This is a genomic window from Streptomyces sp. NPDC104371, from assembly GCF_055583785.1.
The window spans coordinates 1-56,209 of the sequence record NZ_JBVJNF010000009.1; the positions used below are offsets into that span (position 1 = coordinate 1).

Annotated in this window: 52 protein-coding genes and 1 tRNA gene (1 of these 53 cut by a window edge); 29 read left to right on the forward strand and 24 right to left on the reverse strand. The window is 72.0% G+C overall.

Features of this window, described 5'->3' with window-relative positions; genetic code table 11:
- From ACZ60T_RS25150 to ACZ60T_RS25160, 3 genes are all read left to right on the forward strand, one after another.
- Positions 1-169, forward strand: a 169-nt coding sequence (locus tag ACZ60T_RS25150) for an IS200/IS605 family transposase (protein ID WP_469668130.1), incomplete at its 5' end; no start/stop codon positions are given.
- A 228-nt stretch (positions 170-397) separates the two neighbouring features.
- Entirely contained in the window at positions 398-3,049 is a 2,652-nt protein-coding gene (locus ACZ60T_RS25155; RefSeq protein ID WP_469667963.1) for an AfsR/SARP family transcriptional regulator, read from the forward strand.
- A 103-nt stretch (positions 3,050-3,152) separates the two neighbouring features.
- Positions 3,153-3,917: a DUF4232 domain-containing protein gene (locus ACZ60T_RS25160; RefSeq protein WP_469667965.1), complete on the forward strand. Its 765-nt coding sequence runs from the start codon at positions 3,153-3,155 to the stop codon at positions 3,915-3,917.
- Positions 3,918-4,035: 118 nt separating this feature from the next.
- Here the strand turns inward: ACZ60T_RS25160 and ACZ60T_RS25165 are convergent, their stop codons facing one another.
- Positions 4,036-4,800 (reverse strand): ArsR/SmtB family transcription factor, encoded by a 765-nt coding sequence (locus tag ACZ60T_RS25165; protein WP_469667966.1) that lies wholly within the window; start codon positions 4,798-4,800, stop codon positions 4,036-4,038.
- A 69-nt stretch (positions 4,801-4,869) separates the two neighbouring features.
- Positions 4,870-5,511 (reverse strand): TetR/AcrR family transcriptional regulator, encoded by a 642-nt coding sequence (locus tag ACZ60T_RS25170; RefSeq protein ID WP_469667967.1) that lies wholly within the window; start codon positions 5,509-5,511, stop codon positions 4,870-4,872.
- A gap of 112 nt (positions 5,512-5,623) precedes the next feature.
- On the opposite strand from ACZ60T_RS25170, the gene ACZ60T_RS25175 reads away from it, so the two are divergent.
- Together ACZ60T_RS25175 and ACZ60T_RS25180 are read left to right on the forward strand one after the other, a co-directional pair.
- Positions 5,624-5,911 carry a YiaA/YiaB family inner membrane protein gene (locus tag ACZ60T_RS25175; RefSeq protein ID WP_365633109.1) on the forward strand — a complete coding sequence of 96 codons (288 nt, stop codon included), beginning with the start codon at positions 5,624-5,626 and terminating at the stop codon, positions 5,909-5,911.
- A 73-nt stretch (positions 5,912-5,984) separates the two neighbouring features.
- Positions 5,985-6,605, forward strand: coding sequence for a TetR/AcrR family transcriptional regulator (locus ACZ60T_RS25180; protein WP_469667969.1), 621 nt, complete (start codon positions 5,985-5,987; stop codon positions 6,603-6,605).
- Positions 6,606-6,642: 37 nt separating this feature from the next.
- On the opposite strand, the gene ACZ60T_RS25185 is transcribed toward ACZ60T_RS25180, so the two are convergent.
- Positions 6,643-7,104, reverse strand: a complete 462-nt coding sequence (locus ACZ60T_RS25185; RefSeq protein WP_252428658.1) for a MaoC family dehydratase — start codon at positions 7,102-7,104, stop codon at positions 6,643-6,645.
- A gap of 125 nt (positions 7,105-7,229) precedes the next feature.
- Between ACZ60T_RS25185 and soxR the strand changes: the two genes are divergently transcribed.
- Positions 7,230-7,751 (forward strand): redox-sensitive transcriptional activator SoxR, encoded by a 522-nt coding sequence (gene soxR, locus ACZ60T_RS25190; RefSeq protein ID WP_469667970.1) that lies wholly within the window; start codon positions 7,230-7,232, stop codon positions 7,749-7,751.
- A 46-nt stretch (positions 7,752-7,797) separates the two neighbouring features.
- Here the strand turns inward: soxR and ACZ60T_RS25195 are convergent, their stop codons facing one another.
- Complete coding sequence (locus ACZ60T_RS25195) at positions 7,798-8,400, reverse strand: hypothetical protein (RefSeq protein WP_365633097.1); 603 nt, start codon at positions 8,398-8,400, stop codon at positions 7,798-7,800.
- Between the two features lie 311 nt (positions 8,401-8,711).
- On the opposite strand from ACZ60T_RS25195, the gene ACZ60T_RS25200 reads away from it, so the two are divergent.
- The gene (locus tag ACZ60T_RS25200; RefSeq protein WP_469667971.1) at positions 8,712-11,492 is read left to right on the forward strand and encodes a penicillin acylase family protein; all 2,781 of its coding nucleotides are present in this window, start codon (positions 8,712-8,714) and stop codon (positions 11,490-11,492) included.
- A 63-nt stretch (positions 11,493-11,555) separates the two neighbouring features.
- Here ACZ60T_RS25200 and ACZ60T_RS25205 read toward each other — a convergent pair whose 3' ends face one another.
- Positions 11,556-12,806, reverse strand: coding sequence for an exo-beta-N-acetylmuramidase NamZ family protein (locus ACZ60T_RS25205; RefSeq protein ID WP_469667972.1), 1,251 nt, complete (start codon positions 12,804-12,806; stop codon positions 11,556-11,558).
- 257 nt (positions 12,807-13,063) lie between these two features.
- On the opposite strand from ACZ60T_RS25205, the gene ACZ60T_RS25210 reads away from it, so the two are divergent.
- Together ACZ60T_RS25210 and ACZ60T_RS25215 are read left to right on the forward strand one after the other, a co-directional pair.
- A complete protein-coding gene (locus tag ACZ60T_RS25210) occupies positions 13,064-13,801 on the forward strand; it encodes an SDR family oxidoreductase (RefSeq protein WP_469668131.1) in 738 nt (245 codons plus the stop codon).
- A 122-nt stretch (positions 13,802-13,923) separates the two neighbouring features.
- Positions 13,924-14,517 carry a TetR/AcrR family transcriptional regulator gene (locus tag ACZ60T_RS25215; protein ID WP_469667973.1) on the forward strand — a complete coding sequence of 198 codons (594 nt, stop codon included), beginning with the start codon at positions 13,924-13,926 and terminating at the stop codon, positions 14,515-14,517.
- Positions 14,518-14,570: 53 nt separating this feature from the next.
- On the opposite strand, the gene ACZ60T_RS25220 is transcribed toward ACZ60T_RS25215, so the two are convergent.
- From ACZ60T_RS25220 to ACZ60T_RS25245, 6 genes are all read right to left on the reverse strand, one after another.
- On the reverse strand, positions 14,571-15,785 hold the full coding sequence (locus tag ACZ60T_RS25220) for an acyl-CoA dehydrogenase family protein (protein ID WP_469667974.1): 1,215 nt from the start codon (positions 15,783-15,785) through the stop codon (positions 14,571-14,573).
- A gap of 6 nt (positions 15,786-15,791) precedes the next feature.
- Complete coding sequence (locus ACZ60T_RS25225; RefSeq protein WP_469667975.1) at positions 15,792-16,826, reverse strand: phosphotransferase family protein; 1,035 nt, start codon at positions 16,824-16,826, stop codon at positions 15,792-15,794.
- A gap of 135 nt (positions 16,827-16,961) precedes the next feature.
- The gene (locus tag ACZ60T_RS25230) at positions 16,962-17,873 is read right to left on the reverse strand and encodes an MBL fold metallo-hydrolase (protein ID WP_469667976.1); all 912 of its coding nucleotides are present in this window, start codon (positions 17,871-17,873) and stop codon (positions 16,962-16,964) included.
- Positions 17,874-17,936: 63 nt separating this feature from the next.
- A complete protein-coding gene (locus tag ACZ60T_RS25235; RefSeq protein ID WP_365633073.1) occupies positions 17,937-18,233 on the reverse strand; it encodes a hypothetical protein in 297 nt (98 codons plus the stop codon).
- 46 nt (positions 18,234-18,279) lie between these two features.
- The gene (locus tag ACZ60T_RS25240; protein ID WP_469667977.1) at positions 18,280-18,813 is read right to left on the reverse strand and encodes an NUDIX hydrolase; all 534 of its coding nucleotides are present in this window, start codon (positions 18,811-18,813) and stop codon (positions 18,280-18,282) included.
- Positions 18,814-18,866: 53 nt separating this feature from the next.
- Positions 18,867-19,760: a DMT family transporter gene (locus tag ACZ60T_RS25245; protein ID WP_365633067.1), complete on the reverse strand. Its 894-nt coding sequence runs from the start codon at positions 19,758-19,760 to the stop codon at positions 18,867-18,869.
- Between the two features lie 224 nt (positions 19,761-19,984).
- Between ACZ60T_RS25245 and ACZ60T_RS25250 the strand changes: the two genes are divergently transcribed.
- The gene (locus tag ACZ60T_RS25250; protein ID WP_469667978.1) at positions 19,985-21,640 is read left to right on the forward strand and encodes an FAD-binding dehydrogenase; all 1,656 of its coding nucleotides are present in this window, start codon (positions 19,985-19,987) and stop codon (positions 21,638-21,640) included.
- A complete protein-coding gene (locus ACZ60T_RS25255; protein ID WP_469667979.1) occupies positions 21,615-21,779 on the forward strand; it encodes a hypothetical protein in 165 nt (54 codons plus the stop codon). The genes ACZ60T_RS25250 and ACZ60T_RS25255 overlap by 26 nt, the downstream gene beginning before the upstream one ends.
- Positions 21,780-21,784: 5 nt before the next feature.
- On the opposite strand, the gene ACZ60T_RS25260 is transcribed toward ACZ60T_RS25255, so the two are convergent.
- Complete coding sequence (locus ACZ60T_RS25260; RefSeq protein WP_469667980.1) at positions 21,785-23,182, reverse strand: GntT/GntP/DsdX family permease; 1,398 nt, start codon at positions 23,180-23,182, stop codon at positions 21,785-21,787.
- Between the two features lie 72 nt (positions 23,183-23,254).
- Positions 23,255-23,800, reverse strand: a complete 546-nt coding sequence (locus tag ACZ60T_RS25265; RefSeq protein ID WP_469667981.1) for a gluconokinase — start codon at positions 23,798-23,800, stop codon at positions 23,255-23,257.
- A 131-nt stretch (positions 23,801-23,931) separates the two neighbouring features.
- Here ACZ60T_RS25265 and ACZ60T_RS25270 point away from each other — a divergent pair, with 131 nt between their 5' ends.
- Positions 23,932-24,633, forward strand: a complete 702-nt coding sequence (locus ACZ60T_RS25270) for a FadR/GntR family transcriptional regulator (protein WP_469667982.1) — start codon at positions 23,932-23,934, stop codon at positions 24,631-24,633.
- A 42-nt stretch (positions 24,634-24,675) separates the two neighbouring features.
- On the opposite strand, the gene ACZ60T_RS25275 is transcribed toward ACZ60T_RS25270, so the two are convergent.
- Entirely contained in the window at positions 24,676-25,050 is a 375-nt protein-coding gene (locus ACZ60T_RS25275) for a YchJ family protein (RefSeq protein ID WP_469667983.1), read from the reverse strand.
- A 151-nt stretch (positions 25,051-25,201) separates the two neighbouring features.
- Here ACZ60T_RS25275 and ACZ60T_RS25280 point away from each other — a divergent pair, with 151 nt between their 5' ends.
- The 3 genes from ACZ60T_RS25280 to ACZ60T_RS25290 all read left to right on the forward strand — a co-directional run bounded on the left by ACZ60T_RS25280 (position 25,202) and on the right by ACZ60T_RS25290 (position 28,049).
- Complete coding sequence (locus ACZ60T_RS25280) at positions 25,202-25,513, forward strand: dsRBD fold-containing protein (protein WP_469667984.1); 312 nt, start codon at positions 25,202-25,204, stop codon at positions 25,511-25,513.
- A gap of 13 nt (positions 25,514-25,526) precedes the next feature.
- Positions 25,527-26,828: a phosphoribosyltransferase family protein gene (locus ACZ60T_RS25285; RefSeq protein ID WP_469667985.1), complete on the forward strand. Its 1,302-nt coding sequence runs from the start codon at positions 25,527-25,529 to the stop codon at positions 26,826-26,828.
- Between the two features lie 72 nt (positions 26,829-26,900).
- Positions 26,901-28,049 carry a CapA family protein gene (locus ACZ60T_RS25290; protein WP_469667987.1) on the forward strand — a complete coding sequence of 383 codons (1,149 nt, stop codon included), beginning with the start codon at positions 26,901-26,903 and terminating at the stop codon, positions 28,047-28,049.
- On the opposite strand, the gene polX is transcribed toward ACZ60T_RS25290, so the two are convergent.
- Positions 27,994-29,718, reverse strand: a complete 1,725-nt coding sequence (gene polX, locus ACZ60T_RS25295) for a DNA polymerase/3'-5' exonuclease PolX (protein WP_469667989.1) — start codon at positions 29,716-29,718, stop codon at positions 27,994-27,996. The two genes, ACZ60T_RS25290 and polX, sit on opposite strands and share 56 nt — an antisense overlap.
- Positions 29,719-29,844: 126 nt before the next feature.
- Here polX and ACZ60T_RS25300 point away from each other — a divergent pair, with 126 nt between their 5' ends.
- From ACZ60T_RS25300 to ACZ60T_RS25310, 3 genes are read left to right on the forward strand one after another with little or no spacing between them, the layout of a single operon-like run.
- Entirely contained in the window at positions 29,845-32,040 is a 2,196-nt protein-coding gene (locus ACZ60T_RS25300; RefSeq protein ID WP_469667990.1) for an MMPL family transporter, read from the forward strand.
- 59 nt (positions 32,041-32,099) lie between these two features.
- Positions 32,100-33,287, forward strand: a complete 1,188-nt coding sequence (locus tag ACZ60T_RS25305) for a sensor histidine kinase (RefSeq protein ID WP_469667991.1) — start codon at positions 32,100-32,102, stop codon at positions 33,285-33,287.
- A gap of 1 nt (position 33,288) precedes the next feature.
- Positions 33,289-33,933, forward strand: a complete 645-nt coding sequence (locus tag ACZ60T_RS25310) for a response regulator (RefSeq protein ID WP_469667993.1) — start codon at positions 33,289-33,291, stop codon at positions 33,931-33,933.
- Between the two features lie 86 nt (positions 33,934-34,019).
- On the opposite strand, the gene ACZ60T_RS25315 is transcribed toward ACZ60T_RS25310, so the two are convergent.
- Positions 34,020-34,107 (reverse strand) — tRNA-Leu (locus ACZ60T_RS25315).
- A gap of 146 nt (positions 34,108-34,253) precedes the next feature.
- Between ACZ60T_RS25315 and ACZ60T_RS25320 the strand changes: the two genes are divergently transcribed.
- From ACZ60T_RS25320 to ACZ60T_RS25330, 3 genes are all read left to right on the forward strand, one after another.
- The gene (locus ACZ60T_RS25320; protein ID WP_469667995.1) at positions 34,254-35,618 is read left to right on the forward strand and encodes a M20/M25/M40 family metallo-hydrolase; all 1,365 of its coding nucleotides are present in this window, start codon (positions 34,254-34,256) and stop codon (positions 35,616-35,618) included.
- A gap of 189 nt (positions 35,619-35,807) precedes the next feature.
- On the forward strand, positions 35,808-36,041 hold the full coding sequence (gene chpH, locus ACZ60T_RS25325) for a chaplin ChpH (RefSeq protein WP_365633302.1): 234 nt from the start codon (positions 35,808-35,810) through the stop codon (positions 36,039-36,041).
- 171 nt (positions 36,042-36,212) lie between these two features.
- Complete coding sequence (locus ACZ60T_RS25330; protein ID WP_469667997.1) at positions 36,213-36,956, forward strand: chaplin; 744 nt, start codon at positions 36,213-36,215, stop codon at positions 36,954-36,956.
- Between the two features lie 58 nt (positions 36,957-37,014).
- Here the strand turns inward: ACZ60T_RS25330 and ACZ60T_RS25335 are convergent, their stop codons facing one another.
- Positions 37,015-37,203 (reverse strand): DUF5703 family protein, encoded by a 189-nt coding sequence (locus ACZ60T_RS25335; protein WP_189217267.1) that lies wholly within the window; start codon positions 37,201-37,203, stop codon positions 37,015-37,017.
- A gap of 47 nt (positions 37,204-37,250) precedes the next feature.
- On the opposite strand from ACZ60T_RS25335, the gene ACZ60T_RS25340 reads away from it, so the two are divergent.
- Positions 37,251-37,934, forward strand: a complete 684-nt coding sequence (locus tag ACZ60T_RS25340; protein WP_469667998.1) for a hypothetical protein — start codon at positions 37,251-37,253, stop codon at positions 37,932-37,934.
- Positions 37,935-37,994: 60 nt separating this feature from the next.
- Here ACZ60T_RS25340 and ACZ60T_RS25345 read toward each other — a convergent pair whose 3' ends face one another.
- Positions 37,995-40,172 carry an ATP-dependent DNA helicase gene (locus ACZ60T_RS25345; protein ID WP_469668133.1) on the reverse strand — a complete coding sequence of 726 codons (2,178 nt, stop codon included), beginning with the start codon at positions 40,170-40,172 and terminating at the stop codon, positions 37,995-37,997.
- The gene (locus tag ACZ60T_RS25350) at positions 40,157-41,140 is read right to left on the reverse strand and encodes an aldo/keto reductase (RefSeq protein ID WP_469667999.1); all 984 of its coding nucleotides are present in this window, start codon (positions 41,138-41,140) and stop codon (positions 40,157-40,159) included. Before ACZ60T_RS25350 ends, ACZ60T_RS25345 begins: the two co-directional genes overlap by 16 nt.
- A gap of 135 nt (positions 41,141-41,275) precedes the next feature.
- Here ACZ60T_RS25350 and ACZ60T_RS25355 point away from each other — a divergent pair, with 135 nt between their 5' ends.
- The 6 genes from ACZ60T_RS25355 to mshC all read left to right on the forward strand — a co-directional run bounded on the left by ACZ60T_RS25355 (position 41,276) and on the right by mshC (position 46,992).
- Complete coding sequence (locus tag ACZ60T_RS25355; RefSeq protein WP_469668000.1) at positions 41,276-42,331, forward strand: LLM class F420-dependent oxidoreductase; 1,056 nt, start codon at positions 41,276-41,278, stop codon at positions 42,329-42,331.
- A gap of 244 nt (positions 42,332-42,575) precedes the next feature.
- Positions 42,576-43,364 carry a ferritin-like domain-containing protein gene (locus tag ACZ60T_RS25360; protein WP_469668001.1) on the forward strand — a complete coding sequence of 263 codons (789 nt, stop codon included), beginning with the start codon at positions 42,576-42,578 and terminating at the stop codon, positions 43,362-43,364.
- An 80-nt stretch (positions 43,365-43,444) separates the two neighbouring features.
- Positions 43,445-44,131 carry a histidine phosphatase family protein gene (locus ACZ60T_RS25365; RefSeq protein WP_469668003.1) on the forward strand — a complete coding sequence of 229 codons (687 nt, stop codon included), beginning with the start codon at positions 43,445-43,447 and terminating at the stop codon, positions 44,129-44,131.
- 133 nt (positions 44,132-44,264) lie between these two features.
- Entirely contained in the window at positions 44,265-44,855 is a 591-nt protein-coding gene (locus ACZ60T_RS25370; RefSeq protein WP_365633004.1) for a DUF3090 domain-containing protein, read from the forward strand.
- Positions 44,819-45,637, forward strand: coding sequence for an SCO1664 family protein (locus ACZ60T_RS25375; protein ID WP_469668004.1), 819 nt, complete (start codon positions 44,819-44,821; stop codon positions 45,635-45,637). Before ACZ60T_RS25370 ends, ACZ60T_RS25375 begins: the two co-directional genes overlap by 37 nt.
- Positions 45,638-45,762: 125 nt before the next feature.
- Positions 45,763-46,992: a cysteine--1-D-myo-inosityl 2-amino-2-deoxy-alpha-D-glucopyranoside ligase gene (gene mshC, locus ACZ60T_RS25380; protein WP_365632998.1), complete on the forward strand. Its 1,230-nt coding sequence runs from the start codon at positions 45,763-45,765 to the stop codon at positions 46,990-46,992.
- A 90-nt stretch (positions 46,993-47,082) separates the two neighbouring features.
- Here the strand turns inward: mshC and ACZ60T_RS25385 are convergent, their stop codons facing one another.
- From ACZ60T_RS25385 to ACZ60T_RS25405, 5 genes are all read right to left on the reverse strand, one after another.
- Positions 47,083-48,063 carry a PAC2 family protein gene (locus ACZ60T_RS25385; RefSeq protein ID WP_469668005.1) on the reverse strand — a complete coding sequence of 327 codons (981 nt, stop codon included), beginning with the start codon at positions 48,061-48,063 and terminating at the stop codon, positions 47,083-47,085.
- A gap of 190 nt (positions 48,064-48,253) precedes the next feature.
- Positions 48,254-49,861, reverse strand: coding sequence for a glycerol-3-phosphate dehydrogenase/oxidase (locus ACZ60T_RS25390; RefSeq protein ID WP_365632992.1), 1,608 nt, complete (start codon positions 49,859-49,861; stop codon positions 48,254-48,256).
- 6 nt (positions 49,862-49,867) lie between these two features.
- Positions 49,868-51,427: a glycerol kinase GlpK gene (glpK, locus tag ACZ60T_RS25395; RefSeq protein WP_365632989.1), complete on the reverse strand. Its 1,560-nt coding sequence runs from the start codon at positions 51,425-51,427 to the stop codon at positions 49,868-49,870.
- Between the two features lie 84 nt (positions 51,428-51,511).
- Positions 51,512-52,303, reverse strand: coding sequence for an MIP/aquaporin family protein (locus tag ACZ60T_RS25400; RefSeq protein WP_365632986.1), 792 nt, complete (start codon positions 52,301-52,303; stop codon positions 51,512-51,514).
- A gap of 357 nt (positions 52,304-52,660) precedes the next feature.
- Positions 52,661-53,425, reverse strand: coding sequence for an IclR family transcriptional regulator (locus ACZ60T_RS25405; protein ID WP_365632983.1), 765 nt, complete (start codon positions 53,423-53,425; stop codon positions 52,661-52,663).
- Positions 53,426-53,699: 274 nt separating this feature from the next.
- On the opposite strand from ACZ60T_RS25405, the gene metH reads away from it, so the two are divergent.
- Positions 53,700-56,209 carry the 5' portion of a methionine synthase gene (metH, locus tag ACZ60T_RS25410; RefSeq protein WP_469668007.1) on the forward strand. Its footprint extends 1,015 nt past the window's final position, so 2,510 of the gene's 3,525 nt are visible here — the first part of the coding sequence; the start codon lies at positions 53,700-53,702; its stop codon lies off the right edge, out of view.

Below are 56,209 nucleotides of genomic sequence, written 5' to 3' on the forward strand. Positions count from 1 at the left end.
CCTCAAGGGCGTCTCCGCCCGGCGGATACGGCAGGAGTTCACCGGCAGAATCAACCGCGCCATCATGCACGGGCACCTGTGGTCGCCCTCGTATTTCTCCGCGTCGTGCGGCGGTGCGCCGTTGACGATCGTCCGCCAATACATCGAGCAGCAGAAACGTCCGCTCTGAAGTGCACGTCAGAGCAGTCTTGAGATGCATTCATCCCCGGCATGAACGCCGGGGCTTTCTGCAAGGAACCCGGTAAGAGACGGCCGTCCTCGCACGGCTGTCCGGGTGGCGCGCTGTATCGTGGCCTGGTCGTGCTGTCACCACTGGTGACAGCGGAGTCGCCGATATTCCGCTGCACCGTCTGCCCCCCTGCCGTGCCGGACGGGACGCCGATAGGGGAGGTACCAGGTGGAGTTCCGGCTGCTCGGATCCGTCGCCGTCGTCACGGAGAACGGAGAGGTGGCGCCCGGACCGGTCAAGCGCGCCAGCCTGCTCGCCGTCCTGCTGCTGCGGCCCAACACCCCGGTCAGCATCGACCAGTTGAGCGCGGCCCTGTGGGAGGACGAACCGCCCACCCACTTCAAGACGGTGCTCCAGGGACATGTCTCACGGCTGCGCGCGCTCCTCGCCGCGCACGGCGCGCGGGAGTACGGGGTCGAACTGGCCACCCAGCGGGCCGCCTACGAACTCCAGCTCCCCGAGTCCCTGGTCGACGCCCACCGCTTCGAGGAACTCGTCGCCCTCGCCCGCGTCCAGCGCCAACCGGTCGACACCGTCCGGATGTTGCGCGAGGCCCTGGCCTGCTGGCAGGGGCCCGCCCTCACCGGCACCGTCCGCAGCGGCCCGCTGGAGGCGGCGGCGAGCGGCCTGGAGGACCTGCGCCTGGCCTCGGTGGAGGCGCTGGCCGAGGCGTACGGTCACCTGGGCGAGCACGGGCGGGCCGCCGCCGTCCTGCGCACCGAGGCCGTCGCCCACCCCCTGCGCGAGTCCCTGGCCGCCGCGCTGATGCTGGCGCTCGGCCGCTCGGGACGGCAGTCCGACGCGATCAACTGGTACCACCGCACCCGGCGGCTGCTCGCCGAGGAACTCGGCGTGGACCCCGGCGACGCCCTCACCGGCGCCTACGCCACCCTCCTGAAGGCGGCCGAACCCCCGGTCACGCTCACCCCGCCCCGGCCGCACCCCACCGAGACCCCCGTCCCCGAACTGCTGCCCCGGCCACCGCGCGGCTTCACCGGGCGGGACACCGAACTCGCCGCCCTCGACCGGGCCGCGGGCGCCGCGGACGCGCCCCTGTGCCTGGTCACCGGGCCCGCCGGGGTCGGCAAGACCGCGTTCGCCCTGCACTGGGCCTACCGGCGGCGCGCCGACTTCCCCGACGGGCGGCTCTTCGCCGACCTGCGCGGCTTCAGCGACACCCCCGCGCCCGACACCGGCTCCGTCCTGCGGGAGTTCCTGCTCGCGCTCGGCACCCCGGCCCAGCGGGTCCCGGAGACGACCGCCGCGCGCGGCGCGCTGTTCCGGTCGCTGACCGCCGGGCGCCGCCTGCTCGTCGTCCTCGACAACGCCCGCTCCTCCGAGCAGGTCCGGCCCCTGCTGCCCGGCGGCGACCAGTGCGCGACCGTGGTCACCAGCCGGGACCGGCTCGGCGGGCTCATCGCCTCCGACGCCGCCCGGCCCGTACCGCTCGACCACCTCCCGGCAGCCGACGCCGCCGCGCTGCTCGCCAGCGTGCTGGGCGCGGACCGGATCGCCGCCGAACCCGACGCGACCGCGCGCCTGGCCGGACTGTGCGACGGACTGCCGCTCGCCCTGCGGGTGACCGCGGCCCGGCTCGCCGAGCGCCCGCAGTGGACCCTCGGCGCGATGGCCCATGAACTCGCCGACGAACAGGGCAGGTTGGCGCTGCTGAACGTCGAGGACGTCGGCGTCTCCGCCGCGTTGCGGCTCACCGTGCAGCAACTGCCCGAGCCCGCCGCCCGGATGTTCCGCGCGCTCGGCCTGCACACCGGCTCCGACCTGGACCGGTGCGCGGCGAGCGCGCTCGCCGGGACGACCCCCGCGCAGGCCACCGCCGACCTGGACCGGCTGGCCGCCGCGCATCTGCTCACCGAGGCCGTACCGGGCCGCTGGACCCCGCACGACCTGGTGCGCCTCTACGCGCGCCAACTCGCCCCGGAGGCCGACCCCGAGGGCCTGCGCCGCCTCTTCGACCACTACCTCTACACCGGGCTCGCCGCCGACGCCGCCGCCGAACCCGGCTCCCAGCCCTGCTACTCCCTGCCCGCCGACGCCCGACGCCCCGCCGCCACGCGGGAGTTCGAGGACCGGGCCGCCGCGCTCGCCTGGTACGAGGCGGAGCGCCCGGCGCTGGAGGGCGCGGTCACCGCCGCCGCCGCTCTCGGCCTGCACGACCGCGCCTGGCGGCTCGCCCTGATGCAGTGGCCGCTGGTGCTGTGGCGGATCACCGACGGCTGGACCCCGCTGCTGGAAGCCGGGCTGGCCTCGGCCGAGCACGAGGGCGACGCCGACGCGCAGTCGCGCACGCGGGCCCTGCTCGGCTGGGTGCTGCACGAGGAGGGCCGGGACACCGAGGCGCTCGTCCACCTCGAACAGGCGCCCGTGCTGGCCGCCCGCGCGGGCGACGGGATCAGCGAGGCGATCGCCCATGTCAACCTCGCCGCGGTCCTGGACGCCACCGGGGCCGTCGCACGGGCCGGGGAGCTGATGGTCCACGCCGTCGCGATCGCCGACCGGACCGGCCACCCCGCCACCCAGGTGCTCATCCGCCAGCATCTGGCCCAACACTGCCTGCGCACCGGGGAGTACGAGACGGCCCTCGCCCACACCCTGCGCGCCGTCGAACTCGTCTCCCCGCACGCCCAGGTCAACCGCGCCCAGTTGCAGATCATCCACGGCGAGGCGCTGGCCGGTCTGGGACGGCTCGACGAGGCCGCCGACCAGCTCAGAGGCGCCGGACGAGCAGCCGACGCGGCCGGTTTCACCGAGGGTTCGCAACGGGCCGCACACCTGCTGGCGGGCCTGGCCGCGGGGCGTTAGCGGTACGCAAGCGGGACGGCAGCGCGGCTGTGGAATCTGTAGTGGGCGCCGAAATCGGGGGCCCACCACGACCGTTCCACCATCGCCACGGGGGAGAACCACCATGCGCACCTTCCGCCACAAGACCGTCCTCGCCGCAGCCGTCACCGTCGCCGCCCTCTCGATGGGCCTGACCGCCTGCGGCGGCGACGCCACCGGCACCAAGGACGAGGGCAAGGCCGCCTCGTCGCAGTCCTCCGCGACATCGACGACCGAGGCCTCTGCGGGCGCCGCCGACTCCTCCGGCTCGAACTCGGGCTCCGCGGACTCCGGCACCGCGAAGGGCGGGAGCGCGGCGGTGCAGAGCGCGGGCAAGACCAGCAAGGGCGGCTCGGGGACCGGCAGCGGCGGCGGCACGGGCAAGGGCTCCTCCGCGGGCGGCACGTCCAGCGGATCCACCCCCGTCTGCGCCTACAGCGACGTACGGATCAAGGCGGAGAAGGCCGACGAGACGCCCACCGAGCACATCGTGCTGACCGCCACCAACACCTCCGGCCACTCCTGCCGGCTCCTCCAGTACCCGCTGATCGCCTTCGGCCCGATCCAGACCGCCAAGGACATCCCCGCCGTCGCCAAGAGCAAGCCCGGCGTCCCGGTCGTCCTCCAGGCGGGCGGCTCGGCGTACGCCAACGTCCGTATTGCCCTCGGCGGCGCGCACGAGGACAACAAGGTGGTCACCGAGTTCAACGTCAACCTGTTCGCCGCCGAGGGCCCGGCCGAGGGCAGCGTCGTCGTCAACGCCCCGTCCGGCGGCCTCGCGGTCGACGAGGCGGTCGCGAAGACCGGCTACTGGACGGACGAACTGCGCAACGGCGCCGACGAGTTCTGATCCCCCACCCGCCGTACCCGACGGAACCCACCCCGCCGTACCCGACGGAACCCGCCCCGGTCGTCACCAGCGACGACCGGGGCGACGGCATGCCGTCTCACCGCACGTGTCGTCTGGATCAGCGCAGCGCCCCCGCCTCGATCCCCAGCAGCTCCGACAGCGCGCGTTCGCCCGCCGTCGTGATCTTCACGGCCCGCTCGGAGCCGATACGGACGCACCAGCCCGCGTCCAGGGCGTGACGGCACAGGGCCGAGCCCGCGGCGCCCGCGAGATGGGGGCGGCGCTCGGTCCAGTCCAGACAGGCGCGGGCCAGCGGGCGGCGGCCCTTGCGGTCGAGGACGATCCCGGTGGCCTCGAACCAGCTCAGGCCCGCGTCGGTGAGCGCGAACCGAGCGCCCGCGCCCGCCTGTTCGGGCGGTACCTCGCTCGTCAGCAGACCCTGGGCGGTCAGCGCGTCGGTCAGCGTGGTGCCGAGCCGCCCGGCGAGATGGTCGTAGCAGGTACGGCCCCGGGCCATCGCGGACCCCGCGCTCGACTCCCGCAGACCGCGCGGGCGCTCCGCCTCGGCGTCCGGCGGAAGCTGCGCGGCCAGATCCTCGATCAGCTGAGCGACCCGCGCGTCGGCCAGCCGCACATACCGGTGCCGCCCCTGCCGCTCCTCGGCCAGCAGCCCGCCCGCGACCAGCTTGCCCAGATGCTCGCTCAGCGTCGACGCGGCGACGCCCGCGTACCGCGCCAACTCCCCGGCGGTCCAGGCCCGTCCGTCCAGCAGCGCCAGCAGACAGGTGGCCCGTGTCTCGTCGGCGATCAGAGCGGCCAGCGCGGCGAGCCCCGGCGCCTGCGAGCCCCTGGGCCGCGCCCGCCCCGCGTTCCTGGTGGTCATGCACCCCAGCATGAGGCACGGACACTTCGGCGACGACCGAAGTGACGAAGCTACCGGTTCTCCTCGGAGCTACCGGTCCTCGCGCAGCAGCTCGTACTGCCGCTCCAGCCCGTCCAGCAGCGCCGTCAGCCCGGTCTCGAAGGCCCGTTCGTCGACCCGTTCCTGCCGCTCGGCGAGGCGGTGGGCCTGCCCGAGATGGGGGTAGTCGGCCGGGTCGTAGGCCGTCTCGTCGTCCACGAACCCGCCCGCGAACGAACCGAGCGCGGACCCCATGACGAAGTAGCGCATCAACGCGCCGATGGAGGTGGCCTGCGCGGGCGGCCAGCCCGCCTCGACCATCGCCCCGTACACGGCGTCCGCGAGCCGCAGCGCGGCCGGGCGGCGGCCGGGCCCGCGGGCCAGTACGGGCACGATGTTCGGGTGGTCGCGCAGCGCGGTCCGGTAGGAGAGCGCCCAGTCGTGCAGCGCGGTCCGCCAGTCGCGGCCGTCCTCGAACATCGACAGGTCGACCTGGGCGCTCACCGAGTCCGCGACCGCCTCCAGGATCTGGTCCTTGGTGCGGAAGTGGTTGTAGAGGGAGGGGCCGCTGACCCCGAGTTCGGCGGCGAGGCGACGGGTGGAGACGGCCGCGAGCCCCTCCGCGTCCACCAGCGTCCGTGCCGCGGTGACGATGCGGTCGGTGCTGAGGAGGGGCTTGCGGGGTCGGGCCATGGCGGACATCGTAGGGCGGCGGGCGCATACGCGGTTGCGCCGGGCTTCTGAGTATCTGTACTGAGTACCTGGGCGGATGTGGCGCGGACCACGCCCGGCGAGGCTTGTCCCCATGAGTGAGACACCGGTCAAGCAACACAGCACGGCGGCGTTCTACGGTCAGGCCGTCGCGTCCTTCTCGGTGGCCATGGCCGCGACCGCCATCGGTATCGTCCGGCTGGACGCCAGCGCGTGGGTGCGGGGGTTCTTGGCCATCGCCGTCCTGTATCTGGTCACCTCCGCGTTCACGCTCGCCAAGGTGATCAGGGACCGCCAGGAGGCGGGCCAGATCGTCAGCCGGGTCGACCAGGCCCGGGTGGAGAAGCTGCTCGCCGCGCACGACCCCTTCGAGAAGCTGTGACCAGCCGGGCTAAGCGCCCGCTCAGCTTCGGCGGTATGGTTGACCCCTGCCGGTGAGAAGGGGCGAATGAGCGATGAGTGCGGCGCGGGAGTCGGACGGCGAGGCGCAGCCATGGGCCGAGGTCACCCCTGACGCGGCCCGGCGGCTGCTCGTCGCCGCCGTGGAGGCCTTCGCCGAGCGCGGCTATCACGCGACGACGACGCGCGACATCGCGGGCCGGGCGGGTATGAGCCCGGCCGCGCTCTACATCCACTACAAGACCAAGGAAGAACTGCTCCACCGCATCAGCCGCGTCGGCCACGAGAAGGCCCTGGATGTGCTGAGCACGGCGGCGCGCGGTGTGGGCAGCGCCGCCGAGCGGCTGGCGGAGGCGGTGCGTTCGTTCGTGTGCTGGCACGCCGCGCAGCACACGGTCGCCCGGGTCGTGCAGTACGAACTGGACGCGCTCGGTCCGGAGGCCTGGGCCGAGATCCGCGGACTGCGCCGCCAGGTCGACGCCGAGGTGCGCGGGATCATCGAAGACGGCGTGGCGTCCGGCGAGTTCGACGTGCCGGACGTCCGGGGCACCACCCTCGCGGTGCTGTCCCTGTGCATCGACGTCGCCCGCTGGTTCAGCGCCGACGGCCCCCGGACCCCCGACGAGGTCGGCGCGCTCTACGCCGACCTCGTCCTGCGGATGGTGGGCGCGAAGTAGCACGCGCCCCGCGCGTGCGTCCCGCCCGGCGTCCCGCTCAGAACGAGTAGCGGACCACCGACTCGGCCACGCAGACGGGCTTGTCGCCGCCCTCCCGCTCCACGACGTAGGCGAGGGTCATCTGCACCCCGCCCGGCACGTCCTCGACGCCCGTGATCGTCGCGGTGGAGCGCAGCCGGGAGCCGACGGGGACCGGGGCGGGGAAACGGACCTTGTTCGTCCCGTAGTTGACGCCCATCCGTACCCCCTCGACGTCGATGAGCTGCGGCCCGAACAGCGGGAGCAGCGACAGCGTGAGATAGCCGTGGGCGATGGTCGTGCCGAAGGGGCCGCTCGCCGCCTTCTCCGGGTCCACATGGATCCACTGGTGATCGCCCGTGGCGTCCGCGAACAGATCGATCCGCTTCTGGTCGATCTCCAGCCAGTCGCTGTACCCCAGTTGTTCGCCCACCGCCGCCTTCAGCTCGTCGGCGGATGCGAACGTCCTCGGCTCTGCCATGTCCCCGGCCTTTCGCGTCATGAAGTCATCTGTCCGGAACCATCTCTAAGCAACTGCTTAGCATGGTCGGGCGGGGGAGGCCTGTCAACGGACCGGGCCCGCGCCGCCGTGGGTAGGCTCGGCGGATGCCCAAGATCCCCGAGAAGATCAACGAGTTGACCGTCGGCCAACTGTCCGCCCGCAGCGGCGTCGCCGTCTCCGCCCTGCACTTCTACGAGGCCAAGGGGCTGATCAGCAGCCGCCGCACCGCGGGCAACCAGCGCCGCTACCAGCGGGACGCGCTGCGCCGGGTCGCCTTCGTCCGCGCCGCGCAGCGTGTCGGCATCCCCCTGGCCACCATCCGCGAGGCGCTGGCCCGGCTCCCCGAGGAGCGCACCCCGACCAGGGAGGACTGGGCCCGGCTCTCCGAGGCCTGGCGCTCCGAACTCGACGAGCGCATCGGCCAGTTGAGCCGTCTGCGCGACCACCTCACGGACTGCATCGGCTGCGGCTGCCTGTCCCTGGAGACCTGTGTCCTGTCCAACCCCGACGACGTCTTCGGCGAACAGGCCTCGGGCTCGCGCCTGTTGGCGGACCGCGGCAAGGGCCGCCGCACCCGCGCGCAGGACCGCGGGGAGCGAGAGGAGACGACCGGACGCTGCCGCTGACAGAGGGGGGTACGGTTCCCCCACGCACCCCCCGTGGCGGCCCGGTTCAGGCCGATACCAGCAGTCGTGCCCGCCTGGCCCCCGCCAGCGCCCCCGGTGTGAGGACCGGGCGGGGGACCACGATGCCGCAGTCCGCGCAGACCGGGCCCGAGGAGGGCTCGCGCGCCAGGTCGTACCGCCAGACGAGGTGGTCACCGGCGCACACCGGGCAGGTCGAGCCCGGCTGCCGCTCCAGCGCGGCGATGAGCCGGCGCAGTACCTCGGCCAGTGGTTCATGAGGATGGACGGACGGGTCGTCGCACCAGGCGATCCCGAAGCCGCCCCAGGTCAGCCGGTGCCAGTCGTCCACACTGCCCGGCCTGCGCAGTCCCTCCTGCTTCTCCTTCCTGCGCCGCTTCGTGAACTCCGCCTCGTAGCCCAGCCAGACGGAGCGGGCCTCCTCCAGCTCCTCCAGTGCGGCCACGAGCCGCGCCGGGTCGGGGGAGCGGTCCTCGGGTCCGAACCCGGCCCGGGAGCACAGATGGTCCCACGTCGCCCGATGCCCGTAAGGGGCGAACTTCTCAAGGCACTTGCGCAGTGAATAGCGTCGCAGTGCCAGATCGCACCGCGGATCTCGCACCTGTCTCGCCAGACTCCGGAAACCGGCCATCGCCCTGCACCTCCGTCACACCTGCATCTGAACTGCGGTCACTTCGGCGTCGTCGTAGGGACGTCGCCGAATAGACGTATCGACACGCGATTCGGCTCCATCCGGTTCCCGGTGCCCGCACTCGACGTCCGCCGACCGTCATGAGTCACCCTCCGAGCCGTGCGCGGCGCCTTCTTCGCGCCGCCGTTCCCCGCCGGGACCCGGCGCCCACGTGAACTGCACCGAATCCACGAATAGTTGACGCATGTTCATCTTCACTCGCGGTGATACCGGCGGTAACGTCCCGCCCACCATCGTCCGGAGGAGCTGCCATGCCACGGCGCACCCCAGGTACCACACTCGACACCCTGAGAACTCCCCGCCGATTCCCCAAGTTCCTCAAGGCCGCGTCGATATGCGCGCTCGTCGCCGGTCTGCTGTCCCCCGTCACCGCGGGCACCGCTCAGGCGGCGACCGCCGACGACCACTGCGGCGGCCAGTGCTCGGACATCCTGCCGCCCGGCGAGAACGGCAACGCCACCCTCGCCGAGATCCTGCTCAACCAGGCCTTCGGGACCCAGCCCAGCCACGCGGAGGACCAGCTCGGCCCCTACTCCGACCTGGCCAAGGGCTACCCGACGCTCACCGACGACAAGATCAACACCTTCTTCAACGACGCCTCGTTCGGCGTCCCCTCGGACCAGGTCGCCTCCACCGAGAAGCCCGCCGGACGCGGCGACGTCACGATCGTGCGCGACAAGAAGTCCGGGGTGCCGCACATCACGGGCACCACCCGCTACGGCACCGAGTTCGGCGCCGGATACGCCGCCGCCGAGGACCGGTTGTGGCTCATGGACGTCTTCCGGCACGTCGGGCGCGGCCAGTTGACGTCCTTCGCGGGCGGCGCCCCCGCCAACCAGGGCCTCGAGCAGCAGTTCTACCGCAGCGCGCCTTACACCGAGGCCGACCTCCAGGCGCAGATCGACAGCGCGGTGGCCAAGAGCGGCGCGCGCGGTCAGCAGGCCCTCGCCGACGTGGACGCCTACCTCGCCGGGATCAACGCCTATATCGACGCCTCCGACGCCGGGCGCTACTTCCCCGGTGAGTACGACCTGACCGGCCACAAGGACCCGATCACCAACGCCGGGACCATCGAGCACTTCAAGGCCACCGACCTGGTCGCCCTGTCCTCCGTGATCGGCTCGCTGTTCGGCTCCGGCGGGGGCGGCGAGGTGACCAACGCGCTCTCGCTGCTGGCCGCGCAGGCCAAGTACGGCGTCCAGGAGGGCACCCGGGTCTGGGAGTCCTTCCGCGAGCGCAACGACCCCGAGGCCGTCCTCACCCTCCACGACGGCCAGAGCTTCCCGTACGCCACGAAGCCGGACTCCCCGCAGGGCGAGGCGCTGCCCGACCCCGGCTCGGTGACCCAGGAGCCGCTGGTCTACGACCGCACAGGCAGCGCGACCGGCTCGGCCGCGAAGGGCGCGGCCACCACGGCGGCGAAGGCGGCCGTGTCCTCGGCCCGGCGCGGCATGTCCAACGCCCTGGTCGTCAGCGGCGAGCACACCGCCAGCGGCCACCCCGTCGCCGTCTTCGGCCCGCAGACCGGCTACTTCGCCCCGCAGTTGCTGCTGCTCCAGGAGATCCAGGGGCCGGGCATCAGCGCGCGTGGCGCCTCCTTCGCGGGCTTGAGCATGTACGTCGAACTCGGCCGCGGCCAGGACTACTCGTGGAGCGCCACGACCTCCGGCCAGGACATCATCGACACCTACGCCGTCGAGCTGTGCCAGGACGACGTCCACTACCTGTACCACGGCACGTGCACGGCCATGGACAAGGTCGAGCAGGCCAACTCCTGGAAGCCGACCCTCGCCGACGGCACCGCGGCCGGTTCCTACACGATGCGTGTCTGGCGTACGAAGTACGGCCCGGTGCAGTACCGCGCGACGGTCGGCGGCAAGAAGGTCGCCTACACCACCCTGCGCTCCTCCTACCGGCACGAGGTCGACTCCATCATCGGCTTCCAGATGCTCAACGACCCGGACGCGGTCAAGGGCCCGCAGGACTTCCAGAAGGCCACGCAGCACATCAACTTCACGTTCAACTGGTTCTACGCCGACGCGCAGCACACCGCGTACTACAACAGCGGTGACAACCCGGTGCGCGCGAACGGCGTCGACGCCGAGTTCCCGGTGTGGGCGCGGCAGGCGTACGAGTGGAAGAACTGGGACGCGGCCACCAACACCGCCGACTACACGCCGACTTCGGCCCACCCCAACTCCGTCGACCAGGACTACTACATCTCCTGGAACAACAAGCAGGCCAAGGACTACACGGCCGCGCCCTGGGGCGAGGGTTCCGTGCACCGCGGCGATCTGCTGGAGGACCGGGTGAAGGCGCTGGTCACGAAGGGCGGGGTGACCCGCGCCTCGCTGACCCGGGCGATGGCGGACGCGGCCCTCACCGATCTGCGCGCCGAGGACGTACTGCCCAAGCTGCTGGAGGTGCTCGGCAGTTCACCGGTCACCGACCCCACGGCAGCGGCGGCGGTGAGCAAGCTCCAGGCCTGGGTGGCCGCGGGCGGCCGGCGCACCGAGACCTCGGCGGGCTCCAAGGCCTACGCGAACGCCGACGCCGTCCGCATCCTCGACGCCTGGTGGCCGCTGCTGGTGAAGGGCGAGTTCGAGCCCGGTCTGGGCAGCGACCTGTACACGGCGTTCACGGCGAACCTGGCGGTCGACGAGTCCCCGTCGGCCGGGCACGGGGCGACCGGCTCGCACGCCGGAAGCGCCTTCCAGTACGGCTGGTGGAGCTATGTCGACAAGGACATCCGCGCGGTGCTGGGCGAGCCGGTGCAGGGCCCGCTCGCGCGGACGTACTGCGGCGGCGGCAGCCTCGGCGCCTGCCGCGACATGCTGATCAGCACCCTGAAGCAGGCGGCGGGCATGACGGCGGCCCAGGTCTACCCGGGCGACGACCAGTGCTCGGCGGGTGACCAGTGGTGCGCGGACTCGATCGTCCAGCGCGCCCTCGGCGGTATCAAGCACGGCAAGATCAGTTGGCAGAACCGGCCCACCTACCAGCAGGTGGTGGAGTACACCTCGCACCGGTGAGCCGTCCGGCGGCGGGCCGACGCGCGAGCGGGCCCGCCGCCGGGGCTCGGTGGTGGGCGCGGCTCACTTGTAGAGCAGGTAGCCCTTGCGCACCTTCCGGAACGCGGCGAGTTCCTGCCGCCAGCCCGCCACCACCGCGTCGGTGTCTGCGCCCGCGTCGATCATCGTGCGCACGCGCGTGGACCCGGTCAGCTTGTCGATCCAGTTGTCGGACCGCCAGGCGAAGTCGCTCCAGACCCGCTTGGCGGTGACGAGCAGCCCGATCCCGGTCCGTACGGGGTCGAAGGCGGCCCGGTCGTGGACATGGAGCTGTACGCCGCCGACCGTGACGCCCTGGAACTTGGAGAAGGTGGGCGCGAAGTAGGCCTCCCGGAAGCGCACCCCCGGCAGCCCGAGCGCGTTCGCGGCCTCGGCCCAGCGGCCGTCGACGCCCTCGGCGCCCAGCAGTTCGAAGGGCCGGGTGGTGCCACGGCCCTCCGACAGGTTGGTGCCCTCGAACAGACAGGTGCCGGCGTAGACGAGCGCGGTGTCCGGGGTCGGCATGTTGGGGCTCGGCGGCACCCAGGGCAGCCCGGAGGCGTCGTAGAACTGCGACCTGGACCAGCCGGTCATCAGCACGGTCTCCAGCCGCACCCGCCCGGTCAGGAACTCCCCGTTGAACAGCCGGGCCAGTTCGGCGACCGTCATGCCGTGCGCCTGGGCGATCGGCTGCCGTCCGACGAAGGTCGCGAACTCCGGGTGCAGTACCGGGCCGAGCGCCTCCCGGCCGGTCATCGGGTTCGGGCGGTCGAGGACCACGAACCGCTTCCCGGCCAGCGCGGCGGCCTCCATGCAGTCGTAGAGCGTCCAGATGTACGTGTAGAAGCGGGCGCCCGCGTCCTGGATGTCGAAGACGACCGTGTCCACACCGGAGGCGGTGAAGACGTCGGCGAGCGGCTGCCCGCTCTTGAGGTACGTGTCGTACACGGGCAGCCCGGTGGCCGGGTCGTCGTAGCGGCCCTCGGAGCCGCCCGCCTGCGCGGTGCCCCGGAAGCCGTGCTCCGGGCCGAACACGGCGGCCAGGTTCACCCGGCGGTCGGCGTGCATGACGTCCACGATGTGGCGTACGTCCCGGGTGACGCCGGTCGGGTTGGTGACGACGCCGACCCGCTGACCGGCGAGCGGCGCGTACCCGTCGGCCGCCAGGCGCTCGAAGCCGGTCCGCAGCGGCCCGCCGCGCTTCTCGGGCGCGGCCTGGGCCTCGGCGACCGGGGCCGCCCCGGCCGCGACCGCGGCGGCCGTGGTGGCGAGCAGGCTCCGTCTGGACAGCTTCATACGGTGACCTCCGTGATCTCGGCACGTGTCATGCCCACGCACGCTAGCGTGCGCCGGGGCGCCACGGAACGCGTCGGACCGGAACGCGCCGCACCGGTACCGGAACGCCCGCGCGGGGCCGCCCCGGCTCCCCCTTCCCTGCGCCATACCGACCGGTTAGTCTGCGCTGGCGGATGCCGTGGCGGCCGGATGTCGCGGCGAGGTCGTGGTGTCGAAGGAGGTCGAGGGTGGAAGCGAAGGCCGTTCGGGATGCGGCAGTGGTGGTCACCGGCGCCGGGGGCGGTATCGGCGCCGCGCTGGCCCGCCGGTTCGCCGCCGAGGGAGCCCGGGTCGTCGTCAACGACCTCGACGCCGGGAAGGCGAAGACGGTCGCCGCGGAGATCGGCGGCATCGCGCTCGCGGGCGACGCGGGGGCGATCGTCACGGAGGCGCGTGACGCGCTCGGCGGCACGGTGGACGTGTACTGCGCCAACGCGGGCGTGGCGTCGGGCGGTTCGGAGGCGGCGGGCGAATCGGTCTGGGCGCAGGCCTGGGACGTCAACGTCATGGCCCATGTCCGCGCCGCCGAGGCGCTGCTCCCCGCCTGGCTGGAGCGCGGCAGCGGTCGCTTCGTCTCCACCGTCTCCGCCGCCGGACTGCTCACCATGATCGGCGCCGCCCCCTACAGCGTCACCAAGCACGGGGCGTACGCCTTCGCCGAGTGGCTGTCGCTGACGTACCGCCACCGCGGGATCAAGGTGCACGCGATCTGCCCGCAGGGCGTGCGCACCGACATGCTGGCCGCCACCGGCAGCGCGGGCGACCTGGTGCTCCAGCCGACCGCGATCGAGCCGGAGGATGTGGCCGAGGCCCTCTTCCAGGGCATCGCGCAGGACCGCTTCCTGATCCTGCCGCACCCCGAGGTCGCCGAGTACCACCGGGCGCGGGCCACCGACCCCGACCGCTGGCTGGCGACCATGAACCACATCCAGCAGAAGTGGGAGCGGACCCGCTGACCTCGCGTCCCCGCGGCGGCCGGGAGCCTGCCGCGGGCGCCGCCGACGGCGGGTGGGAAGATCCTTCGTCGGGAACCGCGTTCCCGTATCCAGGACAGACCATGGAAAGGCAGGTGGCGGCAGTGCCCAGAACCACGGAGGGAGACGGCACCCCCGTCCCGCAGCGGCTGCTCGCCGCCGCCACCCGGCTCTTCGCCGACCAGGGCTACGACCGCACGTCCGTCCAGGAGATCGTGGAGGCGGCCGGCGTCACCAAGGGGGCGCTGTACCACTACTTCGGCTCCAAGGAGGACCTGCTGCACGAGGTGTACGCGCGCATGCTGCGCCTCCAGCAGGAGCGTCTCGACGCCTTCGCGGAGGCCGACGAACCCGTCGAGAAGCGGCTGCGGGACGCCGCCGCGGACGTCGTCGTGACGACGATCGACAACCTCGACGACGCGATGATCTTCTTCCGCTCCATGCACCACCTCGGCCCGGAGAAGCACCAGCAGGTCCGCGCCGAGCGCCGCCGCTACCACGAACGCTTCCGCGCGCTCATCGAGGAGGGTCAGAAGCAGGGCGTCTTCTCCACGGCCACCCCGGCGGACCTGGTGGTGGACTACCACTTCGGCTCCGTCCACCACCTCTCCACGTGGTACCGCCCGGACGGCCCGCTCAGCCCGCAGGAGGTCGCCGACCACCTGGCCGATCTGCTGCTGCGGGCGCTGCGGCCGTGAACTGAGCGACGAGGGCCGCGAGATACGGCCCTCGTCGCTCAACGCGCCAGTGGCTAGCGGTACTTCTTCAGCTCCCGTCGCGCCAGCGACCGCTGGTGCACCTCGTCCGGGCCGTCCGCGAGCCGCAACGTCCGGGCCGCCGCGTACAGTTCGGCCAGCGGGAAGTCCTGGCCGACACCGCCCGCGCCGTGCAGTTGGATCGCCCGGTCCAGGATGCCCGTCACCGTACGAGGCGTGGCGATCTTGATGGCCTGGATCTCGGTGTGGGCGCCCTTGTTGCCGACGGTGTCCATCAGCCAGGCGGTCTTCAGGACCAGCAGCCGCAGTTGCTCGATCTCGACCCGCGCGTCCGCGATCCAGTTGTGGATCACGCCCTGTTGGGCCAGCGGCTTGCCGAACGCCTCACGGGACAGCGCCCGTCGGCACATCAGCTCGACCGCCCGCTCGGCCATGCCGATCAGCCGCATGCAGTGGTGGATACGGCCGGGACCGAGGCGGGCCTGGGCGATGGCGAAGCCGCCGCCCTCCTCGCCGATGAGGTTCGCGACCGGCACCCGCGCCTGGTCGAACACCACCTCGGCGTGCCCGCCGTGGGAGTGGTCCTCGTACCCGAAGACCTGCATCGCCCGCGTGATCGTGACACCCGGGGTGTCCCGGGGGACCAGCACCATCGACTGCTGGCGCCGGATGTCCGGCCCGTCCGGGTCGGTCTTGCCCATCACGATGAAGATCTTGCAATCCGGGTGCATGGCCCCGGAGATGTACCACTTGCGCCCCGTGATGACGTAGTTGTCGCCGTCCCGCTCGATGCGCGTCGTGATGTTCGTGGCGTCCGAGGAGGCCACCTCCGGCTCGGTCATCGCGAACGCCGAACGGATCTCGCCCGCGAGCAGCGGCTCCAGCCACTGCTTCTTCTGCCGCTCGTCGCCGAACTGCGCCAGCACCTCCATGTTGCCGGTGTCCGGCGCCGCGCAGTTGGTGACAGTCGGCGCCAACTGCGGGGAGCGGCCGGTGATCTCGGCGAGCGGCGCGTACTGGAGGTTGGTCAGCCCGGCACCGTACTCGGTGTCCGGCAGGAAGAGGTTCCACAGGCCCTGGCGGCGCGCCTCGGCCTTCAACTCCTCCACCACGGGAGGGTTCTCCCACGGTGAGTCGAGCAACGCGCGCTGCTCTTCCGCGACGTGCTCGGCCGGGTAGACGTACTCGTCCATGAAGGCGAGAAGCTTGGCGCGCAGTTCCTCGGTGCGCGCGTCGAACGCGAAGTCCATACGGAATCAGCCTTCCTGGAGGCCTGAGCGCAGCGTGGCCAGGCCGTGCTGGATGAAGACGGGGACGAGATCGCCGATGCGGTCGAAGCCGTGGCCGACCGTCTGACCGAGGGTGTACCGGTAGTGGATGCCCTCCAGGATCACGGCGAGCTTGAACCACGCGAACGCCGTGTACCAGGACAGCGCGGTCACATCGCGCCCCGAGCGCGCGGCGTACCGCTCCACCAGCTCGGCGGGCGAGGGGTGTCCGGGGGCCTCGGCGGTGGTGGACACGGGCGAGTCGGGCATCCCGAGCGGGGTGCAGTACATCACCAGCAGGCCCAGGTCGGTGAGCGGGTCGCCGAGCGTGGACATCTCCCAGTCGAGGATCGCCTCGATCTGGTCGTCCGCGCCGATGAGGACGTTGTCCAGGCGGTAGTCGCCGTGGACGACGGTGGGGGCGGGGGAGGTGGGCAGATGGCGCCCGAGCAGGGCGTGCAGATCGTCGATGCCGGGCAGCTCACGGCCTCGGGAGGCCTCCAACTGCTTGCCCCAGCGCCGCAGTTGGCGCTCCAGGAAGCCCTCGGGACGCCCGAAGTCGGCCAGCCCCACCTCGGCGGGGTCCACCGCGTGCAGTTCGACGAGGGTGTCCACCAGGGACAGGACGGCCTCGCGGGTGCGCTCCGGGCCCAGCGGGGCGAGCTGGTCGGCGGTGCGGTACGGGGTGCCCGCCACGAAGTCCATCACATAGAACGGCGCGCCAAGGACCGACTCGTCCTCGCACAGCAGCACCGGGCGCGGCACGGGCACGGCCGTCGGGTGCAGCGCGCTGAGCACCCGGTGCTCGCGCTTCATGTCATGGGCGGTGGCCAGCACATGGCCGAGCGGGGGGCGCCGGACGACCCAGGTGGCCGTGCCGTCCGAGACGGCGTACGTGAGGTTCGACCGCCCGCCCTCGATCAGCCGGCCGGTCAGGGGGCCGCCGACCAGACCCGGCCGCTCGGCGTCGAGCAGGCCGCGCAACCGGTCGAGATCGAGTCCCGGTGGGTGCTCAGGGCTCATCAATGCTCCTCCGTACACGGAAACAGGATCAGCATCATGATGCCGACCGGTCGGTATGTCGTCCAGTGCGCAGGGCGAACGTGATCGGCGCCACGCACGCACGCGTGACCGGCTCAGACCCGCCCATGGCCGGGTTCACGCGTGGCTGGTCACCATCGCGCCGCCGTTCAGGACCGCCATGTCCCGGAAGGCGGGCAGCGGATCCAGCGGCCCGCCCTCGGGCAGCCCGCCCAACTCGGCGTACGCGCGGTGCAGATCCGCCACCAGCCGCTCGCTCTCGCGCAGCTCCGCGAACTCCCCGAGATCCGTCGCCCCGGCCGCCTCCAGCGGCGTACGGCCCGCCGCGCGCTCGCGCTGCGCGACCTCGGCGACGAACCGCAGATAGCGCTCCGTACGGTCGAACGCGGAGGGGTCGGTGACCGGTCCGTGCCCGGGGACGACGGTCTCCGCGCCCAGCGCGCGCAGCCGCTCCAGCGCCCGCAGCGAGCCGCTGAGCGAGCCCATCAGGAAGAACGGCGTCCCGCCCTCGAAGACCAGATCGCCCGCGAACAGCACGCGCCGGTGCGGCAGCCAGACCACCGAGTCGCCGACGGTGTGCGCCACCCCCGGGTGGATCACCTCGGCGTCGACCGCGCCGACGTGGACCGTCACACGGTCCCGGTACGTCAGATCGGCACCCAGGATCCGTACGTCCCCGTAGTCGGTCTCCGGCCAGATCAGCGCCAGTTGATGCCCGGCGGCCAGGGCCTCCCGGCGGCAGTCGGCGTGCGAGACGATCGTCGCGGCCGGTGCGAAGAAGCCGTTGCCGTAGGTGTGGTCGCCATGGTGGTGGGTGTTGACGACCCACCGTGGCGCGGGCGCCCCGGTGGCCGCGATCGCCGCGCCGAGCGCACGCGTACGGCGCTCGGTCGCGGTCGTGTCCACCAGGAGCGTGGCGGTCCCGTCGGTCACGAACCCGGCGTTGTTCACGCACCAGCCGCCGTCCGGCTGCACATAGGCGTACACGTCGTCGGCCAGTGCGAGCGTGTAGGGCTTCGCCGCGGTCACGGGACCTCCCGGGTCGTCGTCAAGGTGACAGGCGAAGCCCAGTGTTCCCGATCGCCAGGGGCGTCAGTGATCGTCCCAGTGGCCTTCGTGCTGTGCGTGCCGATGGCCGTCGTGGAGGTAGTCGACGTGATCGCCGTGCTGGACGGGGCGGTGTCCGCAGCCCTCGCCGTGCTGGTGCTCGTGGCCCTGGTGCGAGACGTGCCGGGCGGGCTCGCACTCGTCCCAGTGGCCCTGGTGCTCGCGGTGCAGATGCCCGTCGTGCGCGTAGTCGACGTGGTCGCCGTGCGGCACGGCGTCGTGCCCGCAGGCCGGGCCGTGGCTGTGGCGGTGCGCGGTGTGGTCGCGGTGGGGGGTGCTCATGGCGCTCACCTTCACCTTCTCGGCTCTCGGTGCCGTGCCTCCCAGGCTAACCAAACGGGACATCTCCGGCTCGGCGTCGGTACTCCCCGAGCCGCTCGTACGCGGCGAGCCCGTCCGGGACCCACTCCCACTCCGGCAGGCGGCGCGCCACCTCGTCCTCGGGCAGGAAGGCGTGCCAGGCGACCTCCTCGGCCTGGGGGTCCACGGGCAGTTCGCAGCGGACCTCGTAGACCGCGGACCACCAGGTCCGGCCCGCGCCGCCGTCGTACAGGAACGTGAACAGCGGCTTCGGCCGGGGCAGCCCGCTGACCCCCAGCTCCTCCTCGGCCTCCCGCAGGGCGGCGGCGTCGTAGCTCTCGCCCGCGCCGACCACCCCGCCCACGAACATGTCGTACAGGGAGGGGAAGACCAGCTTGGTGGCGGTGCGGCGGTGGACGAAGAGGCGGCCCTCGGCGTCGCGCACCTGGATGAACACACAGCGGTGGCGCAGCCCGCGCGCGTACGCCTCGCCGCGGGGCGACCGCCCGATGACCCTGTCGTTCTCGTCCACGATGTCGAGGAGTTCGTCAGCGGCGCTCATACGGCCATCCAAGCGCAGACGGGACGTTCGCGTCAGGCCCCCCTCGTCCGCGCTCACCTCCGTTGCAGGTCCTTGTGCTGGTGCTGGGCCGCCGTGCCGCGGGGCATGGCGGGGTGCATCCCGAGCAGCACGATGCCGAGGACGATCGCGGCGAGCCCCGTCGCCTGCCAGGCCAGCGCGCCCGCGCTGGTGCGCAGCCGGTCGCCGAGGAAGCCCACCCCGCAGACGATCCCGGCCAGCGGCTGGGACGCGGTGAGCGCGGGCAGGGACATCCGCAGCGGTGCCGTCTCGAACGCGCTCTGCACCAGCACCAGGCCCATGACGCCGATCACCACCACGGCGTACGGCTGCCAGGCCATGACGAGCGCCGCCAGGCCGCCCGCCGTGAACCGCTGCCCGCTGACCCGGGTGAGCGCGTCCTGCACGCCGTAGAGGAGCCCGGCCGCCACGGCCAGCAGCACCGGCCCGATGATGAACCGTGTCCTCTTCGCCCAGGTCGCCAGCAGCAGCGCGAGGCCCACCATCACGCCGATGATCAGCCAGTGCCGGAGCGGATCGGCGATCGCGGTGCCCCCTTCGGGCTGGCCCGCCACGATGAAGGCCGTGACACCTCCGGCGAGCAGGAGGAGCCCGCCCCAGCCCTGGCGGCCCAGGGGCTGTCGGGTCTGGTGGCGTGACAGGGCCATGGCGAACAGCAGGTTGGTCGCCACCAAGGGCTCGACCAGGGAGATCTCACCGTGGGTCAGCGCGAGCGCGCTGAGCACCATGCCCGTCACCATCAGCGCGAGACCCGCGAGCCAGCGCCGCACCTTCACCAGGTCGAGCAGCAGCCGGGGGGAGAGGAAGTCGCTCAGCGGTGCCTGCTGGGCGGCGCTCTGCTGGAACACGAATCCGGTGCCCAGGCAGAAGGCCGCGCTCACGGAGAGAGCCAGAACCAGTACCGACACGCGCGTACCTCAATAGTCCAGCGGGGTCACGGGAGTGCGTATCACGCCGACTGTAGCGCTCCCGGCCGCGCCCCGCCCGTGCTCGGCGGGCTCCGGGCGCACCGGACGGTTGACGTGGTCACGGCTTCTGCCCAAGGATCTGACCCGTCGGTAACCACGTACGACCCCGTACGTACACCCCACCCACCGACCGGTGATCTGCCGTGACGTGAGAGGACGGGCGCATGGCCTACGACGCTGATGTCATCGTGATCGGGGCGGGCCTCGCCGGACTCACGGCCGCCGCGGAACTCGTCGACGCCGGGCGGAAGGTGATCGTCCTCGACCAGGAGCCGGAGCAGTCGCTGGGCGGCCAGGCGTTCTGGTCCTTCGGTGGCCTCTTCCTCGTGGACTCGCCCGAACAGCGCCGACTGGGGATCAGGGACAGCCACGCGCTCGCCCTCCAGGACTGGATGGGCACGGCCGGGTTCGACCGCCCCGAGGACCACTGGCCGCGCCGCTGGGCCGAGGCGTACGTCGACTTCGCCGCGGGGGAGAAGCGGGCCTGGCTGCGGCGGCAGGGGGTGCGGCTCTTCCCGGTGGTCGGCTGGGCCGAGCGGGGCGGCTACGACGCGGGGGGCCACGGCAACTCGGTGCCGCGGTTCCACATCACCTGGGGGACCGGACCCGGCCTGCTCGAACCGTTCGTACGGCGGGTGCGCGCCGGGGTCGCGCGCGGGCTCGTCGAGCTGAGGTTCCGCCACCGGGTCACCGGGCTCGCGCGCAGCGCGGGCGCCGTCGACACCGTCACCGGGGAGGTCCTCGAACCGTCGGACGCGCCGCGGGGCAAGGCCAGTGGCCGCGGGGTCACCGGGGCCTTCGAGCTGCGGGCCCAGGCGGTGATCGTCACCACGGGCGGGATCGGCGGCAACCACGACCTGGTCCGCGCCCACTGGCCCAAGCGCCTGGGCAGCCCGCCCGCGCACATGGTGTCCGGCGTGCCCGCGTACGTCGACGGGAAGCTGCTCGGCATCGCGGAGGAGGCCGGGGCCCGCCTGATCAACCGCGACCGGATGTGGCACTACACCGAGGGCCTGCACAACTGGGACCCCGTCTGGGAGAACCACGGCATCCGCATCCTGCCCGGCCCCTCCTCCCTCTGGCTCGACGCCCGCGGCCGACGCCTGCCCGTCCCGCTCTTCCCCGGCTTCGACACCCTCGGCACGCTCGAACACATCATGAGCACCGGATACGACCACACCTGGTTCGTGCTCGACCGGAAGATCATCGGCAAGGAGTTCGCGCTCTCGGGCTCCGAGCAGAACCCCGACCTCACCGGAAGGTCGGTCAGGGACGTGATCGGACGGGCGCGCGCGGACGTCCCGGCCCCGGTCCGGGCGTTCATGGACCACGGCGTCGACTTCGTCGTGGAGAAGGACCTGGGGGCGCTGGTGCGCGGGATGAACGCGCTCACCGGGGAGCCGCTCATCGACGAGGCCGCACTGCGCCGTCAGATCGTCGAGCGCGACCGGGAGATCCGCAACCCCTTCACCAAGGACCTTCAGGTGACGGCGATCCACGGCGCCCGCAGATACCTGGGCGACCGGCTGATCCGCACGGCCGCCCCGCACCGCATCCTCGACCCGCAGGCGGGCCCGCTGATCGCCGTCCGCCTGAACATCCTCACCCGCAAAACCCTCGGCGGCCTGGAGACCGACCTCTCCTCCCGGGTCCTGACCGAGGGCGGCGACCCGCTGCCGGGCATGTACGCGGCAGGCGAGGCAGCGGGCTTCGGCGGCGGCGGGGTCCACGGCTACCGCTCCCTGGAGGGCACGTTCCTCGGCGGCTGCCTGTTCTCGGGCCGCACGGCGGGCCGTGCGGCGGCGAGGTCGGTGGGATAGCCCGGTCGGCGGGGAACTACCGGGGCGCCGCCGCACGATCACGGCGGCGATCGACGACCTGACCGCCGCCCGCGACATCCTCGACTCACTGGTGGGCCGCCCGCTCCACCCGGACGCCGAGACCGGACGGACCACCTAGACCACCTAGACCACCAAGGACAGCAACAGCACCAGCGCCCCGGCGACCACTGAGATCACGCACTCCATGACCGACCAGGTCTTCAGGTTCTGGCCGACGCTGAGGCCGAAGTACTCCTTGACCAGCCAGAACCCGGCGTCGTTGACATGGCTCAGGAAGAGCGAGCCGGCGCCGATGGCCAGGACCAGCAGGGCCGTGTGCGTGGTCGACATGTCGGCCGCGAGCGGGGCGACCAGGCCCGCGGCGGAGACGGTCGCCACGGTCGCCGATCCCGTCGCCAGCCGGATCGCCACCGCGATCAGCCAGGCCAGCAGCAGTGCGGGTATCGACCAGTCCCGGGAGATGTCCAGGATCATCTGGCCCACGCCGGAGTCGATCAGCGTCTGCTTGAAGCCGCCGCCCGCGCCGACGATGAGCAGGATGCCCGCGATCGGGCCGAGCCCCTTCTCCACGGTCTCCGCGAGGCGCCCGCGGGTGAACCCGGCCGGGCGGCCCAGCGTGAACATCCCGACGAGCACGGCCGCGAGCAGCGCGATCAGCGGCGAGCCGATCACATCGAAGACGCGCTGCACCGTGTGCGCGGGATCGTCCACGACGATGTCGACCAGCGCCTTGGACAGCATCAGGACGACCGGCAGCAGCACCGTGGCCAGCGTGACCCCGAAGCCGGGGCGCCGGTCCAGCTCCGCGGAGGGGCGCGCGGCGATCATCCGCTCGGGAACCGGTACGTCCACCCAGCGGGCGGCGACCTTCGAGAACAGCGGCCCGGCGATGATCACCGTCGGGATGGCGACCACGACACCGAGCGCCAGCGTCACACCGAGGTTCGCCTTGACGGCGTCGATCGCGACCAGCGGGCCGGGGTGCGGCGGGATCAGACCGTGCATCACGGACAGACCGGCCAGCGCCGGAATGCCGATCCGCATCAGCGAGTAGTTGCCGCGCTTGGCGACCATCAGCACCACCGGGATCAGCAGCACGATGCCGACCTCGAAGAACAGCGGCAGCCCGATCACCGACGCGATCAGCACCATCGCCCACGGCATCGCGCGCCCGCGCGCCTTGCCGAGGATCGTGTCCACGATCTGGTCCGCGCCACCGGAGTCCGCGAGCAGCTTGCCGAGGATCGCGCCCAGCGCGATCAGCACGCCCACCCCCGCGACCGTCGAGCCGAGCCCGGCGGTGAAGCTGGCGATCGCCTTGTCGAGCGGCGCCCCGGCGAACGCGCCCAGCGCGAGCGAGCCGACGGTCAGCGCCAGGAAGGCGTGGAGCTTGAACTTGGTGATGAGCAGCACGATGACGGCGATGCCCGCCAGTACGGCGATGCCCAGGTGAGCGTGGCCCGCCGACGTGATCGGCTCGACGGCGTCCGCTGCCAGCATCTCGACGCTGAGTCTGGTCACGGGTGTCCCTTGAGGTGAGGAGAGGAACTCTCGGTTTCGGGTGGGGAGGTGCGCCCCGCGAGGGGGAGCGGGTTACTGCGTGGGCTGAGCGTGCGGCTCGACGCGTTCGAGGTCGCGCAGGGCGGCCACGGCGCGGGCGGTGATCTCCTCGGGGCTGCCCGAGACATCCACCGCGACCCCCGCCTCGTCCGCCTCCAGCGGCTGGAGCGTGGCGAACTGGGAGTCCAGCAGCGCCGTGGGCATGAAGTGCCCCTGGCGGTGAGCCATCCGGTCCTCGATGAGCGCGCGGTCGCCCGTCAGATGCACGAAGACGACACCGGGAGCCGCCGCCCGCAGCCGGTCGCGGTACGCCCGCTTCAGCGCCGAGCTGCTGACCACCCCGCCGAGCCCCGCCCGCCCGTGCGCCCACGTACCGATGGCGTCCAGCCAGGGCCACCGGTCCTCGTCGGTCAGCGGCACACCGGCCGACATCTTGGCGATGTTGGCCGGGGGGTGGAAGTCGTCGCCCTCGGCGTACGGAACGCCGAGGCGGGCCGCCAGCAGGGGACCGATCGTGGTCTTGCCGGTGCCCGCGACACCCATGACCACCACGACATGGGGGGTGCGCACTTGCTGCATCCTGTGCTCTCGCTGTCTTCGTCGACATCTGATGTCGACGCAACTGAAACCGATTAGGTACGACGAATTCAAGAGTATGTGATGAATAAGTCTGACTTTTGATCGAGTGATCCGCCCCGTACCCTGAGTGCATGAGCACACCGGGCCGGGGGCTTCACGGCCATGTACTGGACACCCTCGGCCCCGCGATCACCGCGGGCGACTACCCGCCGGGCAGCGTCCTGCGTACGGACGAACTGGCCCAGCACTTCGAGGTCTCACGCTCCGTGATGCGCGAGGCGGTCCGCGTCCTGGAGTCGATGCATCTGGTGGAGTCCCGCCGCCGGGTCGGCGTCCGGGTCCGCCCCAAGGCCGAGTGGAACGTCTACGACCCGCAGGTCATCCGCTGGCGGCTGGACGGCGCCGACCGCCCCCACCAACTGCGCTCCCTGACCGTCCTGCGCTCGGCGGTCGAACCGGCCGCCGCGGCCCTGGCCGCGCACCACGCGACACCCGAGCAGTGCGCCGAACTCACCGCGTGCGCGCTCGGCATGGTCGCCAACTCACGCGGCCACCAGCTCGCGGGCTACCTCTTCCACGACGTGGCCTTCCACCGCGTGATCCTCGCGGCCTCGGGCAACGAGATGTTCGCCCGGCTCGGCGATGTCGTCGCCGAGGTCCTGACCGGCCGTACGCAGCACGACGTCATGTTCGAGGACCCAGACCCGGCCGCCGTCACCCTGCACGTGCAGGTCGCGGAGGCGGTCCGCGCGGGCGACGCGACCCGCGCGGAACAACTGACCCGTGAGATCACCGTCGGCGCGCTGCACGAACTGGACGTCCTGGCCCCCTGACGCCAGTCCCGTAAGTCCCTCGGCCGCGGGAAGCCCCGACGCTCAGTCCTCGACGTCCCCGTCGACGTACACCCACGCCCCGTCGACCCGCTCGAACCGGCTGCGCTCGTCCAGCGAGCCGCCCCGGTAGGACGCCCGGAAGGTCACGGTCCCGGTGGTGTGGAACGCCGAACCGTCCGTCGTCCCCAGCACCTCGAGGCCGGTCCACCGCATCCCCGGGTCCAGGTCGAGCCGGGCGGGCCGGGTGCGCGGATGCCAGGTGCGCAGCAGATACGCCGCGTCCCCGCGCACGAAGGCGCTGTACCGCGAGCGCATCAGCGCCTCGGCCGTCGGCGCGGCGGCGGCTCCGGAGAGGAACCGGCCGCAGCACTTCTCGAACGCCTCGGGCAGGCCGCACGGGCAGGAACGCGTGGTCATGACCGCCATTCTGCCCGCTGACCGGGGAAGCCCCGCGGGCAGGCCCGCCCCGACCGCCCCGCCCCGTGCGGCAGCCGTCCAACGGAGTCACAGTGGAAGAGGGCCACGCGCCCGGTCCCCTTGTCCCGCACCGCGTGAGGAGGGACGGACCATGACCGGAGCCGCCGCCGACGGGCCTGTCTCCGCCAAGGAGTGGACGCTGCGTCTCTACCTGTCCGAACACGACCCCGACACCGCGGCCCGGGTCGTCCTGAGCACCGGTGACACCGTGCTGGAGAGCCACGCCGAGGCCCATCGCAACCCGGACGACTCATCGGTGCCCGAGATCGGCGAGGAACTCGCCGTCGGCCGGGCCCTGGTGGCGCTCGGCCACCAGTTGATCAGGGCCGCCGCCGGTGACATCAAGGCCGTCGGCGCGCTGGAGGAACCCTCGCCCGCGCCGCTCTGGTCCGCCCGGGAATGAGGAGGCCGAAGCCGTGCTCTTCATGGATCGTCACGAAGCAGGGCGCCGACTGGCCGCCCGCCTGGCCCATCTCAGAGGCGCGGACGTCGTGGTCCTGGGACTGCCCAGGGGCGGGGTGCCGGTCGCCGCGCAGGTCGCCGAGGCCCTCGGCGCGCCGCTGGACGTCTGCCTGGTCCGCAAGCTGGGGGTGCCGTTCCAGCCGGAGCTGGGGATGGGAGCCATCGGCGAGGACGGCGTACGCGTGATCAACGACGCCGTCGTACAGGACGCGCGCGTCACCCCCGAGGAACTGGCGGAGGTGGAGGAGCGCGAGCGGGACATACTCCAGCGGCGCTCCCGGCTCTACCGGGGCGCGCGGACGCCGGTCGGGGTCGCGGGACGCACGGTCGTCGTGATCGACGACGGCGTGGCCACCGGGTCCACCGCGCGCGCCGCCTGCCGCATCGCCCGCGCCCGAGGAGCCGCCCGTATCGTGCTCGCGGTCCCCGTCGCACCGCAGGACTGGACCGACCGCCTGGGCGAGGACGCCGATGACCTGGTCTGTCTGGAGACACCCTGGGACTTCTACGCGATCGGCCAGTTCTACGCCGACTTCACCCAGGTCGAGGACGACGAGGTCGCCGCCTGCCTCGAACGGGCCACCGGCCGCGCGCGCGGGTCCGCCGCCGGGCACGGGGACCGCGAGGTGGACATCACGGCCGGAGTCGTCCGGCTGCGCGGGCGGCTGACCGTGCCCGAGGACGCGGTCGGGATCGTGGTCTTCGCGCACGGCAGCGGCAGCAGCAGGCGCAGCCCGCGCAACCGCTTCGTGGCCGAGGGCCTGAACCGGGCCGGACTCGGCACCCTGCTGTTCGACCTGCTCACCGAGGACGAGGAGGCCGACCGGGCCAAGGTCTTCGACACCGGTCTGCTGGCCGGACGCCTCGCCGACGCCACCGCCTGGCTGCGCGCACAGCCCGAGGCGGCGGGCAGGCCCATCGGCTACTTCGGCGCCAGCACCGGTGCCGCCGCCGCCCTGTGGGCCGCCGCGGAGCCCGACACCCACGTCGCCGCGGTCGTCTCGCGCGGTGGCCGGCCCGATCTCGCCGGGTCCCGGCTGCCCGCGGTGACGTCCCCGACGCTGCTCATCGTGGGCGGCGCCGACGTGACCGTACTGGACCTCAACCGGCAGGCACAGACCGGGCTGCGCTGTGAGAGCAGCCTCGCGGTCGTCCCCGGCGCCACGCACCTGTTCGAGGAGCCCGGCGCCCTGGAGGCGGTGACCGACCTGGCCCGCGACTGGTTCACCGACCACATGGCACCCGCGCATGTATAGCCGCCGCACGTGCCCTTCGCGCCTGGGCGGCGGCCCCCGTCGTCGCCCTCCCGCGCGCGTTAGCGTGAAAGCATGAGCACGGGTGCGGTCACCCTGTTCCTCGGTGGTGACGTCATGCTCGGCCGGGGCGTCGACCAGATCCTCCCGCACCCCGGTGACCCGGCGCTGCGGGAGACATACATCCACGACGCGCGGTCCTACGTCGGCCTGGCCGAAGTGGCCAACGGCCCGATCCCGCGCCCCGTCGACTTCCGCTGGCCCTGGGGCGAGGCCCTGCCGGTCCTGGACGAGGCCGCGCCCGACGTCCGCGTGGTCAACCTCGAGACCGCCGTCACCGCGGCCGGGGAGTTCGCCCCCGGCAAGGGCGTCCACTACCGGATGAGCCCGGACAACCTGCCCTGCCTCGCCGCCGCCCGCCCCGACGTCTGCGCCCTCGCCAACAACCACGTACTCGACTTCGGCCGCCGGGGCCTGGCCGAGACCCTCGACGCCCTGGCCGCGGCGGGCCTGCGGACCGCGGGCGCCGGACGGGACGCGGCGGCGGCCTGCCGCCCCGCGATCGTCCCCCTGGACACGGGCGGACGGGTCCTGGTCTTCTGCTTCGGCATGCCCTCCAGCGGCATCCCGCACGGCTGGGCCGCCACCGACGAACAGTCCGGCGTCGACTTCGTCGCGGGCCCGTCGACGGCCGCCGCCGACAGCTTCGCCGACCGGCTGCGGGAGGCGAGGGAACCCGGCGACCTCATCATCGCCTCGGTCCACTGGGGCGCCAACTGGGGCTACGACGTCTCCGACGCGGAGGTCACCTTCGCTCACGAACTCGTCGACGCGGGCGCGGACATCGTCCACGGACACTCCTCCCACCACCCCCGCCCCCTGGAGATCTACCGCGACCGGCTCGTCCTGTACGGCTGCGGCGACCTCGTCGACGACTACGAGGGCATCGGCGGCTACGACCGCTACCGGGACGACCTGCGCCTGCTCTACCTGGTCACGGTCGAGGCGGACACCGGCCGGCTGACCGACACCCGGATCGTCCCCCTCCAGGCACGCAGGATGCGCCTGGAGCACGCCTCGGCCGAGGACACCGCATGGCTGCGTACCGTCCTCGACAGCTACAGCCGGGACATGGCCACCCGCGTCGACCACGGCCCCGACGGCACCCTCACGCTCCGCCCTTGCGCAGGAACCGGCGCAGACGGCTCAACGGCCAGGTGTTGATCACGTCCTTCGCGGTGAGCCAGCCGCGCTGCGCGGTGCCGACACCGAAGCGCAGACAGGCGAGATGCGGCACGGAGTGGGCGTCGGTGTTCACGGCGAACCTCACCCCGTACTCACGGGCGCGCAGGATCTCCTCGTCGCACAGATCGAGCCGGTCCGGCTGGGCGTTGACCTCCAGCGCGGTGCCGGTACGGGCACACGCGGCGAACACCGCGTCCCAGTCGGCGTCCACCGGGGGCCGCTTGCCGATCAGCCGGGTCGTCGGATGACCGATGACCTGGATGTGCGGGTTCTCGCAGACCCGGACGAACCGCCGGGTCATGGCCGCGCGGCCCAGGTCGAAGTGGGAGTGCACCGAGGCCACACAGAGGTCGAACCCGGCGAGGAACTCATCGGGCCAGTCCACCTCGCCCTCGGGCCCGATGTTGAGTTCGGTCCCGTGCAGCAGCCGCATCCCCCGGTGGACGCCGTCCAGCGCCCGCACCTGCTCCCGCTGCGCGAGGATCTTCTCGTCCGTCATGCGCTGCATGGCCAGGTCGGGTGCGTGATCGGTGACCGCGAAGTACGCGTAGCCGCGCTCCGCCGCGGACTGCACCATCGTCTCCAGCGGCGCGAGCCCGTCGGTGAGGTCGGTATGGGTGTGCAGATCACCGCGGATGTCCCGCTCGGTCACCACCTCGGGCAGCTCGCCGCCCAGAGCCGCCTCGATCTCCCCGCGGTCCTCCCGCAGCGTGGGCGGGATCCACGGCAGACCGAGCCGCTCGTACACCTCCTCCTCGGTACGCGAGGCGACGGACTCCTCGCTCTCCGCGTCGAACAGCCCGTACTCGGACAGCTTCAGCCCCTGGCGCACGGCGAGGGTCCGGGTGCGGATGTTGTGGGCCTTGGACCCGGTGAAGTACTGCAACCCGGCCCCCCACGCGTCCGGCGGCAGCACCCGCAGATCGACCTGGATGCCCTGGGCGGTGCGCACCGACGTCTTCTTCGCCCCGTGCGCGATCACCTCGGCGGTGGACGGCAGCCCGGCGAGCGCGTCCATGAAGGGCGCGGACCGCGCCGCGGCGACCAGGACGTCGATGTCGCCGATGGTCTCCCGCATCCGCCGCAGCGACCCGGCGTACGTACAGCGACGGCAGCCCTTCACCGCGGAGAGCTCGGCGACGATGTCCTCGGCGTCCCGCATCGCGACATGCAGCGGGATACGGCCGCCCGACTGCCGCAGGAGCGTGATGCCGTGCAGGATGTTCTCCTGCGTCTTCGCGCCGAAGCCCTTCAGATCGTGCAGCGCGTCCGCCTCGATGGCGGCGGCCAGTTCGTCCACCGAGGAGATGTGCAGATCCTCGTAGAGCCGCAGGGCCTTCTTCGGACCGAGCGTGGGGATGGCGGTGAGCGCGCGCACCCCGGCCGGGATCTTCGACCGGCGCTCCTCCACCGCCGAGACCGAGCCGGTCCGCAGATACTCGACCACCTTGTCCGCGATCGACCGGCCCACATGCGGGATCTCCCGCAACCCCTCGGCGTCCAGCCGGGAGATGTCGACGGGATGCCCCCCGATCGCCCGCGCCGCCTTCTCGTAGGCGCGCGCCTTGAAGGCGTCGCCTCCCGTGATCGCGATGAGGTCCGCGTACTCCTGAAGGAGCCCCTCGACCTCTTCGTTGGGCCGGGCCACATCTCAGTCTAGGAACCGGTCGCCGCCGCCCGCAACGGAGCCGGACGGGGTCCACCACCTGGTGGACCCCGGGTTCAACCGATCGCCGCTGCCGCCGCCCCACCCCTCGCCACCAGCATGGAGGGCATGAAGAACCTCCCTGTACGCATGGCTCGTTGGAGCGCGGCCCACCCCTGGCGGGGCATCGTCGGCTGGCTCGCCTTCGTCGTCCTCTGCCTCGGCATCGGCATCACCGTCGGCACCCACCCGGCGACCAGCGAGGACTACCGCATCGGCGAGGCAGGGCGCGGCGAGGCGATCGCCGCCGAGGGCGGGCTCCAGCAGCGGCCCGTGGAACACGTCCTCATCACGGCGAAGCCGGGCACCGGGAAGCTCGACACCGAAGCCGCCGACTCGGCCGCCGCCGACATCGCCGCCCGGATGGCCCGGCTGCCCGAGGTACGGTCCGTCGCCGCCCCGGTGCACAACCCGGACCGTACGGCGGTACGGGTCACCGTCACTCTCAACGGCCCCGAACTGGAAGGCAAGAAGCACATCGACCCGCTCCTCGCCCAGACCGCCGCCGTGCAGAAGAACAACCCCGCGCTGCGCGTCGAGGAGACGGGAACGGCCTCCATCGGCAAGGGCGTCGACCGACTGCGCGGCGACGACCTCTCCCGCACCGAGGTGATCGCCCTGCCGGTCACCCTCATCACCCTGCTGCTGGTCTTCAGCTCCGTGGCGATGGCCCTCGTCCCGCTGCTGCTCGCGCTCTCCTCGATCGTCGCGGCCGTCGGCCTGTCGATGGTGGCCTCGCACGTCTTCCCCGACGCGGGCGTCGGCACCAATGTCATCCTGCTCATCGGCCTCGCCGTCGGCGTCGACTACACGCTCTTCTACCTCAAGCGCGAACGCGAGGAACGAGCCCGCGCGGAAGGGAAGTTGAGCCCGCAGGCCGCCGTGGAGGTCGCCGCCGCCACGTCCGGACGGGCCGTCGTCCTCTCCGGTCTCGCCGTCGCCGTCTCCAGCGCCACCCTCTACCTCGCCGACGACGTCATCTTCTCCTCCATCGCCACCGGCGCGATCGTCGTCACCCTCGTCGCCGTCGTCAGCTCCCTGACGGTACTGCCCGCCCTCCTCACCAAGCTCGCCCTGCGCGCCGAGCGCCGCGCCGCGCGCCGGGCGGCCCGCGGGCTCGCCCCCAAGCGCCGGAAGGCCCATGCGACCGGCCCCGGCCGGCTGACCGCCGCCGTCCTGCGCCCCGTCGCCCGGCACCCCGCCGCCACCCTCACCGTCACCGTCGTCGCGCTGCTCGCCCTCGCCGCCCCCGTCCTCGGCCTCAAGCTCACCGACATGGGCCGCGAGACGCACTCCCGCTCCATCGCCGCCATGCGGGTCTACGACCGGCTCAACGCGGCCTACCCGGAACTGAAGGCCATGCACCAGGTCGTCGTCCGCGCCGACGCCGACCGCGCACCCGAGGTGACCGCCGCCCTGCACGCCCTCGCCGCCGATGTCAAGAACGACCCGCGCCTTCGCGGCACCCCCCGGCTGACCACATCCCCGGACCGGCGGATCACCATGCTCCAACTCCAGGTCCCGTACACCGTCAGCAGCGACGAGGCCCAGTCCTCGCTCAAGGACCTGCGCACCACGTACGTCCCCGCGACCGTCGGCAAGGTCACCGGCGCACAGACGGCCGTGACCGGCGAAGTCGCCCGCTACACCGACTACCCGACCCACCAGGAACAGAAGCTGCCGCTCATCCTCGGCGCGCTGCTCCTCGTCACCTTCGCCATGACCGTCCGGGCGTTCCGCTCCCTGGTCCTCGGCGTCGTCGGCATCGTCCTCAACCTCCTCTCGGCCGCCGCCTCGCTCGGCGTCCTGGTCCTCGCCTTCCAGCACACCTGGGCCGAGGGACTGCTCGACTTCACCTCCACCGGGTCGATCGGCTCCCGCGTCCCGCTGTTCCTCTTCGTGATCCTGTTCGGCCTGTCGATGGACTACCAGGTCTTCGTGATCAGCCGGATCCGGGAGGCCGCCCTGCGCGGAGTCCCGACCCGCAAGGCCGTGATCGAGGGCATCGGCAGTTCGGCGGGCGTGGTCACCAGCGCCGCCGTGGTCATGGTCACCGTCTTCGCCAGCTTCGCCGCCCTGCATCTGATCGAGATGAAGCAGATCGGCTTCAGCCTCGCGGTCGCCGTCCTCCTGGACGCCTTCGTCATCCGCATGCTGGTCCTGCCGTCCCTGATGCTCCTGCTCGGCGAGGCCAACTGGTGGCCCTCGCGCGGAGTACGCCGCGCCACCGCGCCGACTGCCCCGCCCCTGGCCTCGGTACGCTGACCACCCCGACAAGATCCTTCCCGACGGACCCAACCCCCTTACCCACGAGGTGAATCGACGTGACGCGGCGGCGGCAGCGGTCGGGCGACCCGCTCACCCTGGACCGGATCCTGCGCTGGAACCTCGCGGTCTGGATCCCGTTCGGCCTGCTGCCGCTCGCGATCGCCGTGCACGACGCCACACCCGCCCGCACATACGGGATGTTCGGCCTGATCGGCCTGATCGCGCTGTGCCACGGCCTCGTCCTCGCCCGGCCGGACAACCCCGTCCTGCCCCCGCGCGCCTACCTCGCCGTCCTCGCCCTCGTCCTCGGCGCGACCTCCTACATCCTGACCGGCGGCGCCGCCTTCTACGTGGTGTCCCTGCCGCAGTTCTGGCTCTTCGGCCGCGGCCCGCGGGAGGCGGTCACCTTCGGCGGGGCCGCCGCCGCCCTCACCGTGTTCGGCGGCACGATCGAGCAGGGCTGGAGCCCCGACCTCCTCACCGGCAACACCGTGTCCACCGTCATCGCCTGCGCCGTCGGCACGGCCCTCGGGCTGTGGCTGCACCGGTTCATCGGGCAGAGCAACGAGCGAGAAGAACAACTCTCCGCCGAACTCGCCCTCACCCAGGAGGAGTTGGCCGCCGCCCACCAGCGCCAGGGCGCGGCCGAGGAGCGCGAGCGCCTGGCCCGGGAGATCCACGACACCCTGGCCCAGGGCTTCGCCTCCATCGTGGTGCTCGCGGAGGCCGCCCGCGCCGTCACCGTCACCGACCCCGAACGCTGCGCCCAGCAGCTCACCTCCATCGAGCGGACCGCGCGCGAGAACCTCGCCGAGGCCAGGGTGCTCGTCGGCGCCGCCCCCGAGAGCGGCGTCGCACCCGGCTCACTGGCCACCACCCTGCGCCGGACCCTGGACCGCTTCGTCCAGGACACCGGCCTCACCGTCGACGCCGACCTGCCCGACATCGAGCTGGACCAGCGCACCCGGGTCGCCCTGCTGCGCTGCACCCAGGAGTCCCTCGCCAACGTACGCAAACACGCCGCCGCCACCACGGTCGGCGTCCTGCTCACCGAGGCCCCGGACGGCGTCGAACTGGAGATCACCGACGACGGTCGCGGCTTCGTCATCGAGGAGTCCCACGGCTTCGGCCTGGACGGCATGCGGCGGCGCCTGGCCGAACTCGGCGGCGAACTCACCGTCACCAGCTCCCTCGGGGACGGCACCCGCGTCCTCGCGACCCTTCCCACACAGTGTCAGGAGTGACATGACCGGCACCCCGAACGAACGGATCCGTGTGGTCGTGGTCGACGATCACGCCGTGATGCGCGCCGGAGTCGTCGCGCTGCTGGCCTCCGAGCCGGCCATCGAGATCGTCGGGGAGGCGAGCGACGGCCGCGAGGGCGTCGACCTCGTCGAGCGGCTCGCTCCGGAGGTGGCCCTCGTCGACCTGCGCATGCCGGTCCTCGACGGTGTGGCCGCCACCAGCGAGATCGTCGCGCTGCCGGTGGCCACCCGGGTGCTGATCCTCACCACGTACGACACGGACGTCGAGATCGAACGGGCCGTGGAGGCCGGTGCCGTCGGCTATCTGCTCAAGGACACCACGCGCGAGCAGCTCGCCGACGCCATCCGCTCGGCGGCGCGCGGCGAGACGGTCCTCGCGCCCAAGGTCGCCGAACGCCTCGTGGCCCGGATGCGCCGCCCGGAGCCGGTCGCCCTGACCGCCCGGGAGCGTGACGTGCTGCACGCGGTCGCCGACGGTCTGTCGAACGCCGAGATCGGGCGCCGCCTGTTCATCGGTGAGGCCACGGTGAAGACGCACCTGCTACGGGTCTTCGCCAAACTCGACGTGAGCGACCGCACACGCGCCGTCGTCGTCGCCCTGGAACAAGGCCTGCTGACCCGCTGAGGGCCGCCGAGCGGGGGAGCGGCAGGAGCTCCCGGGTACGGTGTGTGGCCAAACGCAGAAGACCCCAGATGAACTGGGGTCTTCGTTGGTGTCCGAGGGGGGACTTGAACCCCCACGCCCGATAAAGGGCACTAGCACCTCAAGCTAGCGCGTCTGCCATTCCGCCACCCGGACAAGGTGTCTGTCTCGCGGGCTTCCCCGCGGCGACGAAGGAAACATTACCAGGCTTTCGGGGGTGTTCGATCACCCCCTGTTTCCGCGTGAACAGTGCGTGAGGGGCCGAGACCGGGTCTTGGGGTGCGAGGGGGGTCGGAGGGAGGATGAAGAGACGACCAGCAGCGACAGCGGGAGGAACCAGCGTGACCGACACGGACACGGCCAGGAGCGTCACCGGCGAGGACGAGGTCGTCGACCTCTGCCGCGAGCTGATCCGGATCGACACCAGCAACTACGGCGACCACTCAGGGCCGGGTGAGCGCGCGGCCGCCGAGTACGTCGCCGAGAAGCTCGCGGAGGTGGGGCTGGAGCCGCGGATCTTCGAGTCGCACCAGGGCCGTGCCTCCACGGTGGCCCGGATCGAGGGCGAGGACCCCTCCCGCCCCGCGCTGCTGATCCACGGCCACACCGACGTCGTCCCGGCCAATGCCGCGGACTGGACGCACCACCCGTTCTCCGGCGAGATCGCCGACGGGTGCGTGTGGGGGCGCGGCGCGGTCGACATGAAGGACATGGACGCCATGACGCTGGCGGTCGTCCGCGAGCGGCTGCGCACCGGGCGCAAGCCCCCGCGCGACATCGTCCTCGCCTTCCTCGCGGACGAGGAGGCCGGCGGCACCTGGGGCGCCCGGCACCTGGTCGACAAGCACCCGGACCTCTTCGACGGGGTCACCGAGGCGATCGGTGAGGTCGGCGGGTTCTCCTTCACGGTCAACGAGAAGCTGCGGCTGTACCTCGTGGAGACCGCGCAGAAGGGCATGCACTGGATGAAGCTGACCGTGGACGGCACCGCCGGTCACGGTTCGATGATCCACAAGGACAACGCCATCACCGAGCTGTCCGAGGCCGTCGGCCGCCTCGGCCGCCACCGGTTCCCGGTACGGGTCACCAAGACCCTGCGGCACTTCCTCGACGAACTCGGCGACGCGCTCGGCACCGAACTCGACCCCGAGAACATGGACGAGACGCTCGCCAAGCTCGGCGGCATCGCCAAGCTGATCGGGGCCTCGCTCCAGAACACCGCCAACCCGACGCAGCTCGGCGCCGGTTACAAGGTGAACGTGATCCCGGGACAGGCCACCGCGCATGTCGACGGACGCTATCTGCCGGGCTACGAGGAGGAGTTCCTCGCCGACCTCGACCGCATCCTGGGCCCGCGGGTCAAGCGCGAGGACGTCCACACGGACAAGGCGCTGGAGACCACCTTCGACGGAGCGCTGGTCGACGCCATGCAGACCGCCCTGTCCGCCGAGGACCCCATCGCCCGCGCCGTGCCGTACATGCTCTCGGCCGGCACCGACGCCAAGTCCTTCGCCGACCTCGGCATCCGCTGCTTCGGCTTCGCGCCCCTGAAGCTGCCGCCGGAGCTGGACTTCGCGGGCATGTTCCACGGGGTCGACGAGCGGGTCCCGCTGGACGCGCTGAAGTTCGGTGTGCGCGTCCTCGACCGGTTCATCGACGCGTCCTGAGCAGCCCCGAACTCCCTTCGCGGCGCCCCGGGTCGGGCGCCGCGAAGGGAGTTTCCGCTATTCGCCAACGTGTACGGGAGCAGCCCAGGAAGGGTGAATGAGACCATAGGCTCGTAGCCTCATTACTCCCTCCTCGTTACAGGTGATGCGGTCCGAGGCTTGGATCGCTTTTGCCAACAAGGAGGAATGATGATCAAGAAGGTCGTCGCTGCTGCGGCTGCCACTGGTGGTCTGGTTCTCGCGGGTGCGGGCCTGGCTGTCGCCGACTCGGGTGCCCAGGGTGCCGCCGCGCACTCCCCGGGCGTCGTGTCCGGCAACGTCATCCAGGTTCCCGTACATGTCCCGGTGAACGTCTGCGGCAACACGATCTCGGTGATCGGGCTGCTGAACCCCACCTTCGGCAACACCTGCGTCAACCACTGACGTTGCGCCTCACCCCCGTACGGGGTCCTCACCCTCTGTGGGTCTGAGTCCGTCGGCCCCGGAGCGCGCGCCGCGCGCCGTGCTCCGGGGCCGATCGGTCTTCCGTGCCCGCGTACGCAGCGCGCGCACGTTCCGGAAGCTCCACGACAAAGTCGAAGGCAGGAAACAGCAATGCGACAGGTCACGCGCAAGGGCCTGATGACCGTGGCGGCGGCGACCGGCGTCCTCGCCGTCACCGGCGGCTACGCGCACGCCGACTCGGGTGCGAGCGGAGCGGCCGCAGGCTCGCCCGGCGTGCTCTCGGGCAACGCCGTGCAGGTGCCCGTACACATCCCGGTCAACGTCTGCGGCAACACCGTGAACGTGATCGGGCTGCTCAACCCGGCCGTGGGCAACGCCTGCGCCAACACCGGCTCCGGCAGCGCCACCGGCAACGGCGGCGGCGCGCACGCGAGCGGGGCGGCCAGTAACTCACCGGGCGTCGGCTCGGGCAACACCGTGCAGGTGCCGGTGGACGTCCCCGTCAACGCGTGCGGCAACTCCGTGGACGTGGTCGGCGTCGGCAACGTGGCGGGCGGCAACCACTGCGCCAACACCGGCGGCAACCCGGTGACCCCCACGCCCGTCGTCGACACCCCGCCGTCGTGGGGCCACCACACCCCGCCCCACGGCAGCACGACGCCTCCCGGCCCCGGCCGCATCACGCCTCCCAGCACGCCCGAGCGCCCGAGCCACCCCGCCACCCCGCACCACCCGGGCGGCGGCTACACCAGCCACCTCGACACGCACTCCGTCCCCCAGCCCCAGCTCGCCGAGACCGGTAGCGACCTGCCGGTCGGCACGCTGGCCCCGGCCGCCGCGGGTGCGCTGCTCGGTGGTGTGCTGCTCTACCGCAAGGCACGCGCTCGCGTGTGACCGGTGAACGGATCAGGCCCCGTCACGGCGGGGCCCGATCCGTTTCGGCCGCCTTCTCTCACCAGGTGGCGCGCAACTGGCGGATGATCCGCCGACGCAAGCGCACCCTGCGGCTGCCGTCGCGCAGCAGGCTCAGGCGGTCCAACTCCCAGTGACCGTATTCGGCATGGTCGGTCAGCAGGCGCGTGGCCTCCTTGCGGGAGACGCCGCGCGGTACGTACACGTCGACAAATTCGTATTCCGGCATCGCATCTATTGTGCGGGCTGGGGCCCGCTACGGATAGCGTCTGCACTATGTCTGATGCTGCGCAGCCCACCGCTGCCGAGGTACGCGCCGCCGCCGAGGCGGTCAAGACCGCGCTCGACCGCCACCTGGCCGCGGTCGAGCGGAGGACGGGCGAGGACGACCCGGCCGTCTACGAGGCGTTCAACGAGCTGGCCGCGGCGGCCGAGGAGTACGACGAGCTGCTCTACGACCGCTATGACGAAGTCACGCCCTTCGAGATCCCCGGTGTGGAGGAGCCGCTCCCGCCGTACCGGGGCCCCGAGGAACCGCACGCGCTGAGCGTGCTGATCCGCCGGGACTACACAGTGGCGGAGCCGCAGCGGCTGCTGGCGCAGGCGGAGCGCGTGACCACCGCGGAGGAACAGGGCGGGCCGGGGCTTCCGGCCGGTACGGTGCACGGCGCGCTCGGCGCGCTCTTCGGCGAGTTCGAACCGGACGAGATCGCCTCCCGGCACACGGAGTTCGGCCTGGAGGAGGGCGACTCCACGCTGTGGGTGACGGCCTCGGACGAACCGGCGGAGCCGGGCGAGTGGCTGGAGGCCCCCTTCGAACCGGTCGACCCGCAGCAGGTCGTCTGCCGCTTCGACATCAGCGCGGTCTTCGACGAGGAGTCGGAGGACGACGACCTGGACCTGGACGACGAGGACCTGGACCCCCTGGACGCGGACGACACCGACGACACCGACCGCTGACGCGCTGAGCTGAGCCTTCTGGCAGGCACCCGAGGCCCGCCAGAAGGCTCTTCTCGTCCGTCAGTCCGTCGGGACCTGGGGGCGCAGCAGGACGGGCAACCGGGTGGTCCGGGGCTTGGCGAGGGTCTCGGCCACGGCCTTGGGCAGCGCCTGCTCCACGCCGTGCACCACGGACAGATGGCCGGACGCCCGGCCGAACGCCGTGTACACCCAGGGCCGGGTGAGGGCCCGAGCGGCGTCACCGGGCAGCACCACGACCACGGCCCGCCACTGCTGCCCCACCGCCTGGTGCGCGGTCAGCGCCCACCCGTGCCGTAGGGACCGCGCCACCCGCTCCTTCGGTACGACGACGGGGGCGCCCGAGCACTCCAGACGCAGCCCTTCGGCGCCCGCCGTCACCACGCGGCCCGGCAGGGTGCGGCCCGGCGCGGGGGAGTAGACGACCCGGTCGCCGGGGTCGAAGCCGCCGAAGCGGCCGGGGCCGGGGTTGAGCCGCTCCTTGAGCGCCGCGTTCAGCGCGCGCGTGCCCGCCGCGCCGCCATGGCCGGGGGTGATCACCTGCGTCTCCTCGGCCGGGACACCGAGGGCCCGCGGCACCGAGTCCGCGACCAACTGCACGGTCCGGTGCACCGCTTCCCCGGCGTCGCGCACCGGCACGATCACGACCTCCTTACCGGGCGCGTCGACCTGCGGAAGCTCACCGACCCCGATCGCGGAGACCAACTCACCGATCGGGCCCGGGTCGGGCGTACGGGAGGCGATCTGCGGGCACGCGCGAGCGGCGAGCAGATCCGCGAACACCCGCCCCGGACCGGCCGATTCCAGCACCCCCGGGTCCCCGCTCAGCACCAGCCGGGCACCGTCGGGCAACGACTCGACGAGCAACGCCGCGGTCTCGACGTCGAGTTGAGGCGCGTCGCACACGATCAACAGATCAAGATCCAACGCCCCGTCCGCGTCCCTGCCCGGCCCCTCACCCCCACCCAACAGCCCCGCCACGGTGACGACCGCCGCGGCACTCTGCTCACCGGAGGCGCCATCGGGAAGCCCGGACCGGCCACCGGGGAGCGCTTGTCGACCGGCCGGGCTGTGTACGGCCGCCCAGGCTCGTACGCCGAGTCGGTGGGCTGCCTGGAGGAGTGCTGCCGGTTCGCTTCGGGAGGCCTCTCCGCCTGTGTGGAGCACCAGGCCGTGGCGCGCGACCGCGTGGATCAGCTCCGCGGTGCTGCCCCGTGTCGCTTCGGCCGCCCGCTCCCAGTCCTCGGCCGAACCGGCCTCCCGCGGCGCGGAGTTGATCAGCCGGGCCAGTCCGTCGGCGAGGCTCTCCTCCGCGAGCGCGTACCGCTCCAGGCCGATCAGCATGCGGACCGGGCGCTCGCCCTCCTCCTCGTCGCTCGCGGCTGCGGCCGTCTCCAAGGCGTCCTCGAAGAGGAGCGCCTCGCCCTCGGCGATTGCGTCACGGACGGCGGCCTCGGGGTCCGGCACCGCGTAGCGGCCGAGCGCGGCCTCGAGGGCGGACGCCTCCAGCGCCGTATGCCCGGCGAGGGCCGCCTGCTCCAGCAGCCAGACCGTCATCGCGCGGGCCCGGCGCGCGTCGTCGGGGCGGCACTCCGCGCCGAGCAGCGCCCGCGCGAACCCGTCGGCCTGCTCGGGCCGCACGCCACCGGCCCGCAGCAACTGCCAGGGGTCCTCGCGCAGCAGCGGCTGCGCGCCGTCGCCGAGCGCCGCCGCGGCCTGGGGCGCGAGGGACTCGGGGGCACCCCCCTCGACCAGAACGGCCCGCACGGCCGCGAGAGCCGCCTCATCAGGGGCCGACGGCGAGACCGGGGGCGCGACGACGGGCTGCGGGCGCCGTACGGGCTCGGGAGCGGCAGGCCGACGCGCCGCGGGCGCCGGACCATCGGCCGCACCCGGCACCGGCCCGTGCCCGCTCGCACGCGGCACCGGCTTCTCGCCGCTCTCCACGGCCCGCACCGCCGCCAGCAGGTCGGCGGCCGTCCCGCTGAGCTTCCCCCCGGCCGCGATCGGCCCCGCCTTCTCCGCCTTGCGCCGCTCGATCCGCTCCCGCTCGACCCGCTGAGCGGCCAGCTCGGCCTCGGCCTCGGACCGCTCGGACGCCGTACCGTCACCGCTGCCCGCGCCGGGGGAGCCCGCCTCGGTCCCGGCCTCGTCGGCCGGTTCCCCCGGGCGGGGGGCCGTCTCCGTGGTGTCCGGGTCCGTGGTCACAGCGTGCTCCAGTCGTGATCGGGATAGCGGTGCACCGGGGCCGACACATCGTCCAGCGCCCGGCAGATCTCGTCAGGAAGACTAAGCGCCTCCACTGACAACGCCTCCGTGAGCTGCTGCGCGGTGCGCGCGCCGACGATCGGCGCGGCCACCCCCGGCCGGTCGCGCACCCACGCGAGCGCCACGTGCAACGGCGTCGTCGCCAGCCCGTCGGCCGCCGTCTGCACAGCGTCCACGATGCCGTTCGCCGCCTCGTCGAGATACGGCGCGACGAACGGCGCCAAGTGCTCCGACGCCCCGCGCGACCCGACCGGCGTCGCCTTCCGGTACTTGCCCGTCAGCACGCCTCGCCCCAGCGGAGAGGACGGCAACAGCCCTACCCCCAGGTCCCGCGCGGCGGGCAGCACCTCACGCTCCACTCCCCGCTGGAGCAGTGAGTACTCCATCTGCGTACTCGCGATCCGGGTCCGTACCCCCGGCGCCGCGAGCTGCCAGGTCGCCGCCTTCGCGAGCTGCCAGCCGCAGAAGTTGGACACCCCCGCATAGCGCGCCCGGCCGCTGCTGACCGCCAGGTCGAGCGCCTGCAAGGTCTCCTCCAGCGGGGTGGCCGGGTCGTAGGCGTGGATGTGCCACAGGTCGACATGGTCCGTGCCGAGGCGGGCGAGCGAGGCGTCCAGCGCGGCGAGCAGATGACCGCGCGAGGTGTCGAAGCGGCGGTCGGGGTCGGGCACGCTCCCCGCCTTCGTGGAGATCACCAGATCCCGGCGCGGCACGAACCCGTCCATGAGCTTGCCGAGGACGTACTCCGCCTCCCCGTCCCCGTACACGTCCGCGGTGTCGATGAGGGTCCCGCCCGCCTCCCAGAACACCTTCAACTGCTCTGCGGCGTCGTGCTCGTCCGTGTCGCGTCCCCAGGTCAGGGTGCCGAGCCCGATCCGGGACACACGAAGGCCGGTATGGCCGAGATGCCTCTGCTCCATGAACGCCGAGATTACGGCCTGAACCAGCCGAGTGGGTGGCCTGTGGACAACCGATTTCCGGTATGTCCACCGCCGCGCCGGTCCACTAGTGTCTCCCCTCACAAGAGACGTTACTGATCGGTAAGGAGATCGCTGATGCAGCTCGGGATCAACCTCGGCTACTGGGGCGCCGGAATGGACGCGGACAACCTCGCCGTCGCCCAGGAAGCCGACCGGCTCGGATACGCGGTGTGCTGGGCCGCCGAGGCGTACGGCTCCGACGCGGCCACCGTGCTCAGTTGGGTCGCCGCGCAGACCGAGCGCATCGACGTCGGCTCCGCCATCTTCCAGATCCCGGCCCGCCAGCCCGCGATGACCGCGATGACCGCCGCCACCCTCGACTCGCTCTCCGGCGGCCGCTTCCGGCTCGGCCTCGGCGTCTCCGGCCCGCAGGTCTCCGAGGGCTGGTACGGCGTCACCTTCGACAAGCCGCTCTCCCGCACGCGCGAGTACGTCGAGATCGTCCGCAAGGCGATGTCGCGCGAGCGGCTCTCGTACAAGGGCGAGCACTGGACCCTCCCGCTGCCCGGCGGCCCCGGCAAGCCGCTCAAGCTGACCGTGCACCCCCAGCGCGAGCACATCCCGCTCTACATCGCCGCGATCGGCCCCAAGAACCTGGAGCAGACCGGCGAGATCGCCGACGGAGCCCTGCTGATCTTCCCCTCGGCCGACCACCTCGAGGAGACCGCGATCACGCACCTGCGGGCCGGCCGCGAGAAGACCGGCCGGAGCCTCGACGGCTTCGACATCTGCCCGACGCTGCCGCTCGCGGTCGGCGACGACAAGGACGTGCCCGCGCTCGCCGACACCTTCCGTCCCTACACCGCCCTGTACGTCGGCGGCATGGGCAGCCGCAAGCAGAACTTCTACAACCGCCTCGCCCAGCGCATGGGGTACGAGCAGGCGGCCGCCGAGATCCAGGACAAGTACCTCGCGGGCGACAAGCAGGGCGCTGCCGCCGCCGTCCCGCACGAGCTGATCGACCAGACCACCCTGCTCGGCTCCGTGGACCGCATCGCCGACCGGATGAAGGCCTACGCCGCGGTCGGTGTCACCACGCTCACACTGGCCCCCGCGGGCTTCACGCTGGAGGAGCGGATCACCGCGCTCAGGGCCGGGACCGAGGCGCTGGAGCGGGCCGGACTCGCCTGACCGAAGCGAGCCGACGCGAAGCGGGCCGAGAAGCTCTACGGCCGTGGTGGGGGCTCGGGTGTCTTCCCCGCCACGGCCGTCGCCGTGCACAACGCGCCGACGCGCCCCTGGTTACGCGCCGCCGTCCGGCCCGCCCCGTCCGCCGTTCGGCGCAGTCGCCCGGCGCACGTGTTGCCGCCCCCTCGGCACCGCATTTGACTCGTTCTTCGCGGACCCCGAGCGGACCCTGACGAGAGGCGCAGTGATGCTGTCGGCCAAAAGCCTGTTCCGGGAGATCTTCGACCACGACGACGCGTTCCGGCTCTTCTGCTCCATCGCCGCCAGCGGAGAGGCACAAGGAGGCTGGGAGAACGGCCGTATCGCCCGTCTCGTACCGACCGCCGCACAGGAACTCGCGCCCAAGATCGCCCGGCACGGCGCCGACGAGGACAAGCACGGGCGCATCTTCACCGCCCTGCTGCTCAAGCGCGGCCTGAAGCCCGTCGGCGTACCGCCCGAGACCGACTACACGATGCTCCTGGAGCGGCGCGGCATCGGCCTCGCCCACCACAGGCTCAGCGGCGAGCGCCCCCTGACCCTGGACGACATCGTCACCTACCTCGCCCACAGCAGAGTCACCGAACAGCGCGCCGCCGAGCAGATGCGGCTGCTGTGCGCGCACTTCGGCGACCACCCGGAGATGGGCCGCGCGGTCCGGATGATCTCCGCCGACGAGGACAACCACCTCGCCTACTGCCACGAGGAACTGCTGCGCCTGGCCCACGCGGGCCACGGCCGCGCCATCCAGCGGACCCTGCGCGCGTGCGCCCTCGCCGAGATCCGCGTCCACCGCGACGTCAGCCTCGCGGTGACGGCCCACATGGCACGCATCCTCGGCTGGCCGCGGACGAAGCAGGCGGTACTCACCGCGGGCATCCACACGCTGTACGCGTACGAACGCGCCGGCGGCTGGCGCCGCATGGTCTCGCTGCGCATGCCGGAACGCCGTGACGCCCTGGGCGAGCCCGCGAGAACGGCCCCGGAGTTCGCGTAGAGCAGGCGCCCCCGCGGGCGCATATGACCGCTCCCCCGACCACCCCCCGGACCCCCGTACGAAGACCTAGGCTGGGCCGCATGCCCACGTTGATCCTCGTCCGGCACGGACGCTCCACCGCCAACACCGCGGGACTGCTCGCCGGCTGGACGCCCGGCGTCGCCCTCGACGAGCGCGGCACCGCGCAGGCCGCGGCCCTCCCCGCGCGGCTCGCCGAGCTGCCGATCACCGAGGTCGTGACGAGCCCCCTGCAACGCTGCCAGGAGACCGTCCAGCCGCTCCTCGACGCCCGCCCCGGACTGCGTGCGCACACCGACGAGCGCGTCGGCGAGGCCCACTACGGCGAGTGGTCCGGCCGCAAGCTCGCCGAGCTGAAGGACGAGCCGCTGATGGAGGTCGTCCAGGCGCACCCCTCGGCCGCGGCCTTCCCCGGCGGCGAGTCGATGCGGGCCATGCAGACCCGCGCCGCGGAGGCCGTACGGGAGTGGAACGCGCGCGTGGAGCGCGACCACGGCGCGGACGCCGTCTACCTCATGTGCTCCCACGGCGACATCATCAAGTCCCTCGTCGCGGACGCGCTCGGCCTCCATCTCGACCTGTTCCAGCGGATCTCCGTCGAACCGTGCTCCGTCACCGCGATCCGCTACACCCGCCTCCGGCCGTTCCTCGTCCGCCTCGGGGACACCGGCGACTTCGCCTCCCTGGTACCGCGCGAGGAGCCCCCCGGGACGGACGCCACGGTCGGAGGCGGTGCGGGCGCACCGTGATCGTCGGCCGCAGTAGGGTGAAGCGGTCGAACCAGCGCAGTACTTGTCAGCAGCAGCCAGCAGCAGTAGTCAGCAACCGAAGCGGGCCGGCGCGGTCGGCCGGCCCCAGATCCCGATCCCATGGAGACAGGACGTGTCCCGTCAGGTGTTCCTCTACGACCCGCCGGACCGTTTCGTGGCCGGTACGGTCGGGCTGCCCGGACGCCGTACCTTCTTCCTCCAGGCCTCGGCCGGACCCCGGACGACCAGCGTGGCCCTGGAGAAGGCCCAGGTCGCGGCGCTGGCCGAGCGCATGGACGAGCTTCTTGACGAAGTGATGCGCCGCAGCGGCGGAAGCGCCGCCGTGCCCGCCATGACCCCCACCGAGAGCGCCGACTCCGCGCCCCTCGACACCCCGATCGAGGAGGAGTTCCGCGTCGGCACCATGGCCCTGGCCTGGGACGGCGAGGAGCAGCGCATGATCGTCGAGGCGCAGGCGCTCGTCGAGCTGGACGCCGAGTCCGAGGAGGACCTCGCCGAGGCCGAGGAGCGGCTCCTCCAGGACGAGGAGAACGGCCCGCCGATGCTCCGCGTCCGGCTGACCGGCGCGCAGGCCAGGGCCTTCGCCAAACGCGCCCTCGACGTCGTCAACGCGGGGCGCCCGCCGTGCCCCCTGTGCAGCCTCCCGCTCGACCCGGAAGGACATGTATGTCCGCGCCAGAACGGATACCGCCGCGGAGCCTGACCACGGCCGAACTGCTCGCCGACGGCGAGCTGACCGTGCGCGGACGCATCCGCGACGCCTCCAACGCGGCGCTGTACTGCACGATCTCGGCCGACGGGCACCAGGCCAGGTGTGTCTACAAGCCCGTCGCGGGGGAGCGGCCCCTGTGGGACTTCCCGGACGGGACCCTGGCGCAGCGCGAGGTCGCCGCCTACGAGGTCTCCGAGGCGACCGGCTGGGGCCTCGTACCGCCCACCGTGCTGCGCGAGGGCCCCTACGGCGAGGGCATGTGCCAGCTCTGGATCGAGGGGCAGCCGGACGCCGAACTGCTCGCCCTGGTGGACGGCGAGGAACCCGAGGACGGCTGGAAGGCCGTCGGCCTCGCCGACCTCGGCGACGGCAGGACCGCCCTGCTCGTGCACGCCGACGACGAGCGGCTGCGGCGGCTCGCCGTCCTCGACGCGGTCATCAACAACGCCGACCGCAAGGGCGGCCATCTGCTGCCCACCGGTGACGGCCATCTGTACGGCATCGACCACGGGGTGACCTTCCACAGCGAGAACAAGCTGCGCACGCTGCTGTGGGGATGGGCCGGGGAGCCGCTGACCGCGGAAGCCGTCGAGGTGCTCAAGGGCCTCGAGGGCGCCATGGAGGAGGGCGCGGAGCTGGCCGCGCGCCTGGCCGGGCTGATCACCGAGGCCGAGCTGACGGCCACACGCGCGCGTGTGACGGCGCTGCTGGCCTCCGGGAAGCATCCCGAACCCACCGGAGAATGGCCGGCGATCCCCTGGCCACCGGTGTGACAACACCCCCACAACGGCCCGGACCACGGCCCCGCACACCCGAGGACAACCCGCAAGAGCGCCTTTCCGGCCAACCCTCCCGGTCCGGTTCGTGCGCGCAACTGCCCGCCGGTTAGGCTCATGACATGCATGCCTGGCCCGCTTCCGAGGTCCCCGCCCTGCCTGGTCAGGGCCGCGACCTGAGGATCCACGACACCGCGACCGGCGGCCTGGTCACCCTCGACCCCGGTCCCGTCGCCCGTATCTACGTCTGCGGCATCACGCCGTACGACGCGACCCACATGGGTCACGCGGCGACCTACAACGCGTTCGACCTCGTTCAGCGCGTGTGGCTCGACACCAAGCGGCAGGTTCACTACGTCCAGAACGTCACCGACGTCGACGACCCCCTCCTGGTGCGTGCCGCGCGTGACGGCGTCGACTGGGTGGCGCTCGCCGAGCGGGAGACCGCCCTGTTCCGCGAGGACATGACCGCGCTGCGGCTGCTGCCCCCGCAGCACTACATAGGCGCCGTGGAGGCCATACCCGGCATCGTGCCGCTCGTCGAGCGCCTCCGGGACGCCGGGGCCGCCTACGACCTCGACGGCGACATCTACTTCTCCATCGAGTCCGACCCGCACTTCGGCAGCGTCTCCGGTCTCGACGCCGCCACCATGCGGGCGCTGTCCGCCGAGCGCGGCGGCGACCCGGACCGTCCGGGCAAGAAGAACCCGCTCGACCCGATGCTCTGGATGGCCGCCCGTGACGGCGAGCCGAGCTGGGACGGCGGTTCCCTCGGCCGCGGCCGGCCCGGCTGGCACATCGAGTGCGTCGCCATCGCGCTCGACCACCTGGGCATGGGCTTCGACGTCCAGGGCGGCGGCTCCGACCTCGCCTTCCCGCACCACGAGATGGGCGCCTCGCACGCCCAGGTGCTGACCGGCGAGTACCCGATGGCCCGCGCGTACGTCCACGCCGGCATGGTCGCGCTGCACGGCGAGAAGATGTCCAAGTCCAAGGGCAACCTCGTCTTCGTGTCCCAGCTCCGGCACGACGGCGTCGACCCGGCCGCCCTCCGGCTCGCGCTCCACGCCCACCACTACCGCTCCGACTGGGAGTGGACCGACCAGGTCCTGCGGGACGCCGAGGCCCGCCTCGACCGCTGGCGCTCCGCCGTCTCCCGGCCCGACGGACCGCCCGCCGAGGCGCTCGTCGAGGAGATCCGCGACGCCCTCGCGAACGACCTGGACGCACCGGCCGCGCTCGCCGCGGTCGACCGCTGGGCCGCGCGCCAGCAGGAGAGCGGCGGTACGGACACGGGCGCGCCCGGCATCGTCTCGCGCGCCGTGGACGCGCTGCTCGGCGTGGCGCTGTAGGCACGGCCGGACAGGAGAACACGGACAGGAGAACACCAAGGGCGGTGCGCAACCGGCGCACCGCCCTTGTCCGTTCCCTTCCGGCCCCGGTCAGTCCTCGTCCGGCGCGTCCTCGTCCTCGGTCCCCGGCCGCGGCGGCTTCGACGGGCGCGTCCGGCCGCTGGGGTTGTCCCCCCGCAGATACGAACCGCTCTCGCCGCCCTCCGCCGTGGCGTGCCCGCCGGGCGGGCTGACGTCCCGCCGCCGCAGATACCGCTCGAACTCGCGGGCGATCGCCTCGCCCGAGGCCTCCGGGAGTTCGGCGGTGTCCCTGGCCTCCTCCAGCGTCTGGACGTACTCGGCGACCTCGCTGTCCTCGGCGGCCAGTTGGTCCACGCCGACCTGCCAGGCGCGCGCGTCCTCCGCCAGTTCGCCCAGCGGGATCCGCAGATCGAGGAGGTCCTCCAGGCGGTTGAGCAGAGCCAGCGTCGCCTTCGGGTTCGGCGGCTGCGACACATAGTGCGGCACCGCCGCCCACAGCGAGACGGCCGGGACGCCGACGTGCGTGCACGCCTCCTGGAGGACGCCCACGATGCCCGTGGGGCCCTCGTACTTGGTCTCCTCCAGGCCCATCCGGCGGGCCAGGTCCGCGTCGGACGTGGTCCCGCTGATCGGGACCGGGCGGGTATGCGGGGTGTCGCCGAGCAGGGCGCCCAGGATCACCACCAGCTCCACGCCCAACTCATGGGCGAAGCCCAGCAGTTCGTTGCAGAACGAACGCCAGCGCATCGACGGCTCGATGCCGCGGACCAGCACCAGGTCGCGGGGCTTGTCACCGCCGACCCGCACCACCGAGAGCCGGGTCGTGGGCCATGTGATCTTGCGGACGCCGCCCTCCGTGAACACGGTGGGGCGGTTCACCTGGAAGTCGTAGTAGTCCTCGGCGTCCAGCGCCGCGAACACCTCGCCCTTCCATTCCCTGTCCAGATGCGCGACCGCGGTGGAGGCTGCGTCGCCGGCATCGTTCCAGCCCTCGAACGCGGCCACCATGACCGGGTCGATCAGCTCGGGAACCCCCTCGAGCTCGATCACCCAGCGCCTCCTTCCGACGTGCCCTCGCGTACGTGCCAACCTTACGGCGTGCGACGGGGGCGCCCGCAGCCCCCTTGCACGGGGGAGTGACCGGATGCCTGCCCCGCGCGGGCCCACCGAACACACCGGACACACGGAGGGGCGGCTTCCTCTCGTGAGGAAGCCGCCCCGCGCGGGAACCCGCCGTGCCCTACTTCTTGTCGAGCAGGTCCTGCACCTTGCCGCGCACCTCGTCCGTGGCCAGGCCGCGGATCGTCAGCGTCGTACGGCGGCGCAGCACGTCGTCCGCCGTCTCGGCCCACTCGTGGTCCCGGGCGTAGACGACCTGCGCCCAGATCTCCGGGGCGTCCGGGTGGACCCGCCGGCCCAGCTCGGGGTTCTCGTTGGCCAGCCGCGCGATGTCGAAGGCCAGCGAACCGTAGTGGGTGGCCAGGTGCTTGGCCGTGTCGGGCGCCATCCGCGGGCCGGGCGCCGGTCCGTCGACGACGAGCCGGTGCGCGACCGCGCGCGGGTTGGCGATACCGGGCAGCGGCAGCTTGCGCGGCAGCCGGGAGATCGGCTCGAAGTCCTCGCCGAGCGGGTGCCCCGGCAGCGACTCCAGCTTCTTCATGACCGTACGGCCGATGTGCCGGAAGGTGGTCCACTTGCCGCCCGCGACGGACAGCATGCCGCCCTTGCCCTCGGTGACGACCGTCTCGCGCTTGGCCTTGGCGGTGTCGCCGGGACCGCCGGGCAGCACCCGCAGACCGGCGAACGCGTACGTGATCAGATCACGGTCGAGCTGCTGGTCGCGCACGGAGAACGCGGCCTCGTCGAGGATCTGCGTGATGTCCTTCTCGTTGACCGCGACCTCGCCCGGATCGCCCTCGTACTCCTCGTCGGTCGTGCCGAGCAGCAGCATGTCCTCCCAGGGGAGGGCGAAGGTGATGCGGTACTTGTCGATCGGCGTCGCCAGCGCCGCCTTCCACGGCGAGGTGCGCTTGAGGACCAGGTGCGCGCCCTTGGACAGACGTATGGACGGCGCCGCGTTCGGGTCCTCCATCCGGCGCAGGTGGTCGACCCACGGGCCGGTCGCGTTCAGCACCAGCCGCGCGTCGACGCCGAACTCGTCACCGGAGGTCCGGTCCTTCAGCTCCGCACCGGTCACCCGGCCCCGGGTGAACCGCAGCCCGGTGACCTCCGCGTGGTTGAGGACGACCGCACCGGCCTCGACGGCCGCGCGGACCGTCATCAGCGCCATGCGCGCGTCGTTCATCTGGTCGTCGCCGTACACGGCCACGGCCTTCAGGTTCTCGGTACGCAGCTCCGGCACGTCCTGCTGCGCCCTGGCGGGCGAGAGCAGATGACCGACGCCGTCACCGAACGCCGACAGCGCGGAGTAGGCGAAGACGCCCGCGCCGAGCTTCGCCGCGCCGTGCGGCCCGCCCTTGTACACGGGGAGGTAGAACGTGAGCGGGTTCGCCAGGTGGGGGGCCACCAGACGGGAGACCGCACGGCGCTCGAAGTGGTTCTCCGCCACCAGCTTCACCGCGCCGGTCTGCAGGTAGCGCAGACCGCCGTGGAGCAGCTTGGAGGAGGCGGAGGAGGTGGCGCCGGCGAAGTCGCCGGCGTCCACCAGCGCCACCCGCAGGCCCGACTGGGCGGCATGCCAGGCCGTGGAGATGCCCAGAATTCCGCCGCCGATCACGAGGAGGTCGTAGGTCGCCTTGGACAACTGCTCCCGGGTCTCGGCACGACTCGGGTGGGAGCCGCGGGCCGGGTGCGTCCCAAGAGCCGGGACACTCTGCAGGGTGGTCATCGCTGATTACTCCTCGTGCTCGATCCAGCCCATGGTCCGCTCGACGGCCTTGAGCCAGTTCTTGTACTCACGGTCGCGGGTCTCCGCGTCCATGTGGGGGGTCCACTCGGCGGCCCGGCGCCAGTTGGCGCGCAGGTCGTCGGTGTTGGTCCAGAAGCCGACGGCCAGACCGGCGGCGTAGGCGGCGCCGAGACAGGTGGTCTCGGCGACCATCGGGCGCACCACGGGCGCGTCCAGGACGTCCGACAGGGTCTGCATCAGCAGGTTGTTGGAGGTCATACCGCCGTCGACCTTGAGCGTGGCCAGCTCGACGCCGGAGTCCTTGGTCATGGCGTCGGCGATCTCGCGGGTCTGCCAGGCGGTGGCCTCCAGCACGGCGCGCGCGAGGTGCGCCTTGGTCACGTACCGGGTCAGACCGGCGATCACACCGCGGGCGTCGGAGCGCCAGTACGGGGCGAACAGGCCGGAGAAGGCCGGTACGAAGTAGGCGCCGCCGTTGTCCTCGACGGACAGGGCGAGCGTCTCGATCTCGGCGGCGGTCTTGATCAGGCCCATCTGGTCGCGCATCCACTGCACCAGGGAGCCGGTGACCGCGATCGAGCCCTCCAGGGCGTAGACCGGCTTCTGGCCGCCGATCTGGTAGCCGACGGTGGTCAGCAGGCCCGAGTAGGAGTTGATGATCTTGTCGCCGGTGTTCATCACCATGAACGTGCCGGTGCCGTAGGTGGACTTGGTCTCGCCCTCGGAGAAGCAGGTCTGGCCGAACAGGGCCGCCTGCTGGTCGCCGAGCGCGGAGGCGACCGGGATGCCGCCGAGCAGGTCGCCGAGGCGCCCGCCGGAGATCTCGCCGTAGACCTCGGCGGAGGAGCGGATCTGCGGCAGCATCGACTGCGGGACGCCGATGGACTCGCAGATCCGCTCGTCCCACTCCAGGCTGTGCAGGTTCATCAGCAGGGTGCGGGAGGCGTTGGTCACGTCGGTGACGTGGTGGCCGCCGTCGACACCGCCGGTCAGGTTCCAGATGACCCAGGTGTCCATCGTGCCGAAGAGGATGTCGCCCGCCTCGGCGCGCTCGCGCAGCCCCTCGACGTTGTCGAGCAGCCAGCGGGCCTTCGGACCGGCGAAGTACGAGGCCAGCGGCAGGCCGGTCTCGCGGCGGAAGCGGTCCTGGCCCACGTTGCGGCCCAGGTCCTTGCAGAGCGCGTCGGTGCGGGTGTCCTGCCAGACGATGGCGTTGTGGACGGGCTCACCGGTGTGCCTGTCCCACAGCACGGTGGTCTCGCGCTGGTTGGTGATGCCGATGGCCTTGATGTCGTCCCGGGTGATGCCGGCCTTCTCGATGGCTCCGGCGACGACCTCCTGGACGTTGGTCCAGATCTCGGTCGCGTCGTGCTCGACCCAGCCCGGCTTCGGGAAGATCTGCTCGTGCTCCTTCTGGTCGACGGAGACGATACGGCCGTCCCGGTCGAAGACGATGCAGCGCGAGGACGTCGTGCCCTGGTCGATGGCGGCGATGAACGGCCCGTGGCCGTGGGAAGCGATGCCGGCGGAGTGTGCGTCGGTCACGGTGTGCTCCTGGGAATTCGGGGAGAGGGGCGGTCTGTACGGCGCGGTGCGGTCGGGCGATGCCTTGTGCGAACTCACCGTGGCTCAGGCGAAGGCGATGTTGTAGATGCCTGCGCCGATCGCGCCGCCGAGCAGCGGACCGACGACGGGGATCCAGGCGTAACCCCAGTCGGAACCGCCCTTGTTGGGCAGCGGAAGCAGGGCGTGCACGATACGCGGGCCGAGGTCACGGGCCGGGTTGATGGCGTACCCGGTCGGACCGCCCAGGGACAGACCGATCGAGACGACCACGAACGCGGTGATCAGGGCGCCCAGGGTGCCGAGGCCGTTGCCGTTGTCGTTGAGGCCCTGCGTGAGGACCGCGAGGATCAGCACGATCGTGCCGATGACCTCCGTGGCGAGGTTCTGCACGATGTTGCGGATCTCGGGGCCCGTCGAGAAGATGCCGAGCACGGGACCGGCCGCGGCCTCCTGCGCCTCGGTGGCCTTGACGGTGTCCTGCGCGCCCGGACCGCCGACGATCTCGCGGTCGGTGAGGTGGGCGTGGAACTGGCCGTAGTAGGTGACCCAGACCAGCGTCGCGCCGATCATGGCGCCGAGCAGTTGGCCGCCCCAGTACACCGGGACGTTCTTCCAGTCGCCGTCCTTGATGGCGAGCGCGAGTGTCACCGCCGGGTTGAGATGGGCGCCGGAGAGCGGCGCGGAGGTGTAGACCGCCGTCATGACGGCGAAGCCCCAACCGAACGCGATGGCGAGCCAACCGGCGTTGCGGGCCTTGGAGGCCTTCAGCGTGACCGCGGCACAGACGCCGCCGCCGAGCAGGATGAGTATGGCGGTACCGATGGTCTCGCCGATGAAGATGTCGGAGCTGGACACCCGCGACTCCTTTGTCCTTCGTCCAGGGGAAGGCGGACCCCCGAATTCCTTCGGAGGGCCCGCGCCCTCGGGATGAGAGCGATGCCGGCCCGTGGCGTTGTCACACTCTAACGTGTATTGCCGGTAGGTGTTCGACAATGCCGACCGTCGGACGGAGTCTGGCTTTCGTTTCACCAGGTCGTCAAGAGTTCTGTTATCGAATACACGATCGTTACTGATCGCCCCGGAGCCCTCAGAAGCCCCTGACCGGCCCATCTGCCGCCCCACGCGGGCGTGCAGAAGGGCCGGTACGTCACCGCCGTACCGGCCACCTTGTTCGCTCTGGCCGTCCCCGGCCGGCCCCTCGTCGTACGGGGCTCAGAACCGTCCCGCGCCCAGATCCCGTGACACCGCGCGGGCGCAGTCGCGGACCGCCGCGATCAGTTCGGGGCGCAGCTCGCCCTCGTGGCACACCCGCTCCACCGCGCCGGTGATCCCCACCGCGCCCACCGGCATCCGCCGCCGGTCGTGGATGGGCGCGGCCAGCGAGGCCACGCCGGTCCAGGTCTCCTCGACATCGGCCCCGTAGCCCCGCGCGCGGGTGAGATCGAGCACGCCCTCGAAGCCGTCCCGGTCGCACACCGTCAGATCGGTGAACGCCTTCCGTTCGGACTCCAGCGCCTCGCTGTGCGCGACCGGGTCGTACGCCGAGAGCACCTTGCCCAGAGCCGTGGAGTGCAGCGGCTGCATGGCGCCGATCTCCAGGACCTGTCTGCTGTCGTCGGGCCGGAAGACGTGGTGCACGATGAGCACGCCCTGCTGGTGCAGCACCCCCACATAGACGCTCTCGCCGCTGGAGCGGGCCAGATCGTCCGTCCACACCAGGGCGCGCGCCCGCAGTTCGTGCACATCGAGGTACGTCGTCCCCAGGCGCAGCAGCTCGGCGCCCAGTTGATAGCGGCCCGAGGCCGCGTCCTGCTCGACGAACCCCTCCTGCTGGAGCGTGCGGAGGATGCCGTGGGCCGTGCCCTTGGCGAGGCCCAGCGACGAGGCGATGTCCGACAGGCCGAGCCGCCGCTCGCCGCCCGCGAGCAGCCGCAGCATCGCGGCCGCCCGTTCGAGCGACTGGATGTTCCGTGCCATCGCCGTCCTGCCCTCCGTCCCGTTCGGCCGTCAGCCGACGGTCACCTGAACCATCGTTCGGCAATGTCGAACACTACCTGGCGTAGCCGACCTCTTGCTAATGGATGGTCGTCATCCGTACAGCCGGGATCTTCACACGCGCCCCACAGGTCACGCCCGTCCACCCCCTGGACACACCCGACCCCCCACTGACCACTCCGGGCTACCCTGTGCGGGTGCGCCTTCCCCGGAAGACGCAAAGCCGACAGCCGTCGCACCCCAGGGAGCACCTTCCATGGCCTCGTTGCCGAACCCGTCCCCTTCGTCCGCCTGCGCCGACAGCCGGACCCGAACCGACGCCCTCCGGGAAGCCCTCGCCACCCGTGTCGTGGTGGCCGACGGCGCCATGGGCACGATGCTCCAGGCCGAGGAACCGACGCTCGAGGACTTCCAGGACCTCGAAGGCTGCAACGAGATCCTCAACGTCACCCGCCCCGACATCGTCCGCTCCGTCCACGCCGCCTACTACTCCGTGGGCGTCGACTGCGTCGAGACGAACACCTTCGGCGCGAACCACGCGGCCATGGCCGAGTACGAGATCGCCGACCGCGTCCACGAACTGTCCGAGGCGGGCGCCCGCCTCGCCCGCGAGGTCGCCGACGAGTTCGCCGCCCGCGACGGCCGCCAGCGCTGGGTGCTCGGCTCGATGGGCCCGGGAACGAAGCTGCCCACCCTCGGCCACATCCCGTACACCACGCTCCGCGACGGCTTCCAGGCCAACGCCGAGGGCCTGCTCGCGGGCGGCGCCGACGCGCTGATCGTCGAGACCACCCAGGACCTCCTCCAGACCAAGGCGTCGATCCTGGGCGCCCGGCGCGCCATGGAAGCCACCGGCGTCGAGGTGCCCCTGCTGTGCTCGATGGCCTTCGAGACCACGGGCACCATGCTCCTCGGCTCCGAGATCGGCGCCGCGCTCACCGCGCTGGAACCGCTCGGCATCGACATGATCGGCCTGAACTGCTCGACCGGCCCCGCCGAGATGAGCGAACACCTGCGCTACCTCACGCGCCACTCCCGTATCCCGCTGCTGTGCATGCCCAACGCGGGCCTGCCCGTCCTCACCAAGGACGGCGCGCACTTCCCGCTCGGCCCCGAGGGACTGGCCGACGCCCAGGAGAACTTCGTCCACTCCTACGGCCTCTCCCTCGTCGGCGGCTGCTGCGGCACCACCCCCGAGCATCTGCGCCAGGTCGTCGAGCGCGTCCGCACCCTCACCCCGCCGCCGCGCCGGCCGCAGCCCGAGCCCGGTGCCGCCTCGCTCTACCAGAGCGTGCCCTTCCGCCAGGACACCGCCTACCTCGCCATCGGCGAGCGCACCAACGCCAACGGCTCGAAGAAGTTCCGCGAGGCCATGCTGGACGGCCGCTGGGACGACTGCGTGGAGCTGGCCCGCGAGCAGATCCGCGAAGGCGCGCACATGCTCGACCTGTGCGTCGACTACGTGGGCCGCGACGGCGTCGCCGACATGGAGGAACTCGCCGGCCGCTTCGCCACCGCCTCCACCCTGCCGATCGTCCTGGACTCCACCGAGATCGACGTCCTGCGCGCCGGACTGGAGAAGCTCGGCGGTCGCGCCGTCATCAACTCCGTCAACTACGAGGACGGAGACGGCCCCGAGTCCCGCTTCGCGCAGGTCACCCGGCTCGCCGGGGAACACGGCGCCGCACTCATCGCGCTCACCATCGACGAGGAGGGCCAGGCCCGCACCCCCGAGAAGAAGGTCGAGATCGCCGAACGGCTGATCTGCGACCTGACCGGGAACTGGGGCATCCGCGAGGAGGACATCCTCATCGACTGCCTGACCTTCACCATCTGCACCGGGCAGGAGGAGTCCCGACGGGACGGCATCGCCACCATCGAGGCGATCCGCGAACTGAAGAAGCGCCGCCCGGCCGTGCAGACCACGCTCGGCCTGTCGAACATCTCCTTCGGCCTCAACCCCGCCGCCCGTATCCTGCTCAACTCCGTCTTCCTCGACGAATGCGTCAAGGCCGGACTCGACTCCGCCATCGTCCACGCCTCGAAGATCCTGCCCATCGCCCGCTTCGACGAGGAACAGGTCACCACCGCCCTCGACCTGATCCACGACCGCCGCCGCGAGGGCTACGACCCCCTCCAGAAGCTCATGGCGCTGTTCGAGGGCGCCACCACCAAGTCCCTCAAGGCGGGCAAGGCCGAGGAACTGGCCGCGCTGCCCCTGGACGAACGCCTCAAGCGCCGCATCATCGACGGCGACAAGAACGGCCTCGAACAGGACCTCGGCGACGCGCTCCAGGAGCGCCCGGCCCTCGACATCGTCAACGAGACGCTGCTGGACGGCATGAAGGTCGTCGGTGAACTGTTCGGCTCCGGCCAGATGCAACTGCCGTTCGTGCTCCAGTCCGCCGAGGTCATGAAGACCGCGGTCGCCTACCTCGAACCGCACATGGAGAAGTCCGACGACTCCGGCAAGGGCACCATCGTCCTGGCCACCGTGCGCGGCGACGTCCACGACATCGGCAAGAACCTCGTCGACATCATCCTGTCCAACAACGGCTACAACGTCGTCAACCTCGGCATCAAGCAGCCCGTCTCCGCGATCCTGGAAGCCGCCGAGGAACACCGGGCCGATGTCATCGGCATGTCCGGACTCCTCGTCAAATCCACCGTGATCATGAAGGAGAACCTGGAGGAGCTCAACCAGCGCGGCCTGTCGGCCACATACCCCGTCATCCTCGGCGGCGCCGCGCTCACCCGCGCCTATGT

What these genes read in the sequence shown, in the direction of transcription:
- ACZ60T_RS25290 (WP_469667987.1), top strand. Translation starts at nt 26,901, where the DNA reads ATGAGCACGGGTGCGGTCACCCTGTTCCTCGGTGGTGACGTCATGCTC.
- ACZ60T_RS25390 (WP_365632992.1), bottom strand. Translation starts at nt 49,861, where the DNA reads ATGACCACCCTGCAGAGTGTCCCGGCTCTTGGGACGCACCCGGCCCGC.
- ACZ60T_RS25275 (WP_469667983.1), bottom strand. Translation starts at nt 25,050, where the DNA reads ATGACCACGCGTTCCTGCCCGTGCGGCCTGCCCGAGGCGTTCGAGAAG.
- ACZ60T_RS25265 (WP_469667981.1), bottom strand. Translation starts at nt 23,800, where the DNA reads ATGCAGCAAGTGCGCACCCCCCATGTCGTGGTGGTCATGGGTGTCGCG.
- ACZ60T_RS25375 (WP_469668004.1), top strand. Translation starts at nt 44,819, where the DNA reads ATGTCCGCGCCAGAACGGATACCGCCGCGGAGCCTGACCACGGCCGAA.
- ACZ60T_RS25165 (WP_469667966.1), bottom strand. Translation starts at nt 4,800, where the DNA reads ATGACCACCAGGAACGCGGGGCGGGCGCGGCCCAGGGGCTCGCAGGCG.
- ACZ60T_RS25185 (WP_252428658.1), bottom strand. Translation starts at nt 7,104, where the DNA reads ATGGCAGAGCCGAGGACGTTCGCATCCGCCGACGAGCTGAAGGCGGCG.
- ACZ60T_RS25350 (WP_469667999.1), bottom strand. Translation starts at nt 41,140, where the DNA reads ATGGAGCAGAGGCATCTCGGCCATACCGGCCTTCGTGTGTCCCGGATC.
- ACZ60T_RS25365 (WP_469668003.1), top strand. Translation starts at nt 43,445, where the DNA reads ATGCCCACGTTGATCCTCGTCCGGCACGGACGCTCCACCGCCAACACC.
- ACZ60T_RS25220 (WP_469667974.1), bottom strand. Translation starts at nt 15,785, where the DNA reads ATGGACTTCGCGTTCGACGCGCGCACCGAGGAACTGCGCGCCAAGCTT.
- ACZ60T_RS25330 (WP_469667997.1), top strand. Translation starts at nt 36,213, where the DNA reads ATGCGACAGGTCACGCGCAAGGGCCTGATGACCGTGGCGGCGGCGACC.
- ACZ60T_RS25175 (WP_365633109.1), top strand. Translation starts at nt 5,624, where the DNA reads ATGAGTGAGACACCGGTCAAGCAACACAGCACGGCGGCGTTCTACGGT.
- ACZ60T_RS25180 (WP_469667969.1), top strand. Translation starts at nt 5,985, where the DNA reads ATGAGTGCGGCGCGGGAGTCGGACGGCGAGGCGCAGCCATGGGCCGAG.
- ACZ60T_RS25170 (WP_469667967.1), bottom strand. Translation starts at nt 5,511, where the DNA reads ATGGCCCGACCCCGCAAGCCCCTCCTCAGCACCGACCGCATCGTCACC.
- ACZ60T_RS25340 (WP_469667998.1), top strand. Translation starts at nt 37,251, where the DNA reads ATGTCTGATGCTGCGCAGCCCACCGCTGCCGAGGTACGCGCCGCCGCC.
- ACZ60T_RS25240 (WP_469667977.1), bottom strand. Translation starts at nt 18,813, where the DNA reads ATGAGCGCCGCTGACGAACTCCTCGACATCGTGGACGAGAACGACAGG.
- ACZ60T_RS25195 (WP_365633097.1), bottom strand. Translation starts at nt 8,400, where the DNA reads ATGGCCGGTTTCCGGAGTCTGGCGAGACAGGTGCGAGATCCGCGGTGC.
- ACZ60T_RS25225 (WP_469667975.1), bottom strand. Translation starts at nt 16,826, where the DNA reads ATGAGCCCTGAGCACCCACCGGGACTCGATCTCGACCGGTTGCGCGGC.
- chpH (WP_365633302.1), top strand. Translation starts at nt 35,808, where the DNA reads ATGATCAAGAAGGTCGTCGCTGCTGCGGCTGCCACTGGTGGTCTGGTT.
- ACZ60T_RS25405 (WP_365632983.1), bottom strand. Translation starts at nt 53,425, where the DNA reads ATGGCACGGAACATCCAGTCGCTCGAACGGGCGGCCGCGATGCTGCGG.
- ACZ60T_RS25250 (WP_469667978.1), top strand. Translation starts at nt 19,985, where the DNA reads ATGGCCTACGACGCTGATGTCATCGTGATCGGGGCGGGCCTCGCCGGA.
- ACZ60T_RS25335 (WP_189217267.1), bottom strand. Translation starts at nt 37,203, where the DNA reads ATGCCGGAATACGAATTTGTCGACGTGTACGTACCGCGCGGCGTCTCC.
- ACZ60T_RS25270 (WP_469667982.1), top strand. Translation starts at nt 23,932, where the DNA reads ATGAGCACACCGGGCCGGGGGCTTCACGGCCATGTACTGGACACCCTC.
- mshC (WP_365632998.1), top strand. Translation starts at nt 45,763, where the DNA reads ATGCATGCCTGGCCCGCTTCCGAGGTCCCCGCCCTGCCTGGTCAGGGC.
- ACZ60T_RS25200 (WP_469667971.1), top strand. Translation starts at nt 8,712, where the DNA reads ATGCCACGGCGCACCCCAGGTACCACACTCGACACCCTGAGAACTCCC.
- ACZ60T_RS25320 (WP_469667995.1), top strand. Translation starts at nt 34,254, where the DNA reads ATGAAGAGACGACCAGCAGCGACAGCGGGAGGAACCAGCGTGACCGAC.
- ACZ60T_RS25355 (WP_469668000.1), top strand. Translation starts at nt 41,276, where the DNA reads ATGCAGCTCGGGATCAACCTCGGCTACTGGGGCGCCGGAATGGACGCG.
- ACZ60T_RS25300 (WP_469667990.1), top strand. Translation starts at nt 29,845, where the DNA reads ATGAAGAACCTCCCTGTACGCATGGCTCGTTGGAGCGCGGCCCACCCC.
- ACZ60T_RS25235 (WP_365633073.1), bottom strand. Translation starts at nt 18,233, where the DNA reads ATGAGCACCCCCCACCGCGACCACACCGCGCACCGCCACAGCCACGGC.
- ACZ60T_RS25280 (WP_469667984.1), top strand. Translation starts at nt 25,202, where the DNA reads ATGACCGGAGCCGCCGCCGACGGGCCTGTCTCCGCCAAGGAGTGGACG.
- ACZ60T_RS25310 (WP_469667993.1), top strand. Translation starts at nt 33,289, where the DNA reads ATGACCGGCACCCCGAACGAACGGATCCGTGTGGTCGTGGTCGACGAT.
- ACZ60T_RS25205 (WP_469667972.1), bottom strand. Translation starts at nt 12,806, where the DNA reads ATGAAGCTGTCCAGACGGAGCCTGCTCGCCACCACGGCCGCCGCGGTC.
- ACZ60T_RS25360 (WP_469668001.1), top strand. Translation starts at nt 42,576, where the DNA reads ATGCTGTCGGCCAAAAGCCTGTTCCGGGAGATCTTCGACCACGACGAC.
- soxR (WP_469667970.1), top strand. Translation starts at nt 7,230, where the DNA reads ATGCCCAAGATCCCCGAGAAGATCAACGAGTTGACCGTCGGCCAACTG.
- ACZ60T_RS25160 (WP_469667965.1), top strand. Translation starts at nt 3,153, where the DNA reads ATGCGCACCTTCCGCCACAAGACCGTCCTCGCCGCAGCCGTCACCGTC.